The following is a 47554-nucleotide window of genomic DNA, read 5'->3' as shown; positions in this document are numbered from 1 at the left end:
CTATCCAGCCAGCATCTTGAATCACAAACATCCGACTTTGGGAATCCTACGATTCCCCCAAATTAGGAAACGCTCTAAAGGACGGCATTCGTACCGGAGAGCGGAAGCGCTACTCGCCCCGGCTGCTTTGCCGACACAGCTTGCGGCGCCGCGATCGAAGCGTCTATCATACGGTGACAAATTGCTCGCCGGAGTCCCGCCGTGCTCCGCCCAGACGGGATTGTCCGCGGTTATCAGGGGTAGATTTCAGAACGAATGAAGTAGTGCCCCGCCAATGGCCGACAGAACACAATTCGGGTTGAGCGCGGTCGACACCGTGCCCCTGCATGAGAAGGTCTATCTGGAGCTTGTGCGGGCCCTGATGTCCGGTCAGTTCACGCCAGGACAGAAGCTGACCTCGCGCAAGCTCGCCAAGGAACTCGGCACCAGCGACATGCCGGTGCGCAGCGCCTTCATGCGGCTGCAGGCGCTGCGGGCGCTGAGCCCGATGCCGAACGGCAGCGTCGAGGTACCGGTGATCTCCGCCGACCGGTTCTCGCAGTTGACCGCCGTGCGCACAATCCTCGAAGGCTCGGCGACGGAGCTCGCGACAAAGCTTGTCAACGGCAACAATCTGAGGACGATCCGCCGCCATTGCACGGAATTGACCCTGGCTGCGCGCAAGGGCGATATCGGCGACTATCTCAGGAAGAACTACGCCTTCAAATTCTCGATCTATCGTCATTGCGGCAACGATCAGCTGATCTTCCTGGTCGAGACCGTGTGGATGCAGGTCGGCCCCTTCCTCAGGAATCTCGCCATGGGGTTCGAGGACGATCTCTCCTTGATCCTCGACATCGACTATCACGAGGAAATCGTCACGGCGATCGAGGCCCGGGACGCGGCGCGCGCCCGCGCGGCCATCGTGCGCGACATCGACGAGGGTGCGGCACACATCCTGCGGCAGGCCAGATTTCCGGACGCCAGAACCTAGGATTCCGGCAACAGCCTTTCGAACCCAGAGGCCGATCATGCCGGCTCGGCGGCGAACCCGGCACACCGAATGCCCCTTGGCTTTCCACCCTCTTGTCTCTATGTTGCGATCGCAGATCGCGCAATTGGTTTTGAAATGCCTCCCGACATCCCAGCTAGTGACTTGAAAAAATAAGGAAAAATTCCCGGCGGCGGCCGGATATTTTTCCGAAAACTCACAAGCATCTTTACCAGGGATAGCGCAGCCGGCACGGCTTGGGCGCCTTCGAAAACCAGAGGTTTTAAAATTGAGCGATGCAATTGCGGACGTTCTGAGCTGGCTTGAAAGCAGAAACGACATCCAGAGCCTGAGGGCGGCGGTGTGCGACCTCAACGGCGTCATGCGGGGAAAACGCATCCCGGTCGAGCAGGCCCGCAAGGCGCTCGAAGGCAAGCTGCGCATGCCCTACTCGCTGATCGGGCTCGACATCTGGGGCGAGGACATCGAAGGCAACACGCTGGTTTTCTCGACCGGCGATGCCGATGGCCTTTGCCAATGGACGGGACGCGGCATCCTGCCGGTGGACTGGACCGCGCATCCGACGGCGCTCGTTCCGCTCTGGCTTGCCGATGAGAGCGGCGCGCCCTATCTCGGCGATCCCCGACGAGCGCTGGCCCGTATCCTCGACCGCTACAAGGCGCTTGGCCTGACCCCGGTCGCGGCGACCGAACTTGAATTCTATCTGGTCGATCCGCAGTCGCAGCGGCCGGTCGGACCTGTCTCGCCGGTCACAGGACGGCGTCTCGATTCCGATGCGGCATTGTCGATCGACGAGATCGACGACTTCGAAGCCTTCATCCACGACGTCTACGAGGCCTGCCGGGAGCAAGGCATTCCCGTCGACACGGCGATTGCCGAAAACGGCGTCGGCCAGTTCGAGATCAACCTCAACCATGTCGCCGACGCTTTGCGGGCGGCCGATGACGCCGTGCTGTTCAAGCGCACGGTGAAGGGCATTGCCCGCAAGCACGGCTTTGCCGCCTGCTTCATGGCGAAGCCCTATGGCGACCGTGCCGGCAATGGCTTTCACGTCCATTTCAGCCTCGTCGACGCTGAAGGCCGCAACGTGTTCGACGACGGCACGGATCAGGGCTCGGAAACCATGCGCCACGCGGTCGGCGGCCTGCTGGCCGCGATGGCCGAGAGCACCTTGGTGTTCGCGCCGCATTTCAATTCCTACCGCAGGCTCCGCCCGCGCTCCTATGCGCCGACCGCGGTCGCCTGGGGCTACGAAAACCGCATGGTCGCGATCCGCATTCCCGGCGGCCCGACCGGGGCGCGCCGCATCGAGCATCGCGTGTCGGGAGCGGACGCCAATCCCTATCTGGTGCTTGCCGCCATATTGGGCGCGGCGCTGATCGGCATCGAAAGACAGATGTCGCCGGGCGAGCCGACAGGGAACGACGGACAAGGCGTGACACCAGCCAAGCTGCCGCCGGACTGGGCCTCCGCGATCGCCACCTTCGAAAGCGGGACCCATGTGGCGGAAATCTTCCCGTCGATCCTGCGCGACTCCTTCGTCGCCTGCAAACGCCAGGAATTGAACACCTTTGCCCTCAATGTCAGCGACTTCGAGATCGAGACCTATCTCGAAAGCGTCTAGCGCAACTAACCATCGGCATTGGAGCTTCGTCGGCCTGATCGAGCCGCATCTTGTCCGGCTCGTCGGCTTTTCGCGCGCACGGCTTCACCTCGCCGGCGCGATGCTTCTGGGCGCCCTGCTGATGATCGTCTCGGACTGGCTGTCGCGCATGGCGGCCTTTCCCTACGAACTGCCTGCCGGTCTGTTCGCTTCAATGCTCGGCGGCCCGTATCTTGTCTACCTGCTTGCCAGGGGCGCGGCGCGCCAAGGCTGAGCGCCTCGAACTCCCGGGATCATTCGGCCTTCAGCACCGAGACCGCCGCCTCGCTGTTGTGAACATAGTCGTTGGCGTCGGGCTGCTTCTTCACCAAGAGGATGAACAACAGGTCGGTCAGCGTCAGCTGCGCGTCGCGCGCGGTGATGGAGGAGGAGCGCGCTCGCTCCTCGTCGGCGATGGTGTAGAGGCGGATGTCGGCGACACGGCTCAGCGGATTGTCGTGCAGGCCGGTAACGGCGATCACCATCGTGCCGCGCTTGTGGGCAAGCTCGGCGATGCGCAAGGTCTCGATGCTGGCGCCGGAATAGGAGAGCGCGAACAGCACGTCGCCAGGTCCGAGCGTCGCGGCATTGGCCATCTGGATGTGGCTGTCGCTGTCGTGCAGCACATTGCGGCCGAGCTTCATCAGCTTGTAGGAGAAGTCACGCGCCACCAGCGAGGAGGCGCCGACGCCGACCAGATGGATGCGGCGCGCGCCATCGAGCAGTTCCAGCGTGCGGGAAATGATGCGCTCGCTGTTGGCGGCGACGGTTTGCTGCATCGACAGCAGCTTGCTGCCGATCAGCTTCTTCAGGATGACCGGATAGGTGTCGCCGACCTCGATCGAACCGTGAATAACACCGGCCGGCACCTGCCAGTCCTGCGCCTTGGCCTCGCTGACGGCGAGCTTGAGCTCCTGGTAGCTGGCATAGCCGAGCTTCTGGCTGAACTTGACGACACTCGACTGGCTGCGGCCGATCTCGGCCGCAAGGGCGGCCGTCGACAGGCGCAGCATCTGGTCGGGATTGTCGACGATGTACTGGCCGATCTCACGATCACCTGGCGCCATGCCGTCGAGCTTCGCATTGATCGTCTTGAGAACGGACATGAACCCTCTGGAGCGTTTCGGTGCGGAGAGGAATAAAATATTCCAAATTCGATTGACAGCCAAGAATGCGGAATTAATTCTCGAACCGGACCGGCCAGGTTCGGAATCGGATGGACCTTCCGGAGAGACCGGACCCGCCGCCCGGCTTCGACATACAAGGGTTCAGCCATGGACAGATTGCGGATCGTCGGCGGACGAAGACTGGAAGGCGCGGTCACCATATCCGGCGCCAAGAACGCGGCCCTGCCGCAGATCGCGGCTGCCCTGCTCAGCCCCTACCCGCTCGAACTGACCAACCTGCCCGATGTGACCGATGTCGAAAACATGCTCGGCGTGGTGCGGCTTCACGGTGCGGACGTGACACGGTCGGCCCACGCCGCGACGATCGATACGAGTGCCGCCGTTTCGAAGGAAACGTCTTATGACACGGTGCGGAAAATGCGCGCGACGGTGCTGGTGCTGGCGCCGCTTCTGGCCCGTTTCGGTCATGCGCGGGTTTCGCTGCCCGGCGGCTGCGCGATCGGCGCGCGGCCGGTCGACATGCATGTCGCCGCGCTTGCGGCACTGGGCGCCAGGATCGCCATCGAGAACGGCCTGATCGTCGCCTCCACGCCGAACGGGCTTCTCGGCACGCGCATCGTGCTCAGCTCGCCATCGGTCGGGGCAACCGAAACCGCCATGATGGCGGCGACCATAGCCAGGGGCGAAACCGAGATCCTCAACGCGGCACGCGAACCGGAAGTGGCTGATCTCGCCGCTTGCCTCAACGCGATGGGCGCGCGCATCGAGGGCGCCGGCACGCACCGCATCCTGATCGCCGGCGGCACCAGCTGGCACGCGGCCCGGCACGACATCATACCGGACCGTATCGAGGCCGGCACTTATGCGATTGCCGCGGCGATCACCGGCGGCCAGCTTGAGCTCACCCAAGCCCGGCTCGAACACATGGCCTCGGTGGTGCAATTGCTGGAGGCCACCGGCGTCAGCGTCTGGCCGGGCGACCGTGGACTCATCGTGTCGCGCGACCGGCCACTCAAGGCCGCCGACCTTACGACGGAGCCCTATCCGGGTTTTCCGACTGACCTGCAGGCGCAGTTCATGGCGCTGATGTGTTGCGCCGACGGGGCCTCCCTGCTGCGCGAGACCATCTTCGAGAACCGCTTCATGCATGTGCCCGAACTGATGCGGCTCGGCGCCAACATCAAGCTGCAAGGCACGATGGCTTTGGTTCGCGGCGGCGAGAAACTGCATGGCGCGCAGGTGATGGCCACCGACCTGCGCGCCTCGGTGTCGTTGGTGCTGGCGGCGTTGGTCAGCGAAGGCGAGACGATCATCAACCGCGTCTATCATCTCGACCGCGGCTATGAGCAGCTGGACCGCAAGCTGCGCCTTTGCGGCGCCGACATCGAGCGGCTGAGCCCATGAGCGGCCCGGACTGTTTTCTCGGCGTCGACGGTGGCGGCACCGGTTGCCGGGCCCGTATCGAGGATGCGGAAGGCAACGTGCTGGGACAAGGCCTGTCCGGCCCGGCGACAACGCGGCTCGGCATCGAAGCGGCATGGGCCTCCATTGCCAAGGCCTTTGGCGCGGCACTCGAGGAGACGGGTTTCGGGCCGGCCGAGACCGCAGGGATTCGCGCCGGCATCGGCCTTGCCGGCATCGGCCGCAAAGGCGCGCTGGGGGCGTTGCGGGCGATCGCGCATCCCTTTGCCAGCATCGACTTCGTCAGCGACGGGGTCGGCGCTTGTCTGGGTGCGCATTCCGGCCAGGACGGCGCCATCGTCATTGCCGGGACTGGCTCGATCGGGCTCGGCTTTGTCGAGGGGCGCGACCTGCGTGTCGGTGGTTACGGCTTTCCGATCTCCGACGAAGGCAGCGGCGCCGATCTTGGGCTGAAGGCCGTGCAGCTGGCGTTGCGCGCCCATGACGGCCGGCACGAGCGGACGGCGCTGCTGGCGGAGGTGATGCAGCGCTTCGACGGCGACCCGACGGAAGCGGTCGCCTGGATGGACCGCGCCAGCGCCACGGATTACGCAGCCCTGGCGCCCATGGTGATGCGCCACGCCGACCAGGGCGATCCGGCCGGCCGGCGCATCGTGCAAAGTGCCGCCGAGCAGATCGACACGCTGGTGCGGGTGCTGTTCGAGAAAGGCGCGCCGCGTATAACCCTGCTGGGTGGCCTCGCCAGCCCGCTCGAACCCTGGCTTGCGCCCGATGTCCGGCGCCGGCTGAAACCCGCCGACGGTGACGCCGTATCAGGTGCGATCATCCTTGCCAAACGATCGCACCGCGTACGGTAAGCTTCACTGAAAAGGAATAAAATATTCCAGATATTTGTTGACGGTGTGAATATCAAATTCTAAAAAGTTAACGAGGGAGAGCAGATCAGGCCGGCTGGATCGTCCGTGAGTGCTGGCGCCGGTTGGAGCCGTGCTCGCCGCCGGTCGTGCGACAGGACTTTTTGAAAGCACTGAAATGACGGAACAAGGATTGATGTCTGAGTTGGACCGGCTGGTTTCCGAAGGCCGCAACCCGCGCACCGTCGACATAGACCTGCTGCCGACCATCGATGTCCTGCGCAAGATCAATGACGAGGACAGGCTTGTCCCCGCGGCTGTTGAAAAGGTGCTGCCGGAAATTGCCGCAGCGGTCGACCGCATCGTGCTCGCCTTCCAGAAAGGCGCGCGGCTGATCTATATCGGCGCCGGCACTAGCGGCCGGCTCGGCGTTCTCGATGCTTCGGAATGCCCGCCCACTTTCGGCGTGTCTGAAGATATGGTGATCGGCTTGATCGCCGGCGGACCCGACGCGTTGGTTCGGTCGACGGAAGGCGCGGAGGACGATCCGAGGATGGGGGCGCGGGCGCTGCAAGATATTGGCCTCACGGCCAACGATGTGGTCGTCGGCATCGCGGTCAGCGGGCGCACGCCCTATGTCATCGGTGGATTGACCTATGCGAAGCAAGTGGGCGCAACGACGGTCGCCCTGTCGTGCAATCCGGCGTCGACCATTGCCGGCATCGCCGACATCGCCATTTCGCCGGTCGTTGGCCCCGAAGTCCTCACCGGCTCGACCCGGCTGAAGTCCGGGACCGCGCAGAAACTGGTGCTCAACATGCTGACCACGGCCTCGATGATCCGCATCGGCAAGAGTTTTCAGAACCTGATGGTCGACCTCAACCCGTCCAACAAGAAGCTGGTGGCGAGGGCAACCAGGATGGTCATGCAGACGACGGGCTGTACGGCACAGCGGGCCAAACAGGCACTTCATCAGACAGGTAACGATGTGAAACTGGCGATCCTGGTGACGATCACCGGCATGGATGTCGAGGCGGCTCAGGCCGCCCTCGCGAAGGCCGGAGGTTTCCTGCGAAGGGCGATCAGCGAGAGCGCGGTGTGACACCGCTTGAGACAAGACGGCGCGAAGCCGCATAGACTGGGCCGATACTCCAAAGCGTGTGTGTCTTGGAAGCGGCTCGCGGAAACTGCAAGGCATCAAGTCAAATCATAATGGGAGACGAAAATGATAGGGCATCTCACAAGAACGCTGCTGTCGGGTATCACCCTGGCAGCGATGCTCGGCATCGCGACGGTTCCGACGCAGGCGGCGACGTTGCACATGGCCTGGTCGCAAGACGCCACCGGGCTTGATCCGCACAAGCAGACGGCATTCTCGTCGCTGCGGCTTTTGGAACTGATCTATGAGCCGCTGGTGCGGGTCGATGCCAGCCTGCGGATCATTCCAGCCATCGCCACGTCCTGGGAGTTCTCCAAGGACGGCAAGGAACTGACCTTCAAGCTCGACCCCAAGGCGAAATTCCAGGATGGCGCGGCCGTCACCTCAGCCGATGTCAAGGCCTCGTTCGAGCGCATCCTCGACGAGAAGACAGGAGCGGCGGCCCGCGCCAACTTCCTGTCGATCGCCGGCATCGACACGCCCGATGCGGCGACCGTCGTGTTTCATCTGTCACAACCCGACGTGCCGATCCTGACGGCGATGAGCGACGTCAACGCGGCGATCGTCCCGGCCAGCGAAATCAAGGCCGGCTCGATCGGCACCAAGGCGCTCGGCTCCGGCCCGTTCAAGCTCGACAAATGGGATCCCAACGCCAAGGAAGTGCTGAGCGCCAACAAGGGTTGGGCCGGTGGCGCGACCGGCGTCGACGGCATCGAGATCAGCGTGCTGCCTGACGAGGCCGCGATCCTTGCCGCCATGCGCACCAAGCAGATCGATTTCGCGCTGCTCAACGACCCGCTGGTCGCCACGCTGGTGCCGAAGGAAGCCAGCCTGCAGCTGAACCGCGTGCCGGTTCTCGCCTACCACGTGCTGCAGCTCAACCCTTCGCGCAAGCCGATGACCGAGCTCAAGGTGCGTCAGGCGATCTCCTGCGCCATCGACCGGCAGGAGGTGCTGGACACCGCCTCGCTCGGCGAAGGCAAGGTCACCGGACCGCTGACCATCCCGGCGCTGGCGACCGATCCGAGCCAGCTGTTCTGCTACAAGCGCGACGTGGAAAAGGCCAAGAAGCTGATGGCCGAGGCCGGTTTTGCCGATGGCTTTTCGGCGACCGTGATCGGCGCCACCGGCGAGCCGCCGACGGCGGCGGCGGAAGCACAGGTCATCCAGTCGCAGCTCGCCGAAATCGGCGTCAAGCTCGACATCAAGATGATGGAGCTCAACGTCTATGTCGATGCCTGGCTGAAGGGCGATTTCGACATGGCGATCGCGCTCAATGGCGGCCGCGCCGACCCCTACACCATGTATAACCGCTACTGGACCAAGGCAGGCAATCTGCAGAAGGTGGCGAACTACATCGACGATACGCTGGACAGCCAGATGCAGCAGGGCCGCGCCGAAACCGACCCGGCCAAACGCAAGGCGATCTTCGCCGCGTTCGAGAAGCACCTCGCCGAGGTGTCGCCCTGGATCTGGCTCTACACGTCCTACAGCTACACGGCCCAGCAGAAGAACATCGCCGGCTTCGTGCCGACGCCGACGGGCACGCTGTTCAGCCTGAGCAAGGTTACCATCCAGCAGTAGCCCTGCCAGGCACTAGAGCCGGATGATTCAGGCCGAATCGACCTGAAATCTGAATCCGCCTGTAGATCAAAGGGATAGAGCATGATGTCGTCCGAAAACCGCTTCACACTTTTCGGCATCATGCTCTAGACGAGAGGTATCCTTCGCGTGAACTATCTGATGCGGCGACTGGCGACGTTTCCTCTCGTCCTGCTTGGCGTGTCCATCCTGGTCTTCGTGGCGATCCGGATGGTGCCGGGCGATTCGATCACGGCGATGCTGGGCACCGAAGCCGGCCTGCTGACGCCGGCGCAGCGGGATGCGCTCGCCGCCTATTTCGGCATCGACCAGCCTTGGTTCGTCCAGTACTGGCGCTGGATCGGCGGCATCCTGCACGGCAATATCGGCATCTCCGTCACCTATGGCAGGCCGGTTCTCGACGTCATTCTCGAGCGATTTCCGCTGACGCTGGAACTGGCTCTGCTGTCGATGATCATCGCGCTCGCCGTCGGCATGCCGGCCGGGATCTATGCCGCCACGCATAATGAAAAGCCATCCGACCTTGGGGTGCGCATCGTCGCCATGATCGGCCAGTCGACGCCGAGCTTCGTGCTTGGCCTCTTGATCATCTACGCGCTGTCGGCCGGCTTCGGCGTGCTGCCGGCGATGGGCGAATTCGCGCCGCTCTGGCAGGATCCCTTGCGCAATCTCAGCCAGCTGATCCTGCCCGCCATCACGCTCGGCTTCGCCTTCGCCGCGTCCGTCACCCGCATATCGCGTTCGGCCATGCTCGACGTGTTGAGCGACGATTATGTGCGCACCGCGCGCAGCAAGGGCGCGCCGGCGCGCAGCGTCATCTGGCGGCATGCCTTGCCCAATGCGCTGATCCCGGTGGTGACGCTGAGCGGCATCGAATTCGGCTATCTCCTGGGCGGCGCCGTCATCGTCGAGCAAATCTACGCGCTGCCCGGGCTTGGACGCATGGTGCTCGACGCCATCCTGCAGCGCGACTACGCTCTGGTGCAGGGCAGCGTGCTGTTCATCGCCTTCAACTTCATGATCGTCAACCTCCTGGTCGACCTCGCCTATGTCGGGCTCGATCCGCGCATCCGGCTTGGAGAGCAGTGATGCGTATCCTGCGCGCCATTTTCGGCCATGGCAGCGGCCGCATCGGAGGCGTCATCGTCGGCATCTACCTGCTGATCGCCATCCTCGGCCTCGCCGGGCTGACGCCGCACAATCCGATCACGCAGTTCCGCGTCGACCGGCTGCATGCGCCCAGCGGCGCCTACTGGATGGGCACCGATTTGTTCGGCCGCGACGTGGCCAGCCGGCTGATGGCGGGCATCGGGCAGTCCTTCACGGTCGCCTTCTTCTCGGTTGCCTTCGCGACCCTTGCCGGCACGGTTCTCGGGCTGGCGGCAGCCTGGCTCGGACGCCGCTGGGACGGCGTGGTGATGCGCATCATGGACGTGCTGCTGGCCTTCCCGGCGATCCTTCTGGCATTGCTCATCGTCACCGTCGCCGGGCCGGGCACATGGACCAGTGTCGTCGCCATCGGCATCGTCTACACGCCGATCTTCACCCGCGTGGTGCGCGGCCCTGCTTTGTCGCTCAAGGCGCGCGAATTCGTCGACGCCGCGCGCACCTTCGGCAGCAGTTCGAGCTACATCGTCACGCGGCACCTGCTGCTCAATCTGGTGGCGCCGCTGACCGTGCAGGTGACGCTGGCGCTGGCCTGGGCGCTGCTGACCGAAGCCGGCCTGAGCTTCCTCGGTCTGGGAACACAGCCGCCCGCCGCCTCGCTCGGCCTGATGCTGAGCGACAGCCGCAATCTGATGGAGACCGCGCCCTGGCTGATGATCTTTCCAGGCCTGACCATCATGATCAGCATCCTTGGCTTCAACCTTCTGGGCGACGCCTTGCGCGATATCCTCGACCCCAGGATGCGGAGGGCGCCGGCATGACGCCGCTGCTGTCCGTCCGCGATCTGCGCGTCGGCTTCGGCCGCAATCCTCAAGCCAATGAAGTGGTGCGCGGCGTCAGCTTCGACCTCGCCGACGGCGAAACACTGGCCATTGTCGGCGAAAGCGGCTCCGGCAAATCCGTCACAGCGCTGTCGATCAACCGGCTGATCGATTTCGGCGGCGGCCGCATCATTGGCGGCTCGATGAAACTGAAGCGTACCGACGGCAGCCTCTTCGACCTGATGGCCGCCACCGAACCGCAACTGACCGGCATTCGCGGCGCCGAGATCGGCATGATCTTCCAGGAGCCGATGACATCGCTCAACCCGGTTCTGACCATCGGTACGCAGATCGAGGAATCGTTTCGCCTGCACCGCGGGCTGACCGGCAGGCAGGCCACGGCCGCGGCCAAGGATGCGCTCGACCGCGTGCGCATTCCCGACGCAGCGCGGCGGCTGAAATACACGCCCAACCAGTTGTCCGGCGGCATGCTGCAAAGGGTGATGATCGCCATCGCGCTGGCCTGCAATCCACGCCTGCTGATCGCCGACGAGCCGACCACGGCGCTCGACGTCACCGTGCAGGCGCAGATCATGGCCCTGCTGGCCGAACTGAAGCGCGAGACAGGCATGTCTGTCATCTTCATCACCCATGATATCGGCCTCGTTGCCGGCATCGCCGACAAGGTGATGGTGATGCAGAACGGGCAGGCCGTGGAGCAAGGCGAGCTAAACCAGATCCTCGATCACCCGCGGCATCCCTACACGCAGCATCTGCTGCAGGACGTGCCGCATTTCGCCAACGGAAGCGCTACGCGCGCGGACGGACAGCGCGCCGGGGACGCACATGCAGAACCGGCCTTGAAGGTCGACGGACTGGTCGTGAGGTTCCCCCTCAAGAGTAATTTCTTCAGTCGCGCCACCGGCGCCGTGCACGCCGTCGACGGCGTCGATTTCGACCTGATGCCGGGCGAGACCTTGGCCATCGTCGGTGAGAGCGGTTCTGGCAAATCGACAACCGCGAAGGCGGTTCTCGGCCTGGTGCGCGCGACACGCGGCAGCTTCTCGGTCGGCACCCGAGCGGCTTCCGCCGAGCGCGGCACCAAGCCCGTGCAGATGGTGTTCCAGAACCCCTATGCCTCACTTAACCCGAGGCTGACGATCGAGAGCATCCTGGCCGAACCGGTGATCGCCACCAGCGGCCGGGTGAATGCGGAAACGCTGGCGAGGATGGCGAACCTTCTGGAACGCGTCGGCCTGCCCAGGAACAGCCTAGGGCGCTACCCGCATGAATTCTCCGGCGGCCAGCGGCAGAGGCTTTGCATTGCCCGCGCGCTGATGCTCAATCCGTCGGTCGTCGTTCTCGATGAAGCAGTGTCGGCGCTGGACGTCTCGGTGCAAGCCAAGGTGCTGGAGCTGCTGGTCGACCTGCAGCGCGAGTTCGGGCTGGCTTATCTCTTCATCTCGCACGACATGGCTGTCGTCGAGCGGATCGCTCATCGCATCGCCGTCATCTATGCCGGCCAGATCGTCGAGATCGGCGACGCGGCCTCGGTGCTGTCAAAGCCGAAGCATTCCTATACGAAGAAGCTGATATCAGCCGTTCCAACCATCGAGCGGCGGCGTGAGCATTTCGAACTAGACACACGCCAAGTGCCTTCGCTTGTGCGTCCTCGGGGATTTGAACCGACGCCGGCGCGGTGGGAGCAGTTTGGGCCGGACCATCGAGCAAGGGTTGAGGCGTGACTTCAGTTCCCTCCAGCGATCTTCAACAGCTCTTCGACCGGGCGTTTGCGCCGCTCCTAACAGCTGTATCGGCCAAGCGCATTCCCGGCGGCGTGCTCGGCATTGTCGACAGCAATGGCCACCGCATCGTCAGGGCGATCGGCTCGGCGCAACTCGTGCCGAAGCAGCGGCCGATGACCGCCGAAACCTGGTTCGACCTGGCATCGCTGACCAAAATCATCTTCACCACGCCGCGCATCCTGACACTGGCGGAGGACGGCGTCATCGATCTCGACGCGCCGCTGATCTCGGTTCTGCCAGACCTTCGCCAATATGACGCAGGGGCCTGGGAGCGGCAGGTGACGTTTCGCCAATGCCTCGGCCATCAGACGCCGTTTCCGGCCGTCGAGCCGATCTACACTTACGGGCGTGACCCCGACCTGCTGCGCGCCTTCATCCTGCAACGCGAATGGCGAAGCCGTGACCCCGTCTATTCCGACATCAATTTCATCCTGCTCGGCTTTGCGCTGGAACGGCTTTCGGGCAACACCATCCGCGACCTGGATCCTGGCCCCGGCTTTGCATGGTCCACGGAGCCGGATGTCGCCGCGGCGACCGAGGACTGCACTTGGCGTCATCGCGTGCTGTCCGGTGAAGTCCATGACGACAATTGCTCGGCCCTGGAGGGCGCCGGTCATGCCGGTCTGTTCGGAACGGCCGCTTCGGTGCTGGATTTCGCGCAGGAGCTGCTGACCGGCGCTTCCAAGAATTCGATCGCGCTGATGCGCACACCTTTGTCCGCCACCCGCACCCACGGCTGGGAGCGCCCTTACGAGGGCTGGTCCGGCGGGTCCTTGTGCAGCCCGGGAACGATCGGCCATACCGGCTTCACCGGCACCGGACTGTGGGTCGATTTCGACACAGGCAAGGCCTGGACCTTGCTCACCAACCGGATCCATCCGACACGTCATTTCGACAGCGGAATCGCTTCGCTGCGGCAGACGGTCGGCGATCTCGTCAATGGACTTTAGGAGCTAGATGATGGAACCAATCTGGGCCGTCGGCCTGATGACCGGCACCGTGCTTGACGGCAATATCGACGTCGCGCTGATCAAGACCGACGGCGAGCGGATTGACGATTTCGGCACGTATCGGCTGATGCCCTATCCCCAATCGATCCGCTCGCTGCTAGAAGAGACGCTGACGGCCGCACGGGCCTGGAACTTCGTCGGGCCGGAACCGGCGATCTTCCGCAAGGCCGAGGAAGCGCTGACGCGTGCCCAGTCGGCAGCGGTGAAGGAATTGGTCGAGGGCTATGGCATGACGATGGCCGATATCGGCGTCGTCGGCTTCCACGGCCAGACCGTGCTGCATCGCGCGCCGCAGGTCGGACGGCTCGGCCAAACCCGGCAACTCGGCGACGGCGAGCTGATGCACGCCATCTTGGGCGCCAAGGTGGCCTATGATTTCCGGTCGGCCGACATGCGCGCCGGCGGGCAAGGCGCCCCCCTGGCCGCGGCCTATCACACCGCGCTGATGCGCAGCGCTGGCGCCAGCGGCGAGGTCGCCGTGCTTAACCTCGGCGGCGTCGCCAACATCACCTGGTGGGACGGCGCCGACAATGTCGTCGCCTTCGACACCGGCCCCGCCAACGCACCGCTCAACGATTTCATCAAGTCGAGGGGGCTAGGCGAAATGGACCGCGACGGCGCGCTTGGCCGGGCGGGAACGGTCGACGAGGCAAGGCTCGCCAAGCTGTTGCAGCATCCTTATCTCAGCAAGCCCTATCCCAAATCGCTGGACCGTTTCGACTTCGGCGCCGCCATGGCCGATGGCCTCAACGTCGAGGATGGTGCGGCCCTGCTCACCGCCTTCACCGCCGGCGCCGTCGGCAAGGCCCTCGACCTCTTGCCACACCGGCCGAAGAAGCTGGTGGTCAGCGGCGGCGGCCGCCACAATCCGACGATGATGGCCATGCTCGCCAGCCGCGCCGGTGTCGAGGTGGTGCAGGCCGAAAGCCTCGGCTGGAGCGGCGACGCGGTGGAGGCCGAGTGTTTCGCCTTCCTCGCGGTGCGCGTGCTGCGCGGCCTGCCGATCAGTTTTCCGAGCACCACGGGTGCGCCGCAGCCGATGCGCGGCGGAAAGCTTGCCGGTTAAACCAGTTTCTTCTGCAGGAAGATGCGGCTGCGCCCGACCGGAAAATCGGCCAGCGCGCCGAATGGCCGATAGCCCTGACGCCGGTAGACCTTGTCGGCATTCGGGTTGAAGGTGTCGATCAACGCGCCATGGCAACCGCGCGCCACGGCTTCCTGCTCGGCCGCGTCCAGCATCTTGCCGGCCATGTGCTGGCCGCGCAGCCTCTCGTCGACCCACAGCCATTGCACGTAAAGCCAGCCCCAGGCCGTGTAGCCCGAAATGCCGGCGACAATCGCGCCATCCTCGTCACGCACGAACACAGCCAGCGGTTTCCTTTCGGACGCGCCGACATCGCCATCGTTGAACACCGTCAGGCGCTCGCCGAGAAAGGCCAGTTCTTCCGGCAAGGGGTTTGCCGTTGTTTCTAGGTTCGTCTTCATGGCTCTTTCCGGAAAGCTCGGCTGGATGGGAGTGAAGCGTTACGAGGCGCAAAGCCCTGGCGCAATGTCTATGTCGGCTCTCGAACAGGGTGCGGATCTCCGCCATTGCGGAATTCGGATGCGGCGATGCCGTAGCGCTTGAGCTTGTCGTAGAATGTCTTGCGCGGCACGCCGAGCGCGTCGATGGCCCCGCGCACATCGCCACCATGGTCGCGCAGCGCATCGCGGATGAGCTGTGCCTCATATTGCCCGACCCGCTCCGGCAACGCCGCCGAGGGTTCCGCAAGCCGCGCGGGCGCCTCGGCTTCGTCGTCCGGGCCGAGACCGAGCGCCACGCGATCGGCAAAATGGGCGAGCTCGCGCACATTACCCGGCCAGTCATGCGACTGGAGATGATCGCTTACCGCGGCGTTCACCTTTGCGACCGGCCGACCGAAGCGCTCCGCCGCCTTGCCGAGGAAATGCCCGAACAGCATGGGGATATCGCCGCGCCGCTCACGCAGCGGCGGAATGCGCAGCGTCACCACGTTGAGGCGAAAATAAAGGTCCTCGCGGAAGTCGCCGCGCTGGTCGGGCCGGCCGAGGTCGACCTTGGTCGCCGCCACGACCCTGAGATCGAGGCGCCGGGTCTCGTTCGAGCCAAGCGGGGTCAAGCTGCGTGTCTCCAGCACCCGCAGCAGCTTGACCTGGAGAGCCGGCGGCATGGATTCGATCTCGTCGAGGAACAGCGTGCCGCCGCTGGAATGCTCGACGCGGCCGATCCGCCGCCGCTGCGCGCCGGTGAACGCTCCGGCCTCGTGGCCGAACAGCTCGCTTTCGATGACGGTCTCGGGCAGAGCACCGCAGTTCAACGCCACGAAGGGCTTTGCCCGGCGCCGGCCCCACCGGTGCAGGAGGTCGGCCACCACTTCCTTGCCGGTCCCGGTCTCGCCTTCTACCAGCACATCGACATCCATGTCGGCGATCTGGCGCAAGGTTTCGCGCAGGCGGCGGATCGAGGGCGCTTCGCCGATCAGCGGCAGGCCGTCGGCAGCCTGTGCCGCGGCTTCACGCAGGCGCCGGTTCTCCATCACCAGCCGCCGCTTCTCGCTCGCCCGTTTCAGCGCCTCGACGAGCCGATCGCCGGCATAGGGCTTCGGGATGAAATCATAGACGCCGTCCTTGAGCGCGGCGACGGCAAGGTCGACATCGCCATGCCCGGTGACCAGGATCACGGGTATATCAGGGTCGATCGCCTTGATGCGATCGAACAGCTGCAGCCCGTTCATGCCCGGCATGCGGATATCGCTGACGACGACGCCATCGAAGTCCCTGTCGACGACAGCAAGCGCTGCCTCCGCGGCGTCGCGCGCGACCACCGTGAAGCCGGCGAGTTCGAGCAATTGCGTGGTGGCGTGCAACAGGTCGGCATCGTCTTCGACGAGCGCCACCAGCCCTGGTCCCTCGTTCATTCAATTCGCCTCAGATCAATGGTGAAGGATGCCCCGGCGGCGCTGTCGGGATCGAGCCGCAGCGTGCCGCCCAGTTCCTGGGCGATCTCCTGCGAGATCACCAGCCCGAGGCCGAGCCCTTTCTCCTTGGTGGTCTGGAACGGCATGAACAGATTGCCCGCCGCTTCCGGCCCGAGGCCGGGACCGTTGTCGCGCACCGAGATCAGCACCCTGTCGTCGCGCTCGGCGAGATCGATCTCGATGCGGGGATCTGGCTGGTCCTTCATGGCATCGAGCGCATTCTGCAGCAGGTTGACCAAGATCTGCTCCAGCCGGATGCGGCTTGCCATCACCATCGGCGATGCATTGCCGCGTGGCTTGACGATGGTGACGCCGGAATCGCGGATGCGGCCGGAGAGCAACGACAGTGCGCCGTCGATCGCCTCGCGCACCGGCAGCGGCGAAGCAGCGACACCGGGCCGGCGGGCGAAAGTCCGCAAGGTGCTGGTGATGGCGCCAATGCGTTCGGTCATCGAGACGATCGACGTCAGATTGCCGGTTGCCGGTTCTGTCTTGCCGCCTTCGAGAAAGCGGCCGGCATTCTCGGCATAGGTGCGGATCGCGGCGACCGGCTGGTTGATCTCATGCGCTACGCCCGCGGCAATCTGGCCTAGGATGGAAAGCCGGTTGGCCTGGGCGAGATCGTCGCGCAGCCGGCGGACCTTGGCTTCGGCGCTCTCACGCTCGGCGATTTCGCCGGCGAGTGCCGAGTTGGAGCGTGTCAGTTCGGCGGTTCGCGAGGACACCCGGCTTTCGAGCTCGGCATTCATGCGCGCCAGCGCCTCCTGCCGCAGCCGGCGTGCGCGGCGGCGTCTTGTGAGCACATAGGCAAGCAAGCCGGTCAGCAGCAGCCCAAGCAGCGTCGTCAGGCGCGCCGTGTTGGCGGCGGACGAGAGGGCGGCGTCGGCCGGCGTCAGCAGCCAGAGGCGCCAGCCCGGGACCGCATCGGGCAGGCCCTGCACCACTTCGACGAACTGGCGCGGCTTTCCCGAGCTCTCGATCGTCGCCAGGCCGTCGCCGGCACCGCGCCGCATCGGCAGCGGTTCGAAGGCGGCATCGGCCAATTGCAGCTGCTCATGGGCAGCGGCGGCATCTTGGGCGGAGAGCGGCGCCAGCGCATGAAACCGCCATTCGGGCTGGCTGGTGGCCAGAACGACGCCGCGTTCGTCGGTGACGAAAACAAGGAACCCGCTGGAGCGCCAATTGGCCTCGACACCATCGAGTTCGACCTTCAACACCACAACGCCCAGCGCCTTGCCGTTGTCGTCGACGCGACTCGAAAGATAGAGACCCGGCCGGCCGCTGATCGTGCCCAGGCCATACTGGCTGGCGGAGCCCTTCGCCATTGCCTCGTTGAAATAGTGTCGGAAATTATAGTCGATGCCGACAAAGCTCGTCGGTTCACCGGCATTGCTGGCCGATATCGCGATGCCCGCCGTGTCGATGACGTAGATGGCGGAGGCCGAGGCATCGCCGGCGATCGCCTTGAGCTTGTCGTTGAGGGCCGCTTCCTGCATCGTCCCGGCCCGGCGCAAGGCCCCGCGCACCGCGTCGTCGCGTGCCAGCACCAGCGGGACGAGGCGCTGTTTGTCGATTTCGCCTGTCAGCGTCCCCGCCGCCAGCGGCAGGGCGGCAAGTGCCGTGTCGCGCAGGTCACTGGTCGCCTGGCCGGTGGCGATGCGCCCCGCGATGGCGATCGCGCCGGCCAGTATCGCAAGGGCGATAACCACGACAAGCCAGCGGCCGTCGCGCATCCGGCCAACCGCCTCGCGCAGCGGTCCGCCGCCGGCAAACCCGGCTGAGCCGCTATCGGTGCGTGCCTGCGACGTCTGCCCTCTCCCTTTCTCGCGGCCTTGCGGCCACACTCTAATGCGAAATTCCGCCCAGGCAATCGCCTTCCTGTGCGGAAATCCGCACACGCCTCCGCCAAAGGCAACCGAAGAATGCCCGGAAACCCGGGATTCCGGGCTTCCCCCGGTCTGGCACAGCGCTTGCAATACTCCTTGCAGCGGCGGGCGACCGGAACGCCGCGATGGGAGAAGTCACGCAGGGCGGGTTCCGTCCATCCGGCCAGGGAGAGTTCGATGCACATCGCAGATCAATCGGGCGCGGCCGCCGCGCAGCGCAAGCCCCTCTATGCCCAACTCTACGTGCAGGTGCTGGTGGCGATCACCGTCGGCATCCTGCTCGGCCATTACTATCCGTCGATCGGCGAGAGCATGAAGCCGCTCGGCGACGCCTTCATCAAGCTGGTCAAGATGATCATCGCCCCGGTCATCTTCCTGACGGTGGCGACCGGCATCGCCGGCATGAGCGACCTGCAGAAGGTCGGCCGCGTCGCCGGCAAGGCGATGCTTTATTTCCTCACCTTCTCGACGCTGGCGCTCATCATCGGCCTCATCGTGGCCAATGTCGTGCAGCCGGGCGCCGGCTTCAACATCGACCCGGCAACGCTCGATGCCTCGACCGTCAACACCTATGCCGCCAAGGCGCATGACCAGTCGGTCACCGGCTTCCTGATGAACATCATTCCCGGCACGATCGTCGGCGCCTTCGCCGATGGCGACATATTGCAGGTGCTGTTCTTCTCGGTGCTGTTCGGCATCGCGCTGGCGCTGGTCGGCGACAGGGGCGCGCCGGTGCTCAACTTCCTGCAGGCGCTGATGGCGCCTATGTTCAAGCTGGTCAGCGTTTTGATGAAGGCAGCCCCCATCGGCGCTTTCGGCGCCATGGCCTTCACCATCGGCAAATACGGCATCGGCTCGGTCATCAACCTCGCCATGCTGGTCGGCACTTTCTACGCAACGTCGCTGCTGTTCGTGTTCGTCGTGCTGGGTGCGGTCTGCCGTTACAACGGGTTCTCCATCCTGTCGCTGCTCCGCTACATCAAGGAAGAGCTGCTTTTGGTGCTGGGCACTTCCTCGTCGGAAGCCGCCCTCCCCTCGCTGATGGAGAAAATGGAGAAGGCCGGCGCCAAGCGCTCGGTGGTCGGCCTGGTCATCCCGACCGGCTATTCCTTCAACCTCGACGGCACCAACATCTACATGACGCTGGCCGCGCTGTTCATCGCCCAGGCGACGAACATCCACCTGTCGATGGGCGACCAGATCCTGCTGTTACTGGTTGCCATGCTGTCCTCGAAGGGTGCCGCCGGCATTACCGGCGCGGGCTTCATCACGCTCGCCGCGACGCTTTCGGTGGTCCCCTCCGTGCCGGTCGCCGGCATGGCGCTGATCCTCGGCGTAGACCGTTTCATGTCGGAGTGCCGGGCACTGACCAACTTCATCGGCAACGCCGTCGCCACGCTGGTGGTCGCGCGCTGGGAAGGCGAACTCGACGAGGCCAAGCTGGCGAGAGCCTTGGCGGGTACGGCCGACGACAGCCTGCCGGCGGACATCGTTCCCGCCGAGTGATCCGCGGGAACGCACGATAGCGAATGGCCGGAGGCATCATTGCTTCCGGCCATTTTCATGCCTCGAAGACATCAGGCGGCGCGCGTTCTGCCAAGTGGCGCCAGTGCTCTGCCATCGGCGGCGAACAGATGGCAGTGGGACGGATCGACCTGCATCGCGACGGGGCTGTGCAGCGGGGTGGTGTCGGTGCCTTCGGTCTGCACGACAAGCCTGGCCTTCTCGCCAATATCGGCATGCAGGATGGTCAAGCCACCGAGCCGTTCGGCCAGCACCGCCTCGCCCTTGAACTGGCCCGCATCGGCGATGCGGATATGCTCCGGCCGGATGCCAAGCAGCAGTTCGCTGTGCGGCGCGAGTGCGCTCGCATCGGCCTGAACGACCAGGCGGGTCCCGCCCGGCAAGGCGACCGTAACGCCATTCCCATCCACGGACACGACCCGCACCGGCAGCATGTTCATCTTCGGCGAGCCGATGAAGCCGGCAACAAAGACATTGGCCGGGCGGTTATAGAGATCGAGCGGAGAGCCGACCTGCTCGATCGTGCCGCCATTGAGGACGACGATCTTGTCGGCCATGGTCATCGCCTCGGTCTGGTCGTGCGTGACGTAGACGATGGTGGCGGCGAGCCGCTCATGCAGTTGCATGAGTTCCAGCCGCATGTTGACGCGCAGTGCCGCATCAAGGTTCGACAGCGGCTCGTCGAACAGGAAGACTTTCGGCTGGCGCACGATGGCGCGGCCGATGGCGACGCGCTGGCGCTGGCCGCCGGACAGTTCCTTGGGCCGCCGGCCGAGCAGATGCGACAGCTGCAGCACGTCGGCCGCGGCCTTGACCTTGGCGTCTCGCTCGGCCAGCGGCAGGCCGGCGATCTTCAGTGCGAAGCCCATGTTCTCGGCCACCGTCATATGCGGATAGAGCGCGTAGGACTGGAACACCATGGCAAGGCCGCGTTCGGACGGATCGACCTCGTTGATGCGCGCCCCGTCGAGCATGAGCTCGCCCGCGGTGATCTTCTCCAGCCCCGCGATCATGCGCAGCAGCGTCGACTTCCCGCAGCCGGAGGGGCCGACGAAGACGACGAACTCGCGGTCGCCGACATCGAGATCGACGCCCTTGATGACCTCGGCATTGCCATAGGACTTGCGCACGCCGCGCAGCTTGAGCTCAGCCATTGAAGTCCCTCCTCTTGTCCGGATAGGCGCTTGGCCCGACAGGCATGCGGGCGGCCAACGCACCCAAATCATCAAACAGCACAAGGCTGGCGGCGCCGACCAGCCCGGCATGGCGGCCGAGCTGCGCCTGGACCACCGGCACGTCGCGATAGGCGCGCATGGCGCGTTGCCGAATGGTCGCCTCGATGACCGGATGCATCAGGTCAAGGCCATTGCCGATGCCGCCGCCGACGACCAGCACGTCGGGCGAATAGAGATGCAGAAGATTGGTGAAGCCGACGCCCAGCCAGCGCGCTTCCTCCTCGAGCAGGGCCAAAGCGAGATCGTCCTGCAGCCGCGCCGCCTCGACCACGTGGCGCCCCGTAACCTCGGCGTTGGCCGAGAGGCGACGCAGCGTCGAGCCATCGAATGCCGACGTCGCAACGTTGGCGCGGCGGCCAAGTGCGGTGCCCGAGGCGACGGCCTCGAAACAGCCGACGACGCCGCACATGCAGCGCTCGCCTTCATTGGTGATGGTCATGTGGCCGATCTCGGCGGCAAGGCCGCGACGGCCGTGCAGGATGCGCCCATCGGCGACGACACCGCCGCCGATGCCGGTCGAGACCGTGACGAAGACCAGCGAGCGTGCGCCATGGCCGGCGCCGAAGCGCCATTCGCCAAGTGCCGCCGCGTTGGCGTCGTTCTCCAGCCGCACCGGCAGGCCAAGCCGCCGCTCGAGCATGTCGGCCAGCGGGACGTCCTGCCAGCCGGCCAGCGTCGGCGGCCCGACGGCGATGCCGGCCAGCGGATCGAGCGGTCCAGGCGCGCCGACGCCGACGCCGACAATGGCAAGCCCCGGCGCCTCGGCATGCACGGAGGCGGCCAACGCCTCGATCTGGCCGATCACCACGTCGGGGCCGGCCTGCGCCTGCGTCGGCACGGCGGCGAAGGCCAGGATCTTGCCGTCGCGGTCGACCAGCGCGGCACGAAGCTCGGTACCGCCAAGATCGATCGCGAGGGCGGCCTCGGTGCTCATGCCGCGACCTTCAGCCCGTGCAGCCAGCCGATGCGACCGGCCAGATCCTTGTCGCCAAAGGCAAGCGAACCGAGCACCACGGTCTCGGCGCCGGCGGCACGCAGCAGCGGCACGGTCTCGTGGCGGATGCCGCCATCGGCGGCAAGAACGACGGCGTCCTCGCGACCAGCTTCTCGCAGGATGGCGCGGGCAGCACCCAGCCTGTCGCAGGCCGTCTCCGACAGGCCCTGGCCCTTCACGCCGATCGCGGTGCCCAGCAGCGTGACGAAGGCGACCTCGGAGACGAAAGGCTTCATCACCTCGACCGGCGTCTCCAGCCTCAGCACGACACCGGCTTCGGCGCCGAGCTCACGGGCCAGCCGTGCGGCGCGCAATCCCGCCTCGCCGTTTTCGGCATGGACGCTGATCATGTCGGCGCCGGCCTCAATGAACTGGCGCGTCTGCGCCTCGACGATTGCGGCATCGACCATCAGATGGACGTGGATGGGCTTCGCCGTCAGGCCGGCAATGCGGGCGACGAGATCGGGGAAGAACAGGAAGGACGGCGCGAAATGGCCGTCCGCCACATCGATGTGATGCAGATCGACATAGGGTTCGATCCGCCTGAGGTCGCTCTCGAAATTGGCGAGGTTGGCCGACCAGAGCGAGAATTCGGCGATCAAGCGATCGCGCGGCAATGCGGCGATGGCGGCCGGGCCTGACAGAGGCTTTGAAGTCATGATTGGTCCTGGTTGTTGAAATTTCTGTCGAGAAAGCCGCCTATCGCGGCGCCGATTTCGGCGAAATGGCGATCCTTGTCAGAGGCCTTTGGCGTCACCTCGGCGAAGACCGCATTGGGGATGGTCCCGGCAAGTTCGCGTGCGATCGCCAGGGGATGAACGAGATCGATGCCGCTACCGATGACCAGCGTGGGTATTGCAAGGCTGGCGGCTTGCGCCCGCGTCACGCCAGGCCCGTCATTGGCGATGGCCTGCATCACCTCGGCAAAGACATCAGCGTTTTCGCGCTGGAAAAAGCCGAGCAGCGAGGCGAGATTGTCCGGCGCGTCTGTGCGAAAGCGGGCTGATGTCGCCGAGGACGCGAAGGTGTCCCGGGCCTCAGCCAGTGGAAGCCGGCGGATGAGGTCCGCCACTTCCGTGTAAGGGCGCATGTTTTGCGGCGCAGCAGCGAAGGCCCAGGCGGGACGCACCAGAACCAGGCCAAGCACGCGGTCCGGGTGGCAGGCGGCAAGCCGCAACGCGATCGCCGCACCCATCGAGATGCCAGCGGCGATGAAGCGGTCGAGCCCGGCCGCATCGGCGGCGGCCAACACGTCATCGGCGAACATCGCGATCGAGAACGGACGCTTGCTGCCAGCGCCGGAGGCGCCCTGCGCGCGGCACTCGACGGTCAGCCGGCGGCATGACGGGCTGTCAGGAAAATTCTGCGCCACCTGGTTGGCATCGCCGCCGAGGCCATGCTGGAAGACGACGGGAAGCTCGCCCTGTCCGGTGTCGAAGACACCAAGGGCGGCATCGTCGCGATGCATGACCGTCGGCGCGGCGCTCATCAGAGCAGTCCCCGCAAGAAGGCGGCGACATCAGGCGCCTCATCAGCGGACAGGCCGTGGGTGACGAGCGCACCGTCGAAACCCGCTCTCTTCAGCCGCGCGACGAAATCCGGAAAATCGACGATGCCTTGCCCAGCCGTGGCGAAGCGGCCGTCACCATGCCGATCCTTGGCGTGCGCCATGGCGATGTGGCCGGCGGCCTCCTCGATCGCGTCCGCAACGATCGCACACGCTTCGTCCGGCGTCGCGTGCTCGAACAGGTTCGCCGGATCGAGCACGATCTTGAGATGACTGGAGCCCATGTCGGCGATCAGGCGCGTCGCATCCGTGGCGGAGGTGACGATGTTGGCCTGCTCGGGCTCGATGCCGAGATCGACGCCGGCTTCTTCCGCCAACGCCAGCGCCTTCGCCATCTCGGCAGCCATGTCGGACCAAGCGGACGGTGTGGCATTGTCGGGATGATAAGCCCATTGATCGGCGGCATTGCGCGAACCGGTGCAGAGCGTGACCAAGGGGATATCCAGGGCAGAAGCCGTCTCGATGACGACGGCAAGGCGCCGCAGGCCATCGTCGCGCACGGCCTTGTCGGGATGCGCCATATTGTAGGTGCCCGACAGCGCTGCGAGCGAAACGCCTGATGATTGCGCGGCAGCGCGAATGGAAGCGATGGCATCCGCTGGTACCGCATCCGGCATCGACGGCAGGCCGGCGCAGGCGAGATTGAACTGCGTCGTCTCGTATCCGGCCTGCTTCACCGCAGCCAGCACAGCGGCCGGGTCGCTGCCCGTAAAAGTCTTGGCGAAGATGCCGAGGCGCATCAGACCGAACCCGAAACCGAGGCGAGCTCGACTCGCTCGCCGGATACAACCGAGCGGGCAATCGCCACCATGGCGCGGATCGAGGCAATGCCGTCCTCGACATTGGCGCCGCGCATCGGCGCGCCGTTCAGTACGGTATCGGCAAGACCTTCCAGCTGGCGGCGGAAGAAATGGCCGTCGGCGCCGAGCGGTTTGCGCGAGGTCGCGTCCTTCTCATGAAAAATGTCGACCTCGCTGGCGCGGAAGTACCAGGGGTTGAATGTCTTGGCGATGACCGAACCGTTCTCGCCATAAAGCTGAAACCCTTCGTGCCAGTCCATGCGTACGGCCACCGTAAGATCGAGATGGCCGAGCGCGCCGCTGGCGAATTCGGTTTCGACGAACCAGCAATAGGCGCCGAAACGCTCGTTGAGGCGGGCGCGCACGGCGGTGATCTCGCCGCACAGGAAGCGCGCGGTATCGACGAGATGCGAGCCGTGCGCCAGCATGAAGTACTGCCGCAAATCGGCCTTTGGATTGCCCGAAGGTTTCCTCGCCAGCTTGCTGGTGACGGGCAGCGGCTGAATGGCGTCGGTGTTGGTGTAGCGATGGGTGGAATCGCAATACCAGGCCTTCAGCGCCAGCACCTCGCCCATCTCGTCGCGGACGAAGTCGCGGGCCGCCTCCAGCGCCGGGTCGAAACGCTTCATGTGACCGACCTGCAGCACCTTGCCGGAGCGTTTCACCGCTGCCGCGAGAGCCTCGCCTTCCTCGACAGAGGTGCCGATCGGCTTTTCGCACAGAACATGCTTGCCGGCATCGAGCGCCTTGATCGACATCGGCACGTGATAGGCGTCTGACGTCGCCACGATCACCGCCTCCAGCTCGGGATCGGCGAGCATCGCGTCATAATCGGCATACATCTTCCGCGGCTCGTAGGTGGCGCCCATGCGGGCGAGCAGGTCGGGTGCTGCGTCGCAGATGGCGTAGAGGTCGGCATTTGCGGCCTTCGCGCAGGACTGCAGATGCGCGAACTGCGCGATTGGGCCGCAGCCGAGCACACCGATCCTGAGGCGTCTGTCCTGTTTCTTGATCATCGTCTCGTTCTTCAGGCGCCGTAGCCGCGCATTGTCTGGCGGTTGGTCTTGACCGCGCCGGCGGGATCGGCGGCGGCCGTTGCGGATTCCTCTTCCAGCACCAGCCAGCCGTTGAAACGCGGCGCGGTGTTCGCGATCTCGATGACCGTCTGGGTGTCGCAGACGCCCTTGCCCAGCATCGCCCAGGTACCGTCGGCATCGACGTCCTTCAAATGGATATAGCGGATGCGGTCGCGGTAGGTGCGCAGCGTGTCGGCCATGTCCTTGTGGCCGCGCAATATGTGGCCGGTGTCCGGCACCCAGCCGACCTGGTCGGGGTCGAGCAAGGCAAAGATGCTGTCATAATCGGCGCGGTCGAACAGCAGCGTGTTGTGGTGCGAGCTCGGATGCACGGCCACCTGGACGCCAGCCTTGCGGCCAAGCTCGCCGGCCTTGTTGTAAACCTCGGCGGCGATGGCGAACTTGTCATCGCGCGACCCTTCGGACACCACGGTTGCCGACCCCATCGACACCAGCGCGTCGGGAAAGGCGGAAGCGAAATCGATCCAGCGCTGCGCCGCCTCGAGGTCGGCGCCGATCTCCTCCTTGAGCGTGAAACCGCTCTTCGAACCGAAGGCGAAGGAGACGAGCGTCAGGCCGGAGGATTTCAGCGCGGCGGCGAACTCCGACGGCCGGTCGGCGTAGCGGCCGATCATGGTGTCGGTGATCTCGATGCCGGCATAGCCGCCATCGGCGATCGCCTTCAACAGATCGTCGGGGCCGCCGGTCCAGGCTTTTCCAAGCATTTCCCAGGTGAAGGTCTGGCAGCCGACTTTGAGCTTCGTCTGTGTCATGTCGTTCATTCCTTGACGCCGCCCTGGGTCAATCCCTCGATGATGTGGCGCTGGAAGAACAGCACCAGAAGGATCAACGGCACGGTCACCACGGCGGAGGCCGCGGCGATGTCGCCCCAGGGGACGTAATAGAGGTTGGTGAAGTTGGCGATGCCGACCGGGATCGTCTGCCGGTCGATGTTGGAGGTGAAGGCGAGCGCGAACAGGAATTCGTTCCACGCGGTGATGAAGGCAAGCAGGCCTGTCGTCACCAGGCTCGGCAGCGACATCGGCAGGATGATACGCCAGAGCAGGCCAGGCACGCTGACGCCGTCCATGCGCGCCGCCTCGTCGATCTCGCGCGGCAGGGTCTCGAAATAGCCGAACAGCACCCAGGTGACGAGCGGCAGGCCGAGCGCCAGATAGGTGATGATCAGCGCCGTGTAGGTATCAAGCAGGCCGAGATTGGTGGCGACGAGATAGAGCGGGCCGACCAGCGCGATCTGCGGGAACATCGACACCGACAGGATGACCATGAGGACGCCGAAGCGACCCTTGATGTTGAGCCGCGACAGCGCGAAGGCGGCCAGCGAGCCGACAAACAGGCACAGGAAGGTCGTTGCCAGCGAGACCACCAGCGAGTTCAAGACATAGCGGTGAAGCTGCTTCTCGAAAAAGGCGTTGTAATAGTGCTCCAGCGTGAAGGGATGCGGGATCAGCGACGGCGATCCCGAGGTCAGCATCTTGTCGAGCTGGAAGGAGGTCGAGAACTGCCAGAGGAAAGGACCGCCCGACCAGATGAGGATCAGCAAGGCGCCGGCATAGATGGCGAAGCTCTGCAGCGGTGAGCGCGTCTCGTTCATTGCGCCCTCCTGATCTGGCGGACAAGGAAGACGACGAAGACCAGCGCGATGATGCCCTCGGTGATGAACATCGCTGTCGACACGGCCGAGCCGTAGCCGAACTGCAGCGTCGAGAAGAGCACCTTGTAGGACAGCGTCGACAGCGTCTCGGTGGAATCGGCGGGGCCGCCACCGGTCAAGACATAGACGAGGTCGAAGACGCGGAAGGCATCCAGCGCGCGGAACAGGCCTGCGATCAGCAAGGTTGGCGTCAGGAGCGGCAAGCGGATATGCCAGAAGGTGATCCAGCCCTTGGCGCCGTCCATGCGCGCCGCCTCGATCAGCGAATTGGGCACCGTCTGCAGACCGGTCAGAAGCAGCAGCGCCATGAACGGCGTCGTCTTCCAGACATCGGCGATGATGATGGTGATCATCGCCGTGTCGGGTGAGCCGTACCAGTTGATGTTCTGGTCGATCAGCCCGGCATGCAGGAGGATGTAGTTGACGATGCCGTTTTGGCCGTCGAACAGCCAGCCGAACATCTTTGAGGTGACGACGGTAGGCATCGCCCAGGGCACCAGCATGGCCGCGCGGACAAGCCCTCGCCCCTTGAAGGCCTCGCACAGGATCAGCGCCATGCCGAGCCCGATCACCGTCTCCAGCACCGTCGAGGCGGCAGTGAACCACATTGTGTGCCACCAGGCGTTCCAGAACTGCGGGTCGCCCCACAGCTGCACATAGTTGGAAAAGCCGATGAAATCCTGATCCTGCGTGATCAGCGAGGTGTTGGTGAGCGAAAGATAGAGCCCGTTGACGATCGGGTAGAAGGAGACCGACGCCAGCGACACGAAGGCCGGCGTCAGCAGGATGAGGGCCCAGAAGGCGCCGGGGAGCGCCCTGCCAAGCCGCCGCGGCCGGCCGGCGCCCGGAATGGTGGCGGCCGCGGTCATGGTCAGGCGACGATCTTGTTGATCTGGTCGGCGAGCGTGTCCATCTCGGCCTGGACCTTGCCCGAAACCAGCGCCTTGGAGATGCCGGACTGCAAGGCAAGCGTCACCTTGGCGTATTGCGGCGTGATCGGCCGCGCCGTGGCACCGGTGAACACTTTCTCCAGGCTCGCCATGAAGGGCTGTTCCTTCTTGATCTGCTCGTCCTGGAACAACGCCGGCCGTGTCGGCGCCAGGCCAAAATTCAGCGCGATGCGGTGCTGGGTCTCGGTCGACGACAGCCAGGTGAGCAGCTCGATCGCGGCCTCGCGCTGCTTGGAGTTGGCATTGACGCCAAGCTGGTAGCCGCCGAGGCAGGCCGAGCTCTTGCCGCCGGGGAACGACGGCAGCGGTGCCACGCCAACCTTGTCAACGACCTGCGAAGCCTTGGCGTCCTGCGCGATCGGGTAGACATAGGACCAGTTGCGCATGAACATCGCCTTGCCGGAGGTGAAGGGCTGGCGCGACGGCTCCTCGTCCCAGGACAGCACGTCCTGCGGGCTGATCTTGGTGGTTGCGATGGTGTCGTGCAGGAACTGGATCGCCTCGACCGCACCCTTCTGGTTGATCAGCGACGACTTGCCGTCGGGCGCCAGGATCGCGCCATTGTTGGAGGTGATGATCTCGACGGCGTCGCAGACCAGGACCTCGGCCTGCTTGCCCTGCCAGAGATAGCCGAAGTCGACATCACCGGCCTTTTGCGCCGCAGCGGCGATGATGGCCATGTCGGCCCAGTTTTCCGGCACCTTGCCGCCATGCTTTTCCAGCACATCCTTGCGGTAATAGAACATGCCCGAATCCATGAACCAGGGAAGGGCCGTGAGCTTGCCGCCATAGGTACAGGCGTTAAGGGTTCCAGTGAAGTAGGCGCTGCGCTTGTCGGCCGGGAAATACTCGTCCAATGGCAGCGCCCATCCGGCGGCGGCAAAGCCGGCGATCCAGATCACGTCCTGGCTGAAGACGTCGGGCGTGCCGTTGCGCCGGGCGAGCTGCTGCACCAGGCCTTGGTAGACTTCGGTCGAAGAGCTCGGCGGCGGCAACTCGATGTTCTTGACCAGGATGCGGTCCTGCGATTCGTTGAAGGCCTTGATCAGGTCGCCGAAGGTCTCCTTGCCGAAGAAGGCCGCGCTGGCGAAGCTGATTTCGGCGCGCGACTGGGCACGGGCGCGGCCAATGCCGAGGGACGTCCCCGCCCCGAATGCGGCCGCGCCGAGCAGGCCGGCGGAACCGATGAGAAACTGGCGACGATCGGCGATCGTCACATGACCCACAGGCTTAGGTGCGGCGGTCGGCCGTTTTTTCATATCTGTCATTTTCTCCTCCTAGGGCTGGCAGCCTCCCGATGTCGCGCCAGCATTTTCGCATGTTCTATAAAAATTTTACGCGCGTCAATATTTAAAATGTTGTATAGCGTTTTTCGAAGGCGATCCATTGCCAGGGCAGTGGATTCGAGAAAGCATGACCATGTAGGGAGGAGCGATCGAAAATGCAGGCAAAATCAAAGGCAAAGCTCGCAATCGGCGTTATCGGATGCGGCAACATCTCGATGACCTATCTGCGCAATGCCGCCCTCTTTGGTGGAATCGAACTGCGCGCCTGCGCCGATATCTCCGCCGACATGGCGGCGCTGCGGGCGAAGGAATATGGCATCGAGGCGCTTGGCGTCGATGCGCTGCTGGCCGACCCCGAGATCGATCTTGTGCTTAACCTGACCATTCCCGCCGCGCATTTCGACATTTCGTTTTCCGCTCTTTCGGCGGGAAAACACGTCTTCACCGAAAAGCCGCTCGCGACGTCGGCCAGCGACGGGCGGCGGCTGGTGGCGGAAGCGGCCAAGCGGGGCGTCCTGCTCGGCTCGGCGCCTGATACCTTCCTCGGCGCCGCCGGCCGCCGGGCGCGGCGCCTGATGGATGAGGGCGCCATCGGCCGCCCGGTCACCGGCACCGCCTTCATGATGGGGCGCGGCATGGAGCATTGGCACCCCAACCCGCAATTCTACTACCAGCCAGGCGGCGGCCCGGTGTTCGACATGGGCCCCTATTATCTGACCATGCTGGTCAATCTGCTTGGCCCCGTCGCGCGCGTCATGGCGATGGCGACGCGCGGCCAGGAGGAACGCCTGATCACCGCCGAGGGACCGTTCAAGAACACCACCTTCAAGGTCGGCACGCCGACAAATGTGCTGTCGCTGCTCGAATTCCGTTCCGGCGCCACCATTACCTTCGGCGCTTCATGGGACGTCTTCAAGCATTCCAACCATCCGATCGAACTGCATGGCACGGAAGGTTCGCTGCGCCTGCCCGATCCCGACACGTTCGGCGGCACCGTCTCGCTGTCCGAACGTGGCGCGGAGTGGAAGGATTTCGCCAGCGAAAGCGAACTCTACGGCGCTCGCAACTGGCCCTATGCAGCACCCGACCGCGCCAACTACCGCATGCTCGGCGTCGCCGATCTCGTGCGCTCTCTGAAGACAGGAGCAACGCCTCGCGCCTCCGGCAATCTGGCGCTGCATGTGCTTGAGATCATGGAAGCGATCCTGCGTTCGGGCGAAACCAAAAGCTCGGTCGCCATTGCCGGCGACGTCGTCCAGCCGGCGCTGCTGACTGAGGACGAGGCAAGCAGCCTGCTCGCATAGGCCCTTTGTTTTCACGCAATTCCGGACGGAAAACCGCCGTACACTTTTCCTGGAATTGCTTTCGACGGAGATGGCGATGACGCTCGATCCTGATGCCTTGCGCGCCCTCGAAATCGGCCGTGCGGCCGGTGGCGAGCCGTTCGAGAACGGCAGTGTGGCGGCGGCACGGGCCGCCTACGGCGCTTCCTTCCCGACGCAGCAGGGCGAGCACGAGCCGGTCGCGGCAACCTCGCAGCGGCACATCGACGGGCCGAACGGCCCGGTCACGATCCGCGTCCATCGCGGCATCGGAGCGCCGCGGACAGGGGCGCGTGCAGTACTCTATCTGCATGGCGGTGGCTGGGTCATCGGAAATCTCTGCTCGCATGACGAGATCTGCCGCTGGCTCGCCAATCTGGCTAACGCCGTCATCGTCTGCCCCGATTATCGGCTGGCGCCGGAGCACACGTTTCCCGCCGGGCTCGAGGATTGCACGGCGGCGCTCCGCTTCATGGCGGAAAACGCCGGAGAGCTTGGCATCGATCCGGCGCGCATCACCGTCGCTGGTGACAGCGCCGGCGGCAACCTTGCCGCCGTTCTGGCCTTGCTCGCCCGGGACAGGCTGGCGCCGCCGCTTGCCGCCCAGATCCTGATCTATCCCAACACCGATGCGCGCCAGACGGCGGACAGCTACCGGCGTTTCGGCGACGGCTTCGGGCTCACGGCCGCCACCATGGCCTGGTTTCGCGACCACTATGTGCAAACGCCGGACGACATCACGGACTGGCGCGTCTCGCCGCTGCTTGCATCAAGCTTGGCTGGCGCCGCACCGGCGTTTGTCGTGATCGCCGGCCACGACATCCTCGCCGACGAAGGGACGGCCTATGCCGAACGCCTGCGCGTCGAAGGGGTGCCGCTGGTCCTGCGGCACTGGCCGGGTCAGATCCACGGCTTCGTCTCGATGGGGCGCCACATTCTGGCGGCGCGGCAAGCGGTGAGCGAGGCGGCGGCCTGGCTGCAGTTGCAGACGCGCGCTCAGGCCGACTGACGCATCACCAGCGTCGCGCCGAGCTTGACGTTGCGCGCCATCTCCTGCCCGGGGGATGCCGCCTCGTCCAGCAAGGCCAGCAGGATCTCGACGCTGCGGCCGGCCATGGCGGCAAAATCCTGCGCCATGGTGGTCAGCGCCGGACAGGTGTAGCGGCTCAGTGGATGATCGTCATGGGCGGCGACACGGAAATCGCAATCGGCCCGGCGGCCGATTTTCAGCCCGCGCGAAAAGGCGGCAGACATGACACCGAAGGCGAGACGGTCGTTCGCGCACAACAGCGTGCGGGCCGGCAGGCCGCCCTTCTCGAGTGTCCTGTCCATCCATTCATGGCCGATACGCTCGAAATCCCAGCTGTAGTCGCCCGCTGCCTTGAGAATGACGGGTTCCAGGCCGGCGGCTAGCATCGTCTCGATGTAGCCCTGCAGGCGTTCCCCGGAATTGTGGTTGACGTGCGGAATGTCGACATAGACCGGCGGTTCGCCGGACCGGCAGAGATAGTCGACGATGGTCGAGATGCTCTGGTGGTTGTCGTTGCCGACGAAAGGCGTGTCGCCCTCGATGTAGGTGTCGAAATAGACGATCGGAATGTCCTCGCTCATCCGCTCGAAGACGCCGGGTTCGGAGACCAACCCCAGCGGAGCGACAATGGCGCCGGCAACCTTCAGCGACAGCAGCGTCTTGACCGATTCCGCCTCCAGTTTCGGCGAACCGTGCGAGGAGATGACGATCGGCCAGAACCCCTCGTCGCGGCAGCGCAGTTCGATGCGGCTGACCATTTCGGCATAGAATGGATCGGTGAGCGCCGGCACGACGATGCCGACATTGCGGGTGCGCTTGCGGTTGAGATTGCGCGCGAAAACATTCGGCTGATAATCCGATGAACGCAGTGCTGCCTCGATGCGCGCCCGGGTCGCCGGCTTCACGCTCGCCGGATCGTCGAAATATTTCGACAGGGTCGGCCGTGATACGCCGGACGCCCTGGCGAAATCATCCATCGTGCGGTGGGTCTTCTCCGCCATCGATATTTCCAGCCCCTTTGCCCCGCGCCCGCCGACAACCTTCCGGTCGGGCCAGAATCAGTCCTGCGACCGTTGCCGTCAGGCAGCATTGCTCGACCGAATTTGTTCAGTCAAATTTTCACGTTTCCACTACAATGCAAAAGCATTGCGCACGTCAAATTATTTATTGACGCTCCGAAAACCGCAACCTAGGCTTTGGCCTTGTACGGACGTGGAGAAGGCGCTCGGCAACCGGCCGCGGGGCAGTCTGGGAATGGTGAGGACATGAAGAAACTGGTTTGCGCCGGCGAGATCCTGGTCGAGATCATGGCCGAGCGGATCGGCCAGAGTTTCCTTGCCCCCGGCCCTCTGGTCGGCCCGTTTCCCTCCGGCGCGCCGGCGATCTTCATCGACCAGGCGGCGCGGCTCGGCCAGCCGGCGGGCCTGATCGCAGCCGTCGGCGATGACGATTTCGGCCATTTGAACATCGAGCGCCTGCGCGCCGACGGCGCCGACATCTCGGCCATCAAGGTCCACCGTGGCGCCGCCACGGGCACAGCCTTCGTCACCTATGAGACCGACGGCAGCCGGCACTTCGTCTACAACATCAAGCAGAGTGCCGCCGGCCTTATCGAGATCGGCGCCGAGGCGCGCGCGCTGCTGGCCGGCGCCGACCATTTTCACGTCATGGGCACGTCACTGTTCTCGCCCGAGGTGATCGAGGTGGCGCGCAACGGGATCGAAACTGTCAAGGCGCGCGGCGGTACCGTTTCCTTCGACCCCAACATCCGCAAGGAGATGCTCGATCTGCCGGGCCTGCGCGATGCACTGCATTTCGTGCTGTCGAAGACCGATGTCTTCCTGCCGAGCGGTCCGGAACTGTTCATCTTCGCCAAAGCGGCCGACGAGGAAAACGCGGCGCGTGAAATGCTGGATCGCGGTATCTCCACCGTGGTCGTCAAGAAAGGCGCGCAAGGCGCCGTTCATTACGACCAGACCGGACGGACCGCGTCACCGGGCTTCGTCGTCGACGAAATCGACCCGACCGGCGCCGGGGATTGTTTCGCCGCGGCCTTCGTCTCCTTCTGGCTGCGCGCAGAAGCGCCCGAGAAGGCGCTGCGCATCGCCAATAGCTGCGGCGCGCTGGCGGTGACCAAGAAGGGCCCGATGGAGGGCATCGCCTCGCTTGCCGCCGTCGAAGCCTTCCTTGCGACCGCCAAGACCGGAGCGCCAGTATGAGCCGGGCTACGGACGGGTTGTCGGCCATAGCGGCGGACCGGGCGGCGGGCGAACGCCGTGGCATAACCTCGATCTGTTCGGCTCATCCGCTGGTGATCGAAGCGGCGCTGCGCCACGGCAAGGCGCGCGACGCCGATGTGCTGATCGAGGCCACCTGCAACCAGGTGAACCACGAGGGCGGTTATACCGGCATGACGCCAAGGGATTTCCGCCGCTTCGTCGAGACGGTCGCCGGCAAGGTCGGCTTCCCCCTGGAGAGGCTGGTGCTCGGCGGCGACCATCTCGGCCCCAATCCATGGAAACACCTGCCGGCGCCCGAGGCGATGGCCAAGGCCTCGCGCATGGTCGACGCCTATGCCGAGGCCGGCTTCACCAAGATCCATCTCGACGCCAGCATGGGTTGTGCCGGCGAAGGTGCCGCACCTGCCGATGCGACGGTCGCCGCGCGCGCCGCCGAACTGGCGGAAGTGGCCGAGGCCGCGACCGAACGCAGCGGCGGCCCCAAGCCGGTCTATGTCATCGGCACCGAAGTGCCGGTGCCGGGCGGCGCCCTGGAAGCAATGGACCATCTGGCGGTGACCACACCGGAAGCCGCGCGTGAAACCGTGCGTGTCCACCGCGATGCCTTCAGCCGGCGAGGTCTCGACCAGGCCTTTTCGCGGGCGATCGGTGTCGTCGTGCAGCCGGGTGTCGAATTCGGCAATGCCGAGGTGATCACCTATGAACCGGAACACGCCCGTGCATTGGGCGATACGTTGCGGGACCTGCCGCAATTTGTCTTCGAGGCGCATTCGACGGACTACCAGCCGATTTCGGCGCTGACCGCGCTGGTCGATGACGGCTTCGCCATCCTCAAGGTCGGGCCATGGCTGACCTTCGCGCTGCGCGAAGCGCTCTACGGTTTGAGCCATATCGCCGAGGTTCTGGTTCCCGACCGGACGCGCGAAACCCTGCCGGCGGCGATGGATCGCGTCATGCTGGCGGCGCCGGACAATTGGAAGAATTACTATCACGGCTCCGAGGCTGAGCAACGGATCGAACGCCATTTCTCCTACAGCGACCGCATCCGCTATTACTGGCCGGCGCCGGCGGCCCAGCAGGCCGTGGATGCGCTTATGCAGGCGCTCGGCGATCGTGACATCCCCCTGCCCCTCATCAGCCAGTATCTCGGCCGTCTCGACGGCGCGGTGGCGACCCGGTCCGTGGCGCCAAAAGCCGGAGAATTGCTGATCGCCAGCGTAACGGACGTTCTCGACATCTACGCGCGCGCAACCGGCTGACCATGGCTACGGCCTGGGCATCAGGACCAGCGCGCCAGTCGTGCGGCGCGACTCCAGATCGCGGTGCGCATTGGCGGCATCGGCGAGACCGTAGCGCGTCGGTGCCTCAACCTTGACCACGCCCTGGCGAAGCGCCTGGAAGAACCTGGCGACGTGCGGCTCAAGTTTTTCCGGTGTGTCGGTGAAATGGGCATAGTTGGGCCGCGAAATGGTCAGCGACTTCGACGCGAAGCGGCCGATATCCCAATTGCCGATCGGCCCGGAGGCCTGGCCGAAGCTGACGAGATGGCCGCGCACTGCAAGGGCCGCGAGCGAGCCGGCGAAGGTGTCGTTGCCGACGGCGTCATAGGCGACGTCGGCTCCCCTGCCCCCTGTCAGCCGCATGACGGCATCGGCGAAATTTTCGCGGGAATAAACGATGACATGGTGCGCGCCGAGACGTTCGACGGTGCGTGCCTTGTCGTCGCTCGAAACGGTCGCGATCACCGTCGCGCCGAGATGACGCGCCCATTGCACCAGCAACTGGCCGATGCCGCCGGCCGCCGCATGGATGAGGACGATTTCGCCCGGCTTGACGGCATGAACGTCGTGCAGCAGGAAGCTCGCGCTCACGCCCTTGAGCAGGCCTGCGGCGGCGATCTCATCCGTGATGTCGTCCGCAAGATGAACCAGCAATTCAGGCGCCATGTTGCGCCGCTCGCTGTAGGCGCCGACCGGCGGACAGGCATAGGCGACGCGGTCGCCGGCCGAAAAGCCGGACACCGCCGAGCCGACTGCCTCGATGATGCCGGCCGCTTCCATGCCGGGCACGCCGGGCGGCTTCAAAAGGTCGAAAAACCCGGTGCGACAATAGACGTCGATGAAATTGACGCCGATCACCGTGTGACGGATACGCACTTCGTTCGGCGCCGGCGGCGGCAGTTCGATGTCCCTGAGCCGCAACTCCTCCGGTCCGCCGTAACGCTCGACAACGATCGCAGGGGTCGTTGCGGTCTGGCCAGGCGCGATCCTTGGCGCCGCACGCGCCATGTCGATGGACGGCCCCGGCGCAACAATTGCCTGGGACGGTCTCGTCTCGACTGGCGAGCCTACGCTCCTGCGCTTCAGAAGATTGCGCACCGCCGCGAAGCCGGCCTGATAGATGTCCTCGGTGACCAGCCTGACCAGTTCGTCGCGGCGATGCGCCGGCGGCTGGAATTCAGAGCGCCACTCCCAGAAGGTGGCATTGCCGTCGGTCACCGGCTTAAGCCGGATCGAGGCGACATAGCCCATCAGAGGCAGCGGCGCTTCGAGCAGGCAGTAGCTCAGCCGGCGGTCCCTGTCGGATAGTGCCAGCAATTGCTCGCGCAATTCGCCGCCGTCGTTCAGCCGAAAGTGGCGCACGGCGCCAACCGCATCGACCGCTTCGCCGCCCTCGATCTCGCTGAAGGCGATCGCCGGATGCCAGCGGTCATGGCCGTTGAAATCGCGCAGGATCGCCCAGACCTCGTCAACCGGTGCCTCGATGATCGTGCTCTGGCAAACCTTGACCATCGGCCGGCGTCAGCGCCCGAACCGGTGTTTCAGCGCTCTCAGTGCGGTCTGGAAGACGCCATTGCCGATCTGATGCACTAAGGCCGCCTCGCGATCGGGCGCGCAGTCGAACTCCGCCTGCCACTCGGCGAGCGTCAGGTTGCCGTCGGTGATCGGCGTCAGCGACAGGGTGGCGACATAGTTCTCCACCGCCATCGGGCTTTCGAGGATCGCGTAGCTGCACGACAGGTCGTAGTCGGACAGCGCCAGCAGCCTTTCGCGGATGCGGCCGCCGTCCTTGAGCGTGAAACTCCTGATGCAGCCGATCTGGTCGGCCTGCGCGTTCTGCTCGATGCGGCTCTCGGCGACGAACGGCGCCCAGCTCGGCAATGCGTTGAAGTTGCGCACAAGCTTCCAGACTTCCGCGGCGGGAGCCGGAATGACCGAAGAGACATAGACCTTGGTCATGCTTGCGAGCCGGCTGTGGGCATGGCCGTTCGCGCATGCATTGTCTCGCCCCGGGCCAGCTCGACCCTTGCTTGGCAGTCATCGCGAACCGACGCAGCATGGCGATCAGGCGCAAGACATGGTCTCGCACGGCCCAACGAAACGCAAGAGAACACCGCCCTCACCTCAATGATCGCGGTCGTCATCGTCGTCCTTGGCGGCCTTTCCCTTGCCCTTCTTGTCGCGGGTCAGGCTGGAAATATCCTTGGCGTCGCGCAGCACGTCGGTCATGCGGCCGAGCGAGCCGCCCTCGATGCCGATCTCCTTCATCAGATTGTCGATCATCGGTGCCTGCACCCGGTAGCGCAGCGCGGAGTCGATGACCTCGTCGGTGACGTTGCGGTTGCCGCCGGTGCCGCCGTTGAGGCCGTCGACATGCAGGATCTTGATGCCGTCGATCTTCTCCATCGGCTTGACGCTTTCGCGGATGATGCCTTCCATGTGGTCAAGCAGCTTGCCGCGCAGGCGCCCGGCGCGGGCCTCGTTCGACAGCAGGTTCTCGGCCTCGTTGAGCTGGCGATGGCCCGATGCGTCGACCTCGTAGCGCTGGGCCGCGGCAAGGGCGTGGATCTTCTCCGCTTCCGCCGAAGCGACTGCGGCGATCTTCTGCGCTTCCGCCAGGCTTTTCGCCGCCTTCATCTCGGCATCCGCGGCGGACGTGATGCGCAGCGCCTCGCGCTCTGCCTCGCGCTGCGCACCGATCAGGTCGGTCAGCTTGCGGCGTTCGGCGATCTCGCGTTCGCGGGCGGTGAAAGCCTGTTCCTCGGCCTGGACGGCCTTGGCGCGTACCGCCTCGGAAGCCGCGATCGCCGAGGACCGTTCCTGCGTCTTCTTGGCGATGTCGATCGCCTTCTGGATTTCCGCGATCTCGATCTTCTGGTCGCGGTCGACGCCCAGTTGGCGGATATCGCGATCCTTGATCAGCCGCGCTTCCTCGATGCCGCGCTCGGTGGTGATACGGGCGCGCTCGACCTCCTCACTCGCCGAAATCTCGGCCTCCTCGAACGCCTGGCGCTTGGCGATCTGCAGCGCTTCAAGGTGACGCTCGCGTTCGATGCGGACCTCGTCCACCACCCGTTCCTGCGCGATTCGCGCCGTCTCGGTGGCCTGGTTCTCGACGATCTCGGCACGGCGTTTTTCCGCCTCGGCCCGGGTCACTTCCAGCGCCTTTTCGGCGAGCGCGATCTGGCGTTCCAGTTCAGCCACTTCGAGCAGTTTCTTGCGTTCGATCTCGAGCTTGCTTTGCGCGCCCTCACGCTCGATGCGGGCCTTTTCCAACGACAGTTCGAGCGCGATCTGCTCGCGCTCGGTCAGTTCGCGCATCTTCATCTCGGTCTCGTCGAGCGAACGGCGGCGCGCGATCTCGCGGCGTTGCGTGTCTTCCTCGCTCTTGATGCGCTCCTCGGTGATGTTGCGCTCCTGGTTGAGCCGCGATTTTTCGACGGCCTCGCGCGACGAGAGCTGTGCCTGCTCGGATTCCTGGTCACGCAACGCACGCTCAATGGCCAATTCAGACCGCTGGGCGGCGCGGCGGATCTCGACCTCGCGTTCCTGTTCGAGGCGCGCGTATTCGGTGTCGCGGTCGATCTCCAGCACCTTGCGCTGTGTGTCGAGGTTCTGGTTGCGGATGTCGACCAGCGTGCGCTGTTCGATCTCGTTGCGCATGCGGCGGCGGGTCTCGATCGATTCCGTCAGCTGTGTCAGACCCTCGGCGTCGAAGGCGTTGGAGGGATCGAAATATTCGAGGCTGGTCTGGTCGAGGTCGACGATGGCGACGCTCTCCAACTCGAGCCCGTTGGCCGCGAGCGACTCCTCGGCGAGCCTGCGCACCTTGGCGGCATAGTCGCCGCGCAACTCATGCATCTCTTCCAGCGTCATCTGAGCGGCGACGGTGCGCAGCGCGCCGGCGAACTTGCCTTCCAGCAATTCGCGCAGGCTGTCGGGCTGCAGCGTGCGGCGGCCAAGCGTCTGCGCGGCAGCGGCCACCAGTTCGCGGCTGGCGCCAACGCGCACGAAGAACTCGGCGATCAGGTCGACGCGCATGCGGTTGCGGGTGATCAGCGCCAGCGCATCCTCGCGGCGCACCTCGATGCGCAGCACGTTCATGTTGACCGGAGTGATCTCGTGCAGGACCGGGATGACGAAGGCACCGCCGTTGACCACCACCTTCTCACCCATGAAGCCGGTTCGCACGAACGCCGTCTCCTTGGTCGAGCGGCGATAGAGCCAGCGCAAGACGTAAACGGCGATCACCACGACGACCGCGGCAATGATCAGCCACAACAGGAAAGCGCCAAAGGTCTGCGCGTCCATGATCTATCCTCCCCAAGACAATGCGGTCGGCACGGGGCGACCGGCGATATTTTCAAACATCCACCCGCATGGTGGCGAAGTCCAATTCTTCATGCCCGCCTCTGCAGCTTCGGCGTGACCGCGTGGAATGCAGCGATCGCCGCGTCGACGAAAGGCGTGTCGTTGATGTTGGCCCGCACCCGCTCGACATGGCGCAAGGGCGTGCGGCGCACCGTCTTCTCGATCGCCTCGAACAAAGCGTTGTCGGCTTCCGGGTCATGAAAGGGCTGACCGGGCGCGTCGAGCATCGAGACACCGCCCTCCGGCAGCAGGAAGCGCACCGGACCGTTCATGGCGTTGAGCCGCGTGCCGATCCATTCCCCGAAGGCGCGGTTTTCGTCGCGCGTGGTGCGCATCAGCGTGACGTTGGGATTGTGGATGACGAATTTGCGGCTGCGGAATTTCTCCGGAACGCTGTCGCGCGGCCCGAAATTGACCATGTCGAGCGCTCCGGTCGAGCCGACATAAGGCAGCCCGGTGCGGATCGCAGCGCCGAAGCGATCCTCCGTCGCCGGGAACACGCCGCCGACGATCATGTCGGCCACTTCCGTGGTGGTGAGATCGAGGAAGGCCGACAGCAGCCTGGAATCGCCGAGGTTTTCCATCGCCCGCCCGCCAATCCCCGTGGCATGGAAGACGAGGCAGTCGTAGTCGGCTTCGAGGCGTTTCGTGACAGCTTGCACCAAAGGTGTGGTGACGCCGAACATGGTGATGCCGACGGCCGGCCGCGCCAGCTTGCGCCTTGCTTCCCACGCCTCGGCATTGGGCAGTTGCGCGACCATGCCGGCCATGGCGTGCGCTGCGTTGGACAACACCTGTTCGGTGATCGAGTTCAGCCCCTGAACATCGGCCACCGAATGGAACATCATGATGTCGGCGCCGCCGACATATTTGGCGACATCGCCGGCCGCCACCGTCGAGACCATCAGCTTGGGGATGCCGACCGGCAGCACGCGCATGCCTGCCGTCGCCAGCGTGGTGCCGCCGGAACCGCCCGCCGAGATGACGCCGCCGATGCGTGGCTCACGCTCGATCCAGCGTGCGAAAGCTTCCGCCATGGCACTGACCGAGCCGCCGCGATCATTGGTGAAGACGGCGGAGGATCCACGCGCGTGCATGCCGGCCACCTGCATGGCGGGCACATCGGCGCTGGCCGGTTTTCCCGATGTCGACAGGTCGACGGTGCGCACGGGCAGACCAAGCGACTTCAGCCGGTCGGCAACGAAGCGCAATTCCTTGCCCTTGGTGTCGAAGGTGCCGACGATCAGCACGGTCCTGCCGATGCGTTCGGCGAAGGGGATGGCGAAGACCTTCTTCAAGTCGTCCTGCGGTGCGGTCTTGTCGACCGCGGCCTGTCGCAATTCGGTGACCGGCACGTTCCAGCGATTGGGCATTTCGGTGACCGGTCGATAGACGCCGCTCCGCGGCATCGGTTCGGTCGTACCGGCGCCAGCCCTGTCGACGCGATAGACTTCCGCCAGTTGGTCCCGGGCCTGCGCGGCTTCCGCCGGCGTGACCGGTGCCTCCTCGGCATGGCGGCCGACGCCGAGCAGCCGCTGCTGCAACTCACGGTCGGCGGCGAGCGCCTTGGCGTCCATCAGCCGGTTGATGCGGCCATTGACCATGATGGCGACCTGGTTCGAGACCGCGGTCGCCACGCCGATATTCTGTTCGATGACCAGCACCGCCATCTCGCCTTCGGCGGCGAGGTCGATCAGCATGCGCTCGACCTGGTCGACGATGACCGGCGCCAGGCCTTCGGTCGGCTCGTCCATGACCAGCAGTTTAGGATCGCTGAGCAGCGCCCGCGAAATCGCCAGCATCTGCTGTTCGCCGCCCGACAGCTGCGAGCCGCCATTGGCGCGGCGTTCGGCGAGCCGTGGAAAGGTCTGGTAGACGCGCTCGACCGTCCAGCTGGCATCGCGCCTGTTGCCGGCGGCCAGACGCAGATGCTCGTCGACGGTCAGGCTCGGCCAGACACGGCGCCCCTGCGGGACATAGCCGACGCCGAGGCGGTGGATTTCGTGCGGCTCAAGAGAGGTGATCTCCCGGCCATCGACGCGGATCGAACCTGACTTCGCCCGTTTCAGCCCAACGATGGTGTTGCAGAGCGTCGACTTGCCCATGCCGTTGCGGCCGACCACCGACAGCACGCCGCTTTCCAGCGTCAGCGACACGCCCTGCAGCGCATGGCTCTCGCCATAGAAAACCTGCAGGTCGTCTATGCGCAGCATTGCCTTCGCGATCTTTCCGGGACGCTCAGCCATGCTTGCCCCCGAGATAGATCTCCTGGACTTCCGGATCGGCTTCGATCTCCCGCGGCGTGCCTTCCTTGAACAGGCGGCCATTGTGCATCATCGAGACATATTCCGAGACGCGCAGCGCGACATCGAGATCATGCTCGATGATGATGTAGCCGATATGCTTCGGCAGCGCGTTGAGGATGGCGACGAGATCGCGACGTTCGGTCGGCGACAGGCCGGCCGCCGGCTCGTCGAACAGGATGAAGCGCGGCGCGCCCGCCAGCGCCAGCGCGATCTCCAACTGGCGCTGCTGGCCATGGCTCAGCGTCGCCACCAGCGTGTCGCGATAGGCTTCGAGGTGCACGGCGTTGAGGATCGATTCCGCCTGCACCATGTTGACGTCGGTCGTGGCCGGACGCAGCAGCGAAAACCGCCGACGCGAGACGCCCCGGCAGGCGAGAAAGATGGAATCGAGGACCGACAGGCCCTTGAACAGTTGCGAAATCTGATAGGTGCGGCGCAGGCCGCGCCGGATGCGCTCATGCGGCGGCAGATCGGTGATGTCCTCGCCGAAGAAGCGGATGCGCCCCGCCGTCGGCAGGAAATCGCCGGTGACGGCGTTGAACAGGGTCGTCTTGCCGGCGCCGTTGGAGCCGAGGACCGCGCGCCGTTCGCCGGCCGCGATCCTCATGGTGATGCCCGAGAGCGCCACCAGCGCCCCGAAATGCCGCGCCACGCCATCAAGCTCCAGCGCATAGGCGCCGGTGCTCTGGAGACGGTTTGCTGCGAAGCTTTCGGTCACTGGCGGCTGCACTCAATCGTGGTGTTACGGGCAGCTCGGATTGTCGCGGTTGACCGCGCCGAGCTTCATGAACTCGTCTTCGGGAATGCCGAGCGTCTGGTTGACCTGCGGCACGACCTTGACCAGCTTGTTGAGGAGATTGCCGTCGGCGCCTTCAGTGACCTCGGTCAGGAAGATGTCGGCGATGGCATTGCGGTTCTTGTCGAGCGACACCTTGCCCGTCGGCGTGTCGAAGGACAGCTTCGACAGCGCGTCGCGCAGCTTCTTGCCGCCATCGGAGACATCGCCGCCAACCTGGTCGAGACCAAGCAGCGTCGCCTTCATGTCGACATAGTAGCCATGGGCGAACAGCGAGGGCGACGGAAACGCACCCGGCTGCTTCTTGTAGGCCTCGACGAAGGCCTTCCAGGCCGGCGCGTCGTTGGTGTCGGCGGTCGGGCCAGCGGATGGCGTGCCCTTCAGCACTTCCTTCAGCTTGCCTTTCGACGTCAGCACGGTCTGGTCGACAGTGATCGAGCCGCCGATCAGCGGCGCGGTGCCGCCACCCTGCTGGTACTGGGTCAGGAAGTTGACCGCATCGGCGCCGCCGAGCGCGACGTAGATTGCGTCGACATCCTCAGGAATGGCGGCGATGACCGAGGAAAAGTCCTTGTTGCCGATCGGCACCCAGGATTTCGACGGCACATGGCCGCCGGCCTTGCAGAACTCGGCCATGAAGCCGAACACCTGCGTGTAGGGGAAGGAGTAATCCTCGGCGACGGTGGCGACCTTCTTGTAGCCCTTGTCCTTGAAGGCATAGGTGCCGAGGCCGGCCATCCACTGCGCGCCATCGGTCGAGAAACGGAAGAAGTTCTCAGCCGGGTCGCGCAGCGTGGTGTCCTGCGCCGCCGATGTGCCGTTGATGAAGGTCACGTTCGGCTGCGTCTTGGCGTAGTCCTTGACGGCGATGCCCTCGTCGCCCGAAAGCGGGCCGACCAGCACCTTGACGCCGTCCTGCTCGACCAGCTTGCGCGCCGCGCGCACGGCGCTGTCGGGCGAGGCATCGGAAGAGCCCTTGACGATCTCGATCTTCTTGCCAGCGACGGTGCCGTTCATCTCGGCAACGGCGGTCATGGCGCCGCGCTCGCCGTCCTCGCCGAGCACCGTGAACGGGCCTTCGAAGGTTGCGAGCAGGCCGATCTTGATGGTGTCGTCGGCAGCCAGTGCCATCGAAGGCGCGGTCAGCCCGGTGAATACCGCCAGCGCCAGCAATGTCCGTCTATGCATTCTCATCGTTTTCCTCCCTTTGATTTGGTTTTGCAGTGGTTCATCCATCCCGGCTCCTATGGGCCTGGACGCAAGGACTCCTGGGCAAGATGTGGCTTGATCCTCCCCCACAACCCAAGAATTCCATCCGGTGAGACGAAGACGATCACCAGGAACACCATGCCGATCAGCGTGTTGAAGCGCTCGGCGCCGACGATATCGATGGCGAAGGTCTGCATCAGGACGACGACGACCGCGCCCAGGAACGGCCCGATCGGGTGGCGCAAGCCGCCGATGACGGCGATGATCAGCACGTCGATCGCGGCATCGACGCCGATGGTACCGGGCGAGACGCGGCCGTTGAACCAGACCAGCAGCACGCCCGCAAGTCCGGCGATGACACCTGCGAGCAGCCAGGCGAAGACCTTGTGCGCGGTGACATGGTACCCCAGCGCGCGCATGCGGCGCGGGTTGTCACGGATCGCCTGCAAGGTCATGCCGAAGGTCGAGCGCGAGCCGTAAAGCACCGCCGCGTAGGACAGCGCCGCCAGACCCAGGCAGAGATAGTAGAATGGCCTGGCATCGCGCCAGTTGACGCTCCAGAAGACCGGCGCACGGATGCCGGTATAGCCGGAATGGCCGTTGAAGATGGCGTAGTTCTGCTGCGCGAAATAGAAGGTCGCGGTGGCGATCGCCAGCGTGATCATGATCGTGTAGATGCCCTCGGTGCGCACCGAGATCCAGCCGATCAGCGCCGACGCCAGGGCCGCCGCGAGAACCGCGAACGGAACCGCGAGCCACCACGGCCAGCCGAGACCGAGAATGCTGGAGTTGTTGTTGCCAAGGATGGCGATGGCATAGGCCGCTATGCCGGCGACGGTGATCTGCGCCAGGCTGACCATGCCGCCATAGCCGGCGAGCAGCATCAGCGACAGGCCCAGCATGCCGAAGATCAGCGAATAGCCGCCGATCTGAGTCAGGAAGAAATCGGACGCCACCAGTGGATAAAGCACCAGTGCGACGGCAAGGATGATGTGGCCGGCGCCGAGCTTCTCCAGCCAGTTCCGCTGCGGCGTGGCGCTGGTTGTGGCGATGGCCAGGCTCATCGTGCCTTCCCCATGATGCCTTGCGGCCGCACCGCCAGCGTCACCACCATGATGACGAAGGTCAGCACGATGCCATAGGTCGGGAAGTAGACGAGGCCGATCTGCTCGGCCAGGCCGATCAGCAGCGCGCCGATGGCGGCGCCCGTGATCGAGCCCATGCCGCCGACGATGACGACCACCAGCGAGGCCAGGAGATAGCGGACATCCTCGCCTGGCGCGACCGACAGCGCCGAGCCACCGACGACGCCGGCAAAGCCGGCAAGGCCGGCGCCGACGGCAAAGACGATGGCGAAGACCGCATGCACATTGACGCCCGACGCCTGCAGCATGGCGCGGTCGTCGACGCCGGCGCGGATCATCATGCCGACGCGGGTCTTGTGCAGCATCAGCCAAAGACCGACGCCAATGACGATGGCGGCCGCCAGCACCACGACGCGGTAGAGCGGATAGGTGAGGAAGACCGAGGCGCCGTTGGAGCGCACCGCCGTGATAACGGGCAAGGTCAATGCGCCATCGAGCCATTCGGGGGTGGTGATCTGGTAAGTGCCGCCGGCCCACACCGCCAGCATCAGGTCGGCTGCCACGATCGAGATGCCGATCGAGACCAGGGTCTGGCGAAGATCGTCGCCCTCCAGCCGACGGAAAACGAAGACCTGCATGACGACACCGACGATGGCCAGAACCGCGAAGCCGGCGGCGACGCCGAGCAGCCAGTAGCCGGTGCGGTTGGTGACTTCGTAGCCGATATAGGCGCCAAGCAGATAGAGCGAGCCATGCGCCAGATTGACGTTGCGCATCAGGCCGAAGATCAGGGTGAAGCCGCTGGCAACGAGGAAGTAGAGGCCGGCCAGGGTGATGCCGTTGAGGATGGCGCTGACGAAGGCCTTCTTCGAAATAAGGATGGCGTTCAGCCAATCCGGCCAGACCGCGAAGACCAGCCATGCGACGACAGCGGCGGCGAGCAGGCCAACGAGGCCCCATGCCTGCCGGCCGGTGATGCCGCCGCTCTCGGAGAGCGTCTGAGATGGCTGGCCGAGCAGGCTCATGCCGTCAGCCGCCGGCGCTGCTCGTTCATGCGCGGCGCCTTGTGGAACTTGCCGTCCTTCATAATGGCAAGGATGCGGTTCTTATCCTGCAGGATGCGCACGTCAGAGATCGGATCGCCGTCGATCAAGAGAAGGTCGGCAAGGTAGCCTTCCTTGATCATGCCTAGCTCGTCGCCCATGTTCATGATCTGACCGCCATATTTGGTGCCGGCCTGGATCGCCTCCATGGGCGAGAAGCCCAGCATCTCGACGAAGGTCTGGATGTCCTTGGCGTTGGTGCCTTGCGGCGTCCAGGCAAAGCCATAGTCGCCGCCGATGCAGACACGGATGCCGCGCCGGTGCATCTTCTTCATCGTCTCGATGCACATTTCGAGTTCGCGCTCGTATTCGAGCGACAGCGGCGAGCCCGGCTTGATGCCCCACTGCTCGGCGTGACGTGCCGTGTTGATCAGCCAGGCGATGCCCGGCGCGACGAAGTGCTTGTCCTTGGCCGCTTCGAGCATGTCGAGCGCTTCCTCGTCGGCGAAGGAGGCATGGTAGATGTTCTGGATGCCGTGGCGGATGCACTGTTTGACCGAGCCCGACGAACGCGCATGCGCCGACAGTACCTTGTTGCGGCAGCGTGCCTCGGAGGCGGCCATGGCGACCTCTTCTTCCGACATCGGCGTCTCCTCGGCGCCCATGCCCGTGATGCTCTCGCCGGACAGGTTGAGCTTTATCGAATCGACGCCGTATTTGATCAGCTGGCGCACGGTGCGACGGATTTCCTCGGGCCCCGAGACGACGAGGCCGAGGTTCAGCCCCTCATGCGGGATGTGCGACGGCGCGGAATCGCCGAGGCCGCCGACCGTGGTGATTTCCGGACCCGCCGCGAGGTAGCGCGGTCCCGGAAAACGACCCTGGTTGATGAATTTCTTGGCGACGACATCGAGACGCGGCTTTGCGGCCGCCGCGCCCCGGCCGGCGGTGAAGCCGGCGTCAAGCACCAGCTTGGCCATCTCCATGGTGACCAGCATGTGCTCCTCGATTTCCATCATCTGGATGGGGTCGATGCCGGGCGCGTTGTTCCAGGACAGATGCAGATGGGCATCGATCATGCCCGGCATCAGTGTCGCGCCCATACCGTCTATGACGGTTGCCCCCCCTGCCGCGCCACCGCTGTAGGAGGACGACGAGGACGAGCCGAAGCGCGACGAGCCCTTGGTGATCTGCTTGATGCGGTTGCCCTGCACCAGCACCTCGCCGGTGTAAGGATATTCACCTGATGCGTCGAGCACGCGCACATTGGTGAACAGCGTGCTGCCCGAACCGTTGCCGTTCCAGCTGTCGTCTGCCATCACAAGCCTCCCCACTTGCCGAGC

The 47554-nt window shown here is 64.9% G+C and carries 41 protein-coding genes; 17 read left to right on the top strand and 24 right to left on the bottom strand.

Going from position 1 to position 47554, the window contains the following annotated elements; genetic code table 11:
• Positions 1-274 precede the first annotated feature (274 nt).
• From AC07SZ_RS33425 to AC07SZ_RS33415, 3 genes are all read left to right on the top strand, one after another.
• Complete coding sequence (locus AC07SZ_RS33425; RefSeq protein WP_494917628.1) at positions 275-973, top strand: GntR family transcriptional regulator; 699 nt, start codon at positions 275-277, stop codon at positions 971-973.
• A 286-nt stretch (positions 974-1259) separates the two neighbouring features.
• Positions 1260-2615 carry a glutamine synthetase family protein gene (locus AC07SZ_RS33420; RefSeq protein ID WP_494917627.1) on the top strand — a complete coding sequence of 452 codons (1356 nt, stop codon included), beginning with the start codon at positions 1260-1262 and terminating at the stop codon, positions 2613-2615.
• Positions 2572-2868 (top strand): iron chelate uptake ABC transporter family permease subunit, encoded by a 297-nt coding sequence (locus AC07SZ_RS33415; RefSeq protein WP_494917626.1) that lies wholly within the window; start codon positions 2572-2574, stop codon positions 2866-2868. Before AC07SZ_RS33420 ends, AC07SZ_RS33415 begins: the two co-directional genes overlap by 44 nt.
• Before the next feature lie 19 nt (positions 2869-2887).
• On the opposite strand, the gene AC07SZ_RS33410 is transcribed toward AC07SZ_RS33415, so the two are convergent.
• Positions 2888-3739, bottom strand: coding sequence for a MurR/RpiR family transcriptional regulator (locus AC07SZ_RS33410; RefSeq protein ID WP_494917625.1), 852 nt, complete (start codon positions 3737-3739; stop codon positions 2888-2890).
• Between the two features lie 168 nt (positions 3740-3907).
• On the opposite strand from AC07SZ_RS33410, the gene murA reads away from it, so the two are divergent.
• The 9 genes from murA (at position 3908) to AC07SZ_RS33365 (ending at position 14606) form a co-directional block, all read left to right on the top strand.
• Positions 3908-5164, top strand: a complete 1257-nt coding sequence (gene murA, locus AC07SZ_RS33405) for a UDP-N-acetylglucosamine 1-carboxyvinyltransferase (RefSeq protein ID WP_056564457.1) — start codon at positions 3908-3910, stop codon at positions 5162-5164.
• Positions 5161-6039, top strand: a complete 879-nt coding sequence (locus AC07SZ_RS33400) for a glucosamine kinase nucleotide-binding domain-containing protein (protein ID WP_494917624.1) — start codon at positions 5161-5163, stop codon at positions 6037-6039. Before murA ends, AC07SZ_RS33400 begins: the two co-directional genes overlap by 4 nt.
• A gap of 175 nt (positions 6040-6214) precedes the next feature.
• Positions 6215-7138 (top strand): N-acetylmuramic acid 6-phosphate etherase, encoded by a 924-nt coding sequence (murQ, locus tag AC07SZ_RS33395; RefSeq protein WP_056564462.1) that lies wholly within the window; start codon positions 6215-6217, stop codon positions 7136-7138.
• 123 nt (positions 7139-7261) lie between these two features.
• The gene (locus tag AC07SZ_RS33390; protein WP_172374255.1) at positions 7262-8779 is read left to right on the top strand and encodes an ABC transporter substrate-binding protein; all 1518 of its coding nucleotides are present in this window, start codon (positions 7262-7264) and stop codon (positions 8777-8779) included.
• Positions 8780-8926: 147 nt separating this feature from the next.
• Positions 8927-9886, top strand: coding sequence for an ABC transporter permease (locus AC07SZ_RS33385; RefSeq protein ID WP_172374256.1), 960 nt, complete (start codon positions 8927-8929; stop codon positions 9884-9886).
• Positions 9886-10725 carry an ABC transporter permease gene (locus AC07SZ_RS33380; RefSeq protein WP_056564472.1) on the top strand — a complete coding sequence of 280 codons (840 nt, stop codon included), beginning with the start codon at positions 9886-9888 and terminating at the stop codon, positions 10723-10725. The genes AC07SZ_RS33385 and AC07SZ_RS33380 overlap by 1 nt, the downstream gene beginning before the upstream one ends.
• A complete protein-coding gene (locus tag AC07SZ_RS33375) occupies positions 10722-12470 on the top strand; it encodes an ABC transporter ATP-binding protein (protein WP_172374257.1) in 1749 nt (582 codons plus the stop codon). Before AC07SZ_RS33380 ends, AC07SZ_RS33375 begins: the two co-directional genes overlap by 4 nt.
• Positions 12467-13480 (top strand): serine hydrolase domain-containing protein, encoded by a 1014-nt coding sequence (locus tag AC07SZ_RS33370; protein ID WP_494917623.1) that lies wholly within the window; start codon positions 12467-12469, stop codon positions 13478-13480. Before AC07SZ_RS33375 ends, AC07SZ_RS33370 begins: the two co-directional genes overlap by 4 nt.
• A gap of 10 nt (positions 13481-13490) precedes the next feature.
• Entirely contained in the window at positions 13491-14606 is a 1116-nt protein-coding gene (locus tag AC07SZ_RS33365) for an anhydro-N-acetylmuramic acid kinase (RefSeq protein ID WP_494917622.1), read from the top strand.
• On the opposite strand, the gene AC07SZ_RS33360 is transcribed toward AC07SZ_RS33365, so the two are convergent.
• The 3 genes from AC07SZ_RS33360 to AC07SZ_RS33350 form a co-directional block, all read right to left on the bottom strand.
• A complete protein-coding gene (locus AC07SZ_RS33360) occupies positions 14603-15025 on the bottom strand; it encodes a GNAT family N-acetyltransferase (RefSeq protein ID WP_494917621.1) in 423 nt (140 codons plus the stop codon). The two genes, AC07SZ_RS33365 and AC07SZ_RS33360, sit on opposite strands and share 4 nt — an antisense overlap.
• Before the next feature lie 68 nt (positions 15026-15093).
• Positions 15094-16476, bottom strand: a complete 1383-nt coding sequence (locus tag AC07SZ_RS33355; protein WP_172374259.1) for a sigma-54-dependent transcriptional regulator — start codon at positions 16474-16476, stop codon at positions 15094-15096.
• Positions 16473-18269, bottom strand: a complete 1797-nt coding sequence (locus tag AC07SZ_RS33350) for a sensor histidine kinase (protein ID WP_494917631.1) — start codon at positions 18267-18269, stop codon at positions 16473-16475. The genes AC07SZ_RS33355 and AC07SZ_RS33350 overlap by 4 nt, the downstream gene beginning before the upstream one ends.
• Before the next feature lie 330 nt (positions 18270-18599).
• Here AC07SZ_RS33350 and AC07SZ_RS33345 point away from each other — a divergent pair, with 330 nt between their 5' ends.
• Entirely contained in the window at positions 18600-19928 is a 1329-nt protein-coding gene (locus AC07SZ_RS33345) for a dicarboxylate/amino acid:cation symporter (RefSeq protein ID WP_494917620.1), read from the top strand.
• A 71-nt stretch (positions 19929-19999) separates the two neighbouring features.
• On the opposite strand, the gene AC07SZ_RS33340 is transcribed toward AC07SZ_RS33345, so the two are convergent.
• From AC07SZ_RS33340 to AC07SZ_RS33295, 10 genes are read right to left on the bottom strand one after another with little or no spacing between them, the layout of a single operon-like run.
• Positions 20000-21100 (bottom strand): ABC transporter ATP-binding protein, encoded by a 1101-nt coding sequence (locus AC07SZ_RS33340; RefSeq protein ID WP_494917619.1) that lies wholly within the window; start codon positions 21098-21100, stop codon positions 20000-20002.
• On the bottom strand, positions 21093-22115 hold the full coding sequence (locus AC07SZ_RS33335; RefSeq protein WP_494917618.1) for an ROK family protein: 1023 nt from the start codon (positions 22113-22115) through the stop codon (positions 21093-21095). The genes AC07SZ_RS33340 and AC07SZ_RS33335 overlap by 8 nt, the downstream gene beginning before the upstream one ends.
• Entirely contained in the window at positions 22112-22834 is a 723-nt protein-coding gene (locus AC07SZ_RS33330; protein ID WP_494917617.1) for a ribulose-phosphate 3-epimerase, read from the bottom strand. Before AC07SZ_RS33330 ends, AC07SZ_RS33335 begins: the two co-directional genes overlap by 4 nt.
• Positions 22831-23664, bottom strand: a complete 834-nt coding sequence (locus AC07SZ_RS33325; protein ID WP_494917616.1) for an alpha/beta fold hydrolase — start codon at positions 23662-23664, stop codon at positions 22831-22833. Before AC07SZ_RS33325 ends, AC07SZ_RS33330 begins: the two co-directional genes overlap by 4 nt.
• Entirely contained in the window at positions 23664-24482 is an 819-nt protein-coding gene (locus AC07SZ_RS33320; RefSeq protein ID WP_494917615.1) for a sugar phosphate isomerase/epimerase family protein, read from the bottom strand. Before AC07SZ_RS33320 ends, AC07SZ_RS33325 begins: the two co-directional genes overlap by 1 nt.
• Positions 24482-25558: a Gfo/Idh/MocA family protein gene (locus tag AC07SZ_RS33315; RefSeq protein WP_494917614.1), complete on the bottom strand. Its 1077-nt coding sequence runs from the start codon at positions 25556-25558 to the stop codon at positions 24482-24484. Before AC07SZ_RS33315 ends, AC07SZ_RS33320 begins: the two co-directional genes overlap by 1 nt.
• Positions 25559-25569: 11 nt before the next feature.
• Positions 25570-26391: a sugar phosphate isomerase/epimerase family protein gene (locus AC07SZ_RS33310; RefSeq protein ID WP_494917613.1), complete on the bottom strand. Its 822-nt coding sequence runs from the start codon at positions 26389-26391 to the stop codon at positions 25570-25572.
• Between the two features lie 5 nt (positions 26392-26396).
• Positions 26397-27233, bottom strand: coding sequence for a carbohydrate ABC transporter permease (locus AC07SZ_RS33305; RefSeq protein WP_494917612.1), 837 nt, complete (start codon positions 27231-27233; stop codon positions 26397-26399).
• The gene (locus tag AC07SZ_RS33300; RefSeq protein WP_065004937.1) at positions 27230-28162 is read right to left on the bottom strand and encodes a carbohydrate ABC transporter permease; all 933 of its coding nucleotides are present in this window, start codon (positions 28160-28162) and stop codon (positions 27230-27232) included. The genes AC07SZ_RS33305 and AC07SZ_RS33300 overlap by 4 nt, the downstream gene beginning before the upstream one ends.
• A 2-nt stretch (positions 28163-28164) precedes the next feature.
• Positions 28165-29511 carry an ABC transporter substrate-binding protein gene (locus AC07SZ_RS33295; RefSeq protein WP_065004936.1) on the bottom strand — a complete coding sequence of 449 codons (1347 nt, stop codon included), beginning with the start codon at positions 29509-29511 and terminating at the stop codon, positions 28165-28167.
• A gap of 173 nt (positions 29512-29684) precedes the next feature.
• Here AC07SZ_RS33295 and AC07SZ_RS33290 point away from each other — a divergent pair, with 173 nt between their 5' ends.
• Both AC07SZ_RS33290 and AC07SZ_RS33285 read left to right on the top strand, forming a co-directional pair.
• The gene (locus AC07SZ_RS33290) at positions 29685-30833 is read left to right on the top strand and encodes a Gfo/Idh/MocA family protein (RefSeq protein WP_065004935.1); all 1149 of its coding nucleotides are present in this window, start codon (positions 29685-29687) and stop codon (positions 30831-30833) included.
• 76 nt (positions 30834-30909) lie between these two features.
• Positions 30910-31860: an alpha/beta hydrolase gene (locus AC07SZ_RS33285; protein ID WP_494917611.1), complete on the top strand. Its 951-nt coding sequence runs from the start codon at positions 30910-30912 to the stop codon at positions 31858-31860.
• On the opposite strand, the gene AC07SZ_RS33280 is transcribed toward AC07SZ_RS33285, so the two are convergent.
• The gene (locus AC07SZ_RS33280; protein ID WP_494917610.1) at positions 31848-32882 is read right to left on the bottom strand and encodes a LacI family DNA-binding transcriptional regulator; all 1035 of its coding nucleotides are present in this window, start codon (positions 32880-32882) and stop codon (positions 31848-31850) included. The genes AC07SZ_RS33285 and AC07SZ_RS33280 overlap by 13 nt on opposite strands.
• Before the next feature lie 264 nt (positions 32883-33146).
• Between AC07SZ_RS33280 and AC07SZ_RS33275 the strand changes: the two genes are divergently transcribed.
• Together AC07SZ_RS33275 and AC07SZ_RS33270 are read left to right on the top strand one after the other, a co-directional pair.
• Positions 33147-34100, top strand: coding sequence for a sugar kinase (locus tag AC07SZ_RS33275; protein ID WP_056564531.1), 954 nt, complete (start codon positions 33147-33149; stop codon positions 34098-34100).
• Positions 34097-35380: a D-tagatose-bisphosphate aldolase, class II, non-catalytic subunit gene (locus AC07SZ_RS33270; RefSeq protein ID WP_056564534.1), complete on the top strand. Its 1284-nt coding sequence runs from the start codon at positions 34097-34099 to the stop codon at positions 35378-35380. Before AC07SZ_RS33275 ends, AC07SZ_RS33270 begins: the two co-directional genes overlap by 4 nt.
• 6 nt (positions 35381-35386) lie before the next feature.
• On the opposite strand, the gene AC07SZ_RS33265 is transcribed toward AC07SZ_RS33270, so the two are convergent.
• The 9 genes from AC07SZ_RS33265 to AC07SZ_RS33225 all read right to left on the bottom strand — a co-directional run bounded on the left by AC07SZ_RS33265 (position 35387) and on the right by AC07SZ_RS33225 (position 47530).
• Entirely contained in the window at positions 35387-36913 is a 1527-nt protein-coding gene (locus AC07SZ_RS33265; protein WP_494917609.1) for a zinc-binding dehydrogenase, read from the bottom strand.
• Positions 36914-36922: 9 nt separating this feature from the next.
• On the bottom strand, positions 36923-37360 hold the full coding sequence (locus AC07SZ_RS33260; protein ID WP_172374264.1) for an SRPBCC family protein: 438 nt from the start codon (positions 37358-37360) through the stop codon (positions 36923-36925).
• Positions 37361-37525: 165 nt separating this feature from the next.
• Positions 37526-39712, bottom strand: a complete 2187-nt coding sequence (locus AC07SZ_RS33255) for a flotillin family protein (RefSeq protein ID WP_065004933.1) — start codon at positions 39710-39712, stop codon at positions 37526-37528.
• Between the two features lie 89 nt (positions 39713-39801).
• The gene (locus AC07SZ_RS33250; RefSeq protein WP_494917608.1) at positions 39802-42018 is read right to left on the bottom strand and encodes an ABC transporter permease; all 2217 of its coding nucleotides are present in this window, start codon (positions 42016-42018) and stop codon (positions 39802-39804) included.
• Positions 42011-42796: an ABC transporter ATP-binding protein gene (locus AC07SZ_RS33245; protein WP_056565703.1), complete on the bottom strand. Its 786-nt coding sequence runs from the start codon at positions 42794-42796 to the stop codon at positions 42011-42013. The genes AC07SZ_RS33250 and AC07SZ_RS33245 overlap by 8 nt, the downstream gene beginning before the upstream one ends.
• A 24-nt stretch (positions 42797-42820) precedes the next feature.
• The gene (locus AC07SZ_RS33240) at positions 42821-44068 is read right to left on the bottom strand and encodes an ABC transporter substrate-binding protein (protein ID WP_056564548.1); all 1248 of its coding nucleotides are present in this window, start codon (positions 44066-44068) and stop codon (positions 42821-42823) included.
• A gap of 50 nt (positions 44069-44118) precedes the next feature.
• Positions 44119-45147: a branched-chain amino acid ABC transporter permease gene (locus AC07SZ_RS33235; protein WP_056564552.1), complete on the bottom strand. Its 1029-nt coding sequence runs from the start codon at positions 45145-45147 to the stop codon at positions 44119-44121.
• A complete protein-coding gene (locus AC07SZ_RS33230) occupies positions 45144-46193 on the bottom strand; it encodes a branched-chain amino acid ABC transporter permease (protein ID WP_494917607.1) in 1050 nt (349 codons plus the stop codon). Before AC07SZ_RS33230 ends, AC07SZ_RS33235 begins: the two co-directional genes overlap by 4 nt.
• Positions 46190-47530, bottom strand: a complete 1341-nt coding sequence (locus AC07SZ_RS33225; protein WP_056564555.1) for a metal-dependent hydrolase family protein — start codon at positions 47528-47530, stop codon at positions 46190-46192. Before AC07SZ_RS33225 ends, AC07SZ_RS33230 begins: the two co-directional genes overlap by 4 nt.
• Between the last annotated feature and the right edge of the window lie 24 nt (positions 47531-47554).

Source organism: Mesorhizobium sp. GW821-FHT07A06 (assembly GCF_059419085.1).
The sequence above is the reverse complement of the archived record's forward strand: the minus strand, read 5'-3'. Positions and strand labels throughout refer to the sequence as shown.

Bases quoted from the DNA above. Each gene is read 5' to 3' on its own strand.
- AC07SZ_RS33425 (WP_494917628.1), top strand. From the start codon at position 275: ATGGCCGACAGAACACAATTCGGGTTGAGCGCGGTCGACACCGTGCCC.
- AC07SZ_RS33415 (WP_494917626.1), top strand. From the start codon at position 2,572: ATGTCAGCGACTTCGAGATCGAGACCTATCTCGAAAGCGTCTAGCGCA.
- AC07SZ_RS33410 (WP_494917625.1), bottom strand. From the start codon at position 3,739: ATGTCCGTTCTCAAGACGATCAATGCGAAGCTCGACGGCATGGCGCCA.
- murA (WP_056564457.1), top strand. From the start codon at position 3,908: ATGGACAGATTGCGGATCGTCGGCGGACGAAGACTGGAAGGCGCGGTC.
- AC07SZ_RS33400 (WP_494917624.1), top strand. From the start codon at position 5,161: ATGAGCGGCCCGGACTGTTTTCTCGGCGTCGACGGTGGCGGCACCGGT.
- murQ (WP_056564462.1), top strand. From the start codon at position 6,215: ATGACGGAACAAGGATTGATGTCTGAGTTGGACCGGCTGGTTTCCGAA.
- AC07SZ_RS33390 (WP_172374255.1), top strand. From the start codon at position 7,262: ATGATAGGGCATCTCACAAGAACGCTGCTGTCGGGTATCACCCTGGCA.
- AC07SZ_RS33380 (WP_056564472.1), top strand. From the start codon at position 9,886: ATGCGTATCCTGCGCGCCATTTTCGGCCATGGCAGCGGCCGCATCGGA.
- AC07SZ_RS33375 (WP_172374257.1), top strand. From the start codon at position 10,722: ATGACGCCGCTGCTGTCCGTCCGCGATCTGCGCGTCGGCTTCGGCCGC.
- AC07SZ_RS33365 (WP_494917622.1), top strand. From the start codon at position 13,491: ATGGAACCAATCTGGGCCGTCGGCCTGATGACCGGCACCGTGCTTGAC.
- AC07SZ_RS33360 (WP_494917621.1), bottom strand. From the start codon at position 15,025: ATGAAGACGAACCTAGAAACAACGGCAAACCCCTTGCCGGAAGAACTG.
- AC07SZ_RS33355 (WP_172374259.1), bottom strand. From the start codon at position 16,476: ATGAACGAGGGACCAGGGCTGGTGGCGCTCGTCGAAGACGATGCCGAC.
- AC07SZ_RS33350 (WP_494917631.1), bottom strand. From the start codon at position 18,269: ATGCGCGACGGCCGCTGGCTTGTCGTGGTTATCGCCCTTGCGATACTG.
- AC07SZ_RS33345 (WP_494917620.1), top strand. From the start codon at position 18,600: ATGCACATCGCAGATCAATCGGGCGCGGCCGCCGCGCAGCGCAAGCCC.
- AC07SZ_RS33340 (WP_494917619.1), bottom strand. From the start codon at position 21,100: ATGGCTGAGCTCAAGCTGCGCGGCGTGCGCAAGTCCTATGGCAATGCC.
- AC07SZ_RS33335 (WP_494917618.1), bottom strand. From the start codon at position 22,115: ATGAGCACCGAGGCCGCCCTCGCGATCGATCTTGGCGGTACCGAGCTT.
- AC07SZ_RS33330 (WP_494917617.1), bottom strand. From the start codon at position 22,834: ATGACTTCAAAGCCTCTGTCAGGCCCGGCCGCCATCGCCGCATTGCCG.
- AC07SZ_RS33325 (WP_494917616.1), bottom strand. From the start codon at position 23,664: ATGAGCGCCGCGCCGACGGTCATGCATCGCGACGATGCCGCCCTTGGT.
- AC07SZ_RS33320 (WP_494917615.1), bottom strand. From the start codon at position 24,482: ATGCGCCTCGGCATCTTCGCCAAGACTTTTACGGGCAGCGACCCGGCC.
- AC07SZ_RS33315 (WP_494917614.1), bottom strand. From the start codon at position 25,558: ATGATCAAGAAACAGGACAGACGCCTCAGGATCGGTGTGCTCGGCTGC.
- AC07SZ_RS33310 (WP_494917613.1), bottom strand. From the start codon at position 26,391: ATGACACAGACGAAGCTCAAAGTCGGCTGCCAGACCTTCACCTGGGAA.
- AC07SZ_RS33305 (WP_494917612.1), bottom strand. From the start codon at position 27,233: ATGAACGAGACGCGCTCACCGCTGCAGAGCTTCGCCATCTATGCCGGC.
- AC07SZ_RS33300 (WP_065004937.1), bottom strand. From the start codon at position 28,162: ATGACCGCGGCCGCCACCATTCCGGGCGCCGGCCGGCCGCGGCGGCTT.
- AC07SZ_RS33295 (WP_065004936.1), bottom strand. From the start codon at position 29,511: ATGACAGATATGAAAAAACGGCCGACCGCCGCACCTAAGCCTGTGGGT.
- AC07SZ_RS33290 (WP_065004935.1), top strand. From the start codon at position 29,685: ATGCAGGCAAAATCAAAGGCAAAGCTCGCAATCGGCGTTATCGGATGC.
- AC07SZ_RS33285 (WP_494917611.1), top strand. From the start codon at position 30,910: ATGACGCTCGATCCTGATGCCTTGCGCGCCCTCGAAATCGGCCGTGCG.
- AC07SZ_RS33280 (WP_494917610.1), bottom strand. From the start codon at position 32,882: ATGGCGGAGAAGACCCACCGCACGATGGATGATTTCGCCAGGGCGTCC.
- AC07SZ_RS33275 (WP_056564531.1), top strand. From the start codon at position 33,147: ATGAAGAAACTGGTTTGCGCCGGCGAGATCCTGGTCGAGATCATGGCC.
- AC07SZ_RS33270 (WP_056564534.1), top strand. From the start codon at position 34,097: ATGAGCCGGGCTACGGACGGGTTGTCGGCCATAGCGGCGGACCGGGCG.
- AC07SZ_RS33265 (WP_494917609.1), bottom strand. From the start codon at position 36,913: ATGGTCAAGGTTTGCCAGAGCACGATCATCGAGGCACCGGTTGACGAG.
- AC07SZ_RS33260 (WP_172374264.1), bottom strand. From the start codon at position 37,360: ATGACCAAGGTCTATGTCTCTTCGGTCATTCCGGCTCCCGCCGCGGAA.
- AC07SZ_RS33255 (WP_065004933.1), bottom strand. From the start codon at position 39,712: ATGGACGCGCAGACCTTTGGCGCTTTCCTGTTGTGGCTGATCATTGCC.
- AC07SZ_RS33250 (WP_494917608.1), bottom strand. From the start codon at position 42,018: ATGGCTGAGCGTCCCGGAAAGATCGCGAAGGCAATGCTGCGCATAGAC.
- AC07SZ_RS33240 (WP_056564548.1), bottom strand. From the start codon at position 44,068: ATGAGAATGCATAGACGGACATTGCTGGCGCTGGCGGTATTCACCGGG.
- AC07SZ_RS33235 (WP_056564552.1), bottom strand. From the start codon at position 45,147: ATGAGCCTGGCCATCGCCACAACCAGCGCCACGCCGCAGCGGAACTGG.
- AC07SZ_RS33230 (WP_494917607.1), bottom strand. From the start codon at position 46,193: ATGAGCCTGCTCGGCCAGCCATCTCAGACGCTCTCCGAGAGCGGCGGC.
- AC07SZ_RS33225 (WP_056564555.1), bottom strand. From the start codon at position 47,530: ATGGCAGACGACAGCTGGAACGGCAACGGTTCGGGCAGCACGCTGTTC.